Origin of the sequence: Lentzea miocenica (assembly GCF_033949945.1) — a bacterium.
Taxonomy (GTDB): Bacteria; Actinomycetota; Actinomycetes; order Mycobacteriales; family Pseudonocardiaceae; genus Lentzea; species Lentzea miocenica.
This window is the reverse complement of the sequence record NZ_JAXAVW010000040.1, coordinates 1-56,349: the sequence shown is the minus strand read 5'-3', so window position 1 is coordinate 56,349 and position 56,349 is coordinate 1. Positions and strand designations below refer to the sequence as shown.

56 protein-coding genes, 3 tRNA genes, 1 rRNA gene and 1 other RNA gene are annotated in these 56,349 nt (G+C 67.9%); 20 read left to right on the top strand and 41 right to left on the bottom strand.

The features are described 5' to 3' along the window. Nucleotides 1-53: 53 nt before the first annotated feature. Together SK803_RS37880 and SK803_RS37875 are read right to left on the bottom strand one after the other, a co-directional pair. Nucleotides 54-1,070, bottom strand: a complete 1,017-nt coding sequence (locus SK803_RS37880) for a GNAT family N-acetyltransferase (protein ID WP_319971012.1) — start codon at nt 1,068-1,070, stop codon at nt 54-56. Nucleotides 1,071-1,340: 270 nt separating this feature from the next. After that, nucleotides 1,341-1,413 (bottom strand) — tRNA-Ala (locus tag SK803_RS37875). A gap of 123 nt (nt 1,414-1,536) precedes the next feature. On the opposite strand from SK803_RS37875, the gene SK803_RS37870 reads away from it, so the two are divergent. Then, complete coding sequence (locus tag SK803_RS37870) at nt 1,537-2,775, top strand: phenylacetate--CoA ligase family protein (RefSeq protein WP_319971011.1); 1,239 nt, start codon at nt 1,537-1,539, stop codon at nt 2,773-2,775. On the opposite strand, the gene SK803_RS37865 is transcribed toward SK803_RS37870, so the two are convergent. Genes SK803_RS37865 through SK803_RS37850 form a run of 4 tightly spaced genes read right to left on the bottom strand, consistent with a single transcriptional unit; the run spans nt 2,768 to nt 6,788 of the window. Further along, nucleotides 2,768-3,553 (bottom strand): DsbA family protein, encoded by a 786-nt coding sequence (locus SK803_RS37865; protein WP_319971010.1) that lies wholly within the window; start codon nt 3,551-3,553, stop codon nt 2,768-2,770. The genes SK803_RS37870 and SK803_RS37865 overlap by 8 nt on opposite strands. A 46-nt stretch (nt 3,554-3,599) precedes the next feature. After that, nucleotides 3,600-4,886, bottom strand: a complete 1,287-nt coding sequence (locus SK803_RS37860; protein ID WP_319971009.1) for an MFS transporter — start codon at nt 4,884-4,886, stop codon at nt 3,600-3,602. Nucleotides 4,887-4,936: 50 nt separating this feature from the next. Continuing rightward, nucleotides 4,937-5,746 carry a GNAT family N-acetyltransferase gene (locus SK803_RS37855; RefSeq protein WP_319971008.1) on the bottom strand — a complete coding sequence of 270 codons (810 nt, stop codon included), beginning with the start codon at nt 5,744-5,746 and terminating at the stop codon, nt 4,937-4,939. Further along, the gene (locus SK803_RS37850; RefSeq protein WP_319971007.1) at nt 5,739-6,788 is read right to left on the bottom strand and encodes a glycosyltransferase; all 1,050 of its coding nucleotides are present in this window, start codon (nt 6,786-6,788) and stop codon (nt 5,739-5,741) included. The genes SK803_RS37855 and SK803_RS37850 overlap by 8 nt, the downstream gene beginning before the upstream one ends. 26 nt (nt 6,789-6,814) lie before the next feature. On the opposite strand from SK803_RS37850, the gene hrpB reads away from it, so the two are divergent. The 4 genes from hrpB to SK803_RS37830 are packed head-to-tail and all read left to right on the top strand — an operon-like array spanning nt 6,815 to nt 12,360. After that, nucleotides 6,815-9,082, top strand: coding sequence for an ATP-dependent helicase HrpB (gene hrpB / locus SK803_RS37845; protein ID WP_319971006.1), 2,268 nt, complete (start codon nt 6,815-6,817; stop codon nt 9,080-9,082). Next, nucleotides 9,079-10,653: a GMC oxidoreductase gene (locus SK803_RS37840; protein WP_319971005.1), complete on the top strand. Its 1,575-nt coding sequence runs from the start codon at nt 9,079-9,081 to the stop codon at nt 10,651-10,653. The genes hrpB and SK803_RS37840 overlap by 4 nt, the downstream gene beginning before the upstream one ends. Before the next feature lie 25 nt (nt 10,654-10,678). Then, nucleotides 10,679-11,761: a nucleotide disphospho-sugar-binding domain-containing protein gene (locus SK803_RS37835; RefSeq protein WP_319971004.1), complete on the top strand. Its 1,083-nt coding sequence runs from the start codon at nt 10,679-10,681 to the stop codon at nt 11,759-11,761. After that, complete coding sequence (locus tag SK803_RS37830) at nt 11,758-12,360, top strand: HD domain-containing protein (RefSeq protein ID WP_319971003.1); 603 nt, start codon at nt 11,758-11,760, stop codon at nt 12,358-12,360. Before SK803_RS37835 ends, SK803_RS37830 begins: the two co-directional genes overlap by 4 nt. On the opposite strand, the gene menC is transcribed toward SK803_RS37830, so the two are convergent. The 4 genes from menC to SK803_RS37810 are packed head-to-tail and all read right to left on the bottom strand — an operon-like array spanning nt 12,345 to nt 16,572. Continuing rightward, the gene (gene menC, locus SK803_RS37825; RefSeq protein WP_319971002.1) at nt 12,345-13,448 is read right to left on the bottom strand and encodes an o-succinylbenzoate synthase; all 1,104 of its coding nucleotides are present in this window, start codon (nt 13,446-13,448) and stop codon (nt 12,345-12,347) included. The two genes, SK803_RS37830 and menC, sit on opposite strands and share 16 nt — an antisense overlap. Next, nucleotides 13,445-14,209, bottom strand: a complete 765-nt coding sequence (locus SK803_RS37820) for a hypothetical protein (protein ID WP_319971001.1) — start codon at nt 14,207-14,209, stop codon at nt 13,445-13,447. Before SK803_RS37820 ends, menC begins: the two co-directional genes overlap by 4 nt. Further along, nucleotides 14,187-15,599 carry an amino acid permease gene (locus tag SK803_RS37815; protein ID WP_319971000.1) on the bottom strand — a complete coding sequence of 471 codons (1,413 nt, stop codon included), beginning with the start codon at nt 15,597-15,599 and terminating at the stop codon, nt 14,187-14,189. The genes SK803_RS37820 and SK803_RS37815 overlap by 23 nt, the downstream gene beginning before the upstream one ends. Nucleotides 15,600-15,627: 28 nt before the next feature. Then, nucleotides 15,628-16,572 (bottom strand): helix-turn-helix domain-containing protein, encoded by a 945-nt coding sequence (locus tag SK803_RS37810; RefSeq protein ID WP_319970999.1) that lies wholly within the window; start codon nt 16,570-16,572, stop codon nt 15,628-15,630. Between the two features lie 53 nt (nt 16,573-16,625). Between SK803_RS37810 and SK803_RS37805 the strand changes: the two genes are divergently transcribed. Then, nucleotides 16,626-17,549 carry a saccharopine dehydrogenase NADP-binding domain-containing protein gene (locus tag SK803_RS37805; RefSeq protein ID WP_319970998.1) on the top strand — a complete coding sequence of 308 codons (924 nt, stop codon included), beginning with the start codon at nt 16,626-16,628 and terminating at the stop codon, nt 17,547-17,549. Here the strand turns inward: SK803_RS37805 and SK803_RS37800 are convergent. The 3 genes from SK803_RS37800 to ssrA form a co-directional block, all read right to left on the bottom strand. After that, complete coding sequence (locus SK803_RS37800; protein ID WP_319970997.1) at nt 17,524-18,162, bottom strand: HD domain-containing protein; 639 nt, start codon at nt 18,160-18,162, stop codon at nt 17,524-17,526. The genes SK803_RS37805 and SK803_RS37800 overlap by 26 nt on opposite strands. Before the next feature lie 42 nt (nt 18,163-18,204). After that, nucleotides 18,205-19,170 (bottom strand): GlxA family transcriptional regulator, encoded by a 966-nt coding sequence (locus SK803_RS37795; protein WP_319970996.1) that lies wholly within the window; start codon nt 19,168-19,170, stop codon nt 18,205-18,207. Between the two features lie 187 nt (nt 19,171-19,357). Beyond that, nucleotides 19,358-19,730: a transfer-messenger RNA gene (ssrA, locus tag SK803_RS37790) on the bottom strand. Between the two features lie 122 nt (nt 19,731-19,852). Here ssrA and SK803_RS37785 point away from each other — a divergent pair. Then, the gene (locus SK803_RS37785) at nt 19,853-21,091 is read left to right on the top strand and encodes a sensor histidine kinase (protein WP_406601644.1); all 1,239 of its coding nucleotides are present in this window, start codon (nt 19,853-19,855) and stop codon (nt 21,089-21,091) included. Continuing rightward, nucleotides 21,079-21,720, top strand: a complete 642-nt coding sequence (locus tag SK803_RS37780; protein WP_319970994.1) for a response regulator transcription factor — start codon at nt 21,079-21,081, stop codon at nt 21,718-21,720. Before SK803_RS37785 ends, SK803_RS37780 begins: the two co-directional genes overlap by 13 nt. Here the strand turns inward: SK803_RS37780 and SK803_RS37775 are convergent. The 6 genes from SK803_RS37775 to SK803_RS37750 form a co-directional block, all read right to left on the bottom strand. Then, nucleotides 21,705-22,532 carry an amidohydrolase family protein gene (locus tag SK803_RS37775; protein WP_319970993.1) on the bottom strand — a complete coding sequence of 276 codons (828 nt, stop codon included), beginning with the start codon at nt 22,530-22,532 and terminating at the stop codon, nt 21,705-21,707. The two genes, SK803_RS37780 and SK803_RS37775, sit on opposite strands and share 16 nt — an antisense overlap. After that, the gene (smpB, locus tag SK803_RS37770; protein ID WP_045311206.1) at nt 22,532-23,008 is read right to left on the bottom strand and encodes an SsrA-binding protein SmpB; all 477 of its coding nucleotides are present in this window, start codon (nt 23,006-23,008) and stop codon (nt 22,532-22,534) included. Before smpB ends, SK803_RS37775 begins: the two co-directional genes overlap by 1 nt. A 30-nt stretch (nt 23,009-23,038) precedes the next feature. Beyond that, nucleotides 23,039-23,941 carry a permease-like cell division protein FtsX gene (gene ftsX / locus SK803_RS37765; RefSeq protein WP_319970992.1) on the bottom strand — a complete coding sequence of 301 codons (903 nt, stop codon included), beginning with the start codon at nt 23,939-23,941 and terminating at the stop codon, nt 23,039-23,041. Between the two features lie 41 nt (nt 23,942-23,982). Next, nucleotides 23,983-24,672, bottom strand: coding sequence for a cell division ATP-binding protein FtsE (gene ftsE, locus SK803_RS37760; protein ID WP_086666930.1), 690 nt, complete (start codon nt 24,670-24,672; stop codon nt 23,983-23,985). A 188-nt stretch (nt 24,673-24,860) separates the two neighbouring features. Continuing rightward, complete coding sequence (gene prfB / locus SK803_RS37755) at nt 24,861-25,964, bottom strand: peptide chain release factor 2 (protein ID WP_319970991.1); 1,104 nt, start codon at nt 25,962-25,964, stop codon at nt 24,861-24,863. 61 nt (nt 25,965-26,025) lie between these two features. Further along, nucleotides 26,026-26,526, bottom strand: coding sequence for a PadR family transcriptional regulator (locus SK803_RS37750; RefSeq protein WP_030470382.1), 501 nt, complete (start codon nt 26,524-26,526; stop codon nt 26,026-26,028). A gap of 386 nt (nt 26,527-26,912) precedes the next feature. Between SK803_RS37750 and SK803_RS37745 the strand changes: the two genes are divergently transcribed. Further along, nucleotides 26,913-27,116, top strand: a complete 204-nt coding sequence (locus SK803_RS37745) for a hypothetical protein (protein ID WP_319970990.1) — start codon at nt 26,913-26,915, stop codon at nt 27,114-27,116. A gap of 64 nt (nt 27,117-27,180) precedes the next feature. On the opposite strand, the gene SK803_RS37740 is transcribed toward SK803_RS37745, so the two are convergent. The 3 genes from SK803_RS37740 to SK803_RS37730 all read right to left on the bottom strand — a co-directional run bounded on the left by SK803_RS37740 (nt 27,181) and on the right by SK803_RS37730 (nt 30,625). Beyond that, nucleotides 27,181-27,254, bottom strand: a tRNA-Met gene (locus SK803_RS37740). Nucleotides 27,255-27,498: 244 nt separating this feature from the next. After that, nucleotides 27,499-27,572: transfer RNA gene (locus SK803_RS37735), tRNA-Met, on the bottom strand. Nucleotides 27,573-27,625: 53 nt separating this feature from the next. After that, nucleotides 27,626-30,625 carry a UPF0182 family protein gene (locus tag SK803_RS37730; RefSeq protein ID WP_319970989.1) on the bottom strand — a complete coding sequence of 1,000 codons (3,000 nt, stop codon included), beginning with the start codon at nt 30,623-30,625 and terminating at the stop codon, nt 27,626-27,628. A 94-nt stretch (nt 30,626-30,719) separates the two neighbouring features. Here SK803_RS37730 and SK803_RS37725 point away from each other — a divergent pair, with 94 nt between their 5' ends. Next, nucleotides 30,720-31,259, top strand: a complete 540-nt coding sequence (locus tag SK803_RS37725) for a PPA1309 family protein (protein WP_319970988.1) — start codon at nt 30,720-30,722, stop codon at nt 31,257-31,259. A gap of 242 nt (nt 31,260-31,501) precedes the next feature. Here the strand turns inward: SK803_RS37725 and SK803_RS37720 are convergent, their stop codons facing one another. Next, nucleotides 31,502-32,581 (bottom strand): YlbL family protein, encoded by a 1,080-nt coding sequence (locus tag SK803_RS37720; protein ID WP_319970987.1) that lies wholly within the window; start codon nt 32,579-32,581, stop codon nt 31,502-31,504. Between the two features lie 45 nt (nt 32,582-32,626). On the opposite strand from SK803_RS37720, the gene SK803_RS37715 reads away from it, so the two are divergent. Then, the gene (locus SK803_RS37715) at nt 32,627-33,937 is read left to right on the top strand and encodes a zinc-dependent metalloprotease (protein ID WP_319970986.1); all 1,311 of its coding nucleotides are present in this window, start codon (nt 32,627-32,629) and stop codon (nt 33,935-33,937) included. Between the two features lie 67 nt (nt 33,938-34,004). Here SK803_RS37715 and SK803_RS37710 read toward each other — a convergent pair whose 3' ends face one another. Next, the gene (locus SK803_RS37710; protein ID WP_319970985.1) at nt 34,005-34,532 is read right to left on the bottom strand and encodes a M48 metallopeptidase family protein; all 528 of its coding nucleotides are present in this window, start codon (nt 34,530-34,532) and stop codon (nt 34,005-34,007) included. 195 nt (nt 34,533-34,727) lie between these two features. Between SK803_RS37710 and SK803_RS37705 the strand changes: the two genes are divergently transcribed. The 4 genes from SK803_RS37705 to SK803_RS37690 all read left to right on the top strand — a co-directional run bounded on the left by SK803_RS37705 (nt 34,728) and on the right by SK803_RS37690 (nt 37,664). Then, entirely contained in the window at nt 34,728-34,883 is a 156-nt protein-coding gene (locus SK803_RS37705; RefSeq protein WP_166056119.1) for a DUF5679 domain-containing protein, read from the top strand. A gap of 138 nt (nt 34,884-35,021) precedes the next feature. Next, on the top strand, nt 35,022-35,729 hold the full coding sequence (locus SK803_RS37700) for a hypothetical protein (RefSeq protein ID WP_319970984.1): 708 nt from the start codon (nt 35,022-35,024) through the stop codon (nt 35,727-35,729). Continuing rightward, on the top strand, nt 35,726-37,036 hold the full coding sequence (locus SK803_RS37695) for an ABC1 kinase family protein (RefSeq protein ID WP_319970983.1): 1,311 nt from the start codon (nt 35,726-35,728) through the stop codon (nt 37,034-37,036). The genes SK803_RS37700 and SK803_RS37695 overlap by 4 nt, the downstream gene beginning before the upstream one ends. Nucleotides 37,037-37,121: 85 nt before the next feature. Then, entirely contained in the window at nt 37,122-37,664 is a 543-nt protein-coding gene (locus SK803_RS37690; RefSeq protein WP_319970982.1) for a hypothetical protein, read from the top strand. Nucleotides 37,665-38,307: 643 nt separating this feature from the next. Here the strand turns inward: SK803_RS37690 and SK803_RS37685 are convergent. The 4 genes from SK803_RS37685 to SK803_RS37670 form a co-directional block, all read right to left on the bottom strand. Further along, a complete protein-coding gene (locus SK803_RS37685; RefSeq protein ID WP_319970981.1) occupies nt 38,308-39,180 on the bottom strand; it encodes a class I SAM-dependent methyltransferase in 873 nt (290 codons plus the stop codon). 283 nt (nt 39,181-39,463) lie between these two features. After that, a complete protein-coding gene (locus SK803_RS37680; RefSeq protein ID WP_319970980.1) occupies nt 39,464-39,787 on the bottom strand; it encodes a WhiB family transcriptional regulator in 324 nt (107 codons plus the stop codon). Between the two features lie 100 nt (nt 39,788-39,887). Beyond that, the gene (locus SK803_RS37675; RefSeq protein ID WP_093598190.1) at nt 39,888-40,160 is read right to left on the bottom strand and encodes a hypothetical protein; all 273 of its coding nucleotides are present in this window, start codon (nt 40,158-40,160) and stop codon (nt 39,888-39,890) included. A 146-nt stretch (nt 40,161-40,306) separates the two neighbouring features. Continuing rightward, on the bottom strand, nt 40,307-42,376 hold the full coding sequence (locus tag SK803_RS37670) for an ATP-dependent DNA helicase UvrD2 (RefSeq protein WP_319970979.1): 2,070 nt from the start codon (nt 42,374-42,376) through the stop codon (nt 40,307-40,309). A gap of 82 nt (nt 42,377-42,458) precedes the next feature. Between SK803_RS37670 and SK803_RS37665 the strand changes: the two genes are divergently transcribed. Next, the gene (locus SK803_RS37665; RefSeq protein WP_319970978.1) at nt 42,459-43,187 is read left to right on the top strand and encodes a DUF4191 domain-containing protein; all 729 of its coding nucleotides are present in this window, start codon (nt 42,459-42,461) and stop codon (nt 43,185-43,187) included. 86 nt (nt 43,188-43,273) lie between these two features. On the opposite strand, the gene SK803_RS37660 is transcribed toward SK803_RS37665, so the two are convergent. Next, on the bottom strand, nt 43,274-43,747 hold the full coding sequence (locus tag SK803_RS37660; protein WP_319970977.1) for an RDD family protein: 474 nt from the start codon (nt 43,745-43,747) through the stop codon (nt 43,274-43,276). Nucleotides 43,748-43,916: 169 nt separating this feature from the next. Between SK803_RS37660 and glnA the strand changes: the two genes are divergently transcribed. Then, nucleotides 43,917-45,341, top strand: a complete 1,425-nt coding sequence (gene glnA / locus SK803_RS37655; protein WP_319970976.1) for a type I glutamate--ammonia ligase — start codon at nt 43,917-43,919, stop codon at nt 45,339-45,341. A 52-nt stretch (nt 45,342-45,393) separates the two neighbouring features. On the opposite strand, the gene SK803_RS37650 is transcribed toward glnA, so the two are convergent. After that, nucleotides 45,394-45,663: a hypothetical protein gene (locus tag SK803_RS37650; RefSeq protein ID WP_319970975.1), complete on the bottom strand. Its 270-nt coding sequence runs from the start codon at nt 45,661-45,663 to the stop codon at nt 45,394-45,396. A gap of 74 nt (nt 45,664-45,737) precedes the next feature. Between SK803_RS37650 and SK803_RS37645 the strand changes: the two genes are divergently transcribed. Next, nucleotides 45,738-46,265 carry an NUDIX hydrolase gene (locus tag SK803_RS37645; protein WP_319970974.1) on the top strand — a complete coding sequence of 176 codons (528 nt, stop codon included), beginning with the start codon at nt 45,738-45,740 and terminating at the stop codon, nt 46,263-46,265. On the opposite strand, the gene SK803_RS37640 is transcribed toward SK803_RS37645, so the two are convergent. From SK803_RS37640 to SK803_RS37630, 3 genes are read right to left on the bottom strand one after another with little or no spacing between them, the layout of a single operon-like run. Next, a complete protein-coding gene (locus SK803_RS37640) occupies nt 46,246-46,746 on the bottom strand; it encodes an NADAR family protein (RefSeq protein ID WP_319970973.1) in 501 nt (166 codons plus the stop codon). The two genes, SK803_RS37645 and SK803_RS37640, sit on opposite strands and share 20 nt — an antisense overlap. An 18-nt stretch (nt 46,747-46,764) precedes the next feature. After that, entirely contained in the window at nt 46,765-46,926 is a 162-nt protein-coding gene (locus SK803_RS37635; protein WP_319970972.1) for a hypothetical protein, read from the bottom strand. A 56-nt stretch (nt 46,927-46,982) separates the two neighbouring features. Next, on the bottom strand, nt 46,983-47,474 hold the full coding sequence (locus SK803_RS37630) for a hypothetical protein (RefSeq protein ID WP_319970971.1): 492 nt from the start codon (nt 47,472-47,474) through the stop codon (nt 46,983-46,985). 186 nt (nt 47,475-47,660) lie between these two features. Between SK803_RS37630 and SK803_RS37625 the strand changes: the two genes are divergently transcribed. Beyond that, on the top strand, nt 47,661-47,894 hold the full coding sequence (locus SK803_RS37625; protein WP_319970970.1) for a hypothetical protein: 234 nt from the start codon (nt 47,661-47,663) through the stop codon (nt 47,892-47,894). 62 nt (nt 47,895-47,956) lie between these two features. Here SK803_RS37625 and SK803_RS37620 read toward each other — a convergent pair whose 3' ends face one another. The 6 genes from SK803_RS37620 to SK803_RS37595 all read right to left on the bottom strand — a co-directional run bounded on the left by SK803_RS37620 (nt 47,957) and on the right by SK803_RS37595 (nt 54,430). Beyond that, a complete protein-coding gene (locus tag SK803_RS37620) occupies nt 47,957-48,889 on the bottom strand; it encodes an NADP-dependent oxidoreductase (RefSeq protein WP_319970969.1) in 933 nt (310 codons plus the stop codon). Next, a complete protein-coding gene (locus tag SK803_RS37615; RefSeq protein ID WP_319970968.1) occupies nt 48,886-51,786 on the bottom strand; it encodes a bifunctional [glutamine synthetase] adenylyltransferase/[glutamine synthetase]-adenylyl-L-tyrosine phosphorylase in 2,901 nt (966 codons plus the stop codon). Before SK803_RS37615 ends, SK803_RS37620 begins: the two co-directional genes overlap by 4 nt. Nucleotides 51,787-51,815: 29 nt before the next feature. Beyond that, nucleotides 51,816-52,001: a hypothetical protein gene (locus SK803_RS37610; RefSeq protein WP_319970967.1), complete on the bottom strand. Its 186-nt coding sequence runs from the start codon at nt 51,999-52,001 to the stop codon at nt 51,816-51,818. Beyond that, nucleotides 51,998-53,131: an inorganic phosphate transporter gene (locus tag SK803_RS37605; protein ID WP_319970966.1), complete on the bottom strand. Its 1,134-nt coding sequence runs from the start codon at nt 53,129-53,131 to the stop codon at nt 51,998-52,000. Before SK803_RS37605 ends, SK803_RS37610 begins: the two co-directional genes overlap by 4 nt. Before the next feature lie 86 nt (nt 53,132-53,217). Beyond that, nucleotides 53,218-53,973: a type 1 glutamine amidotransferase gene (locus tag SK803_RS37600; RefSeq protein ID WP_319970965.1), complete on the bottom strand. Its 756-nt coding sequence runs from the start codon at nt 53,971-53,973 to the stop codon at nt 53,218-53,220. Between the two features lie 25 nt (nt 53,974-53,998). Further along, nucleotides 53,999-54,430 carry a rhodanese-like domain-containing protein gene (locus tag SK803_RS37595; RefSeq protein WP_319970964.1) on the bottom strand — a complete coding sequence of 144 codons (432 nt, stop codon included), beginning with the start codon at nt 54,428-54,430 and terminating at the stop codon, nt 53,999-54,001. A gap of 80 nt (nt 54,431-54,510) precedes the next feature. Here SK803_RS37595 and SK803_RS37590 point away from each other — a divergent pair, with 80 nt between their 5' ends. Further along, nucleotides 54,511-54,960 carry an Lrp/AsnC family transcriptional regulator gene (locus tag SK803_RS37590; protein WP_319970963.1) on the top strand — a complete coding sequence of 150 codons (450 nt, stop codon included), beginning with the start codon at nt 54,511-54,513 and terminating at the stop codon, nt 54,958-54,960. Between the two features lie 301 nt (nt 54,961-55,261). Here SK803_RS37590 and SK803_RS37585 read toward each other — a convergent pair whose 3' ends face one another. Together SK803_RS37585 and rrf are read right to left on the bottom strand one after the other, a co-directional pair. Beyond that, entirely contained in the window at nt 55,262-56,077 is an 816-nt protein-coding gene (locus tag SK803_RS37585) for a GNAT family N-acetyltransferase (protein WP_319970962.1), read from the bottom strand. A gap of 114 nt (nt 56,078-56,191) precedes the next feature. Next, nucleotides 56,192-56,308 (bottom strand): 5S ribosomal RNA (gene rrf, locus SK803_RS37580). Nucleotides 56,309-56,349 lie beyond the last annotated feature (41 nt).

Below are 56,349 nucleotides of genomic sequence, written 5' to 3'. Positions count from 1 at the left end.
CGTTCAACTGCCTGCCCTGCTCCAGTTCCGCTCCAGCACGATCAGTGTGAGACTCAGCCCAGCAGTCGACGCAGTTCGGCGATCTCCGCACTGACTCCAACCGTCGAGCGGCTGGTCGTGAAGCCGATCTGCTCGTTCACCCTGATCATGTATTCGTTGTCGGCGTTCACGTTGGTGTAGATCTTCCCGATCGAGGGCCGTTCGGCGAGCAGTGCCCGCAACATGTGCGCCTTGACCCACTGCCCAAGCCCCTTGCCGCGATCCGCGGGTATCACGGCGGTGTCCTGCTGGACGGCCCACTCGGGATAGTCGGTGTAGAGGTCCATCTGTGTCAGTGCGACAACCTCGCCTGTCGCCTCGGACACCGCGACCACCACCCGTTGCACGACGTTCCGCTCACGATGGCGAGCCTCGGCCTCGCGTACGCGTTCGGCCGTCCACTCCGCAAGCCTGTACTCGGAGTCGCCGGCAGGCGCATCGCGCATCACGTGCAGCGCGCGAGCGTACGAAGCCACCAGCTCGTCAGGTGCGGCTCCCACCCACTCCGCCACCCTGAAACCGTCAGGAGCAGGCACGTCCCAGAGCACCGGGTCGACATCGCGGATGTCCAGCGTCTGCGCGATTGTCGACTTGGAGATGCGCATCCCCACCGCGACCGCCCACTGCGCGCCCGGTCCGCCCTTGGACAGTTCCCAGCCCTCCACGAGCTTCCTGCCGCGCGCTTCGAGTTCCGGCAGCACCGCCTTGAGCACCGCGGTCCCCACGCCCTCACGCCGCCGCCGCGGTGCCACAGTGATCGCCGTCAGCGCCAGATGCTCGTTCTCGTCAGGCGGGAAGTAGACGACGGCCTTGGCCACCAGCTCGCCATCACGACGGGCGATCCAGTACCCCCGAGACCCCAAACTCGGGGCAAGCTGCCGCAGACTGGCCACCCAGTCGTCGTAGTCGAGCACCACTGGATCCGGGCGATCCAGACGCAGAGCGGCCACCGACAGCTCGTAGAGCGCCCTCAGGTCCACCGGTGCGGCTTGATCAGCCTCGAACGGCTGCAGTTCGAACTTCCTGGTCATTTCCGATCCCCACACTCCCCCCGACACGACGTGAGGTACACACACGATTGCCAGCACGCCGACTACGCCCCTCACCGCCGGGGAGAGGGACATGACGATCACCCAGCCCGGCGGCCAGCTTGATGATCAGCCTGGCGAGTCCTGCTCCAGAACTGCTCCATAGGGTCACCACAACACGACCAACAGACGATCACCAAAGATCAACCCAGAACAGCAGAAAACCCGCCTGACCAGCGGAAACCGCAAGATCAGACGGGCTCATTCAAAGAGTGGAGCTGAGGGGACTCGAACCCCTGACCCTCACACTGCCAGTGTGATGCGCTACCAGCTGCGCCACAGCCCCTTGAAGGTCCACGTTCCCGGTGGGTTTCCCTGCCGTTCTCGTGTGGCAATACCGTACATCAAGAGGTCCACGAGATAAAAATCGGGGGTATCCAAACCGCATTCGGCCTGGTAGGACCGGGTGATGACCGCCGGAGCGCCGTTCGACCCGAAGATCGAGTGCATGGACCCCGAGGCCCGTCGCGAGCTGCAGGAACAGCGCCTTCGAGGCCTTGTCGACAGACTGCTCAGCACCGACAACCTCCAGGGTGCGCGGCTCAGGGATCATGGCGTGACGCGCGGCACAGATGTGCGCCTCGACGAGATTCATCTGCTGCCCACGATCACCAAGCAGGACTTGTGGGACCACTATCCGTTCGGGCTGCGGATCGCGCCGCCGGAAGACATCGTGTGCGTGCACGGGTCGTCGGGTACGGGTGGGCGGCCGACGCTCATTCCCTACACCGCCAACGACGTCGAGGTCTGGTCCGAGGTGATGGCCAGGGCCTTGAAGGGTGCGGGAGCCACGCGTAGCTCGGTCATCCACAACGCTTACGGCTACGGGCTTTTCACCGGTGGGCTCGGGGTGCACCACGGTGGGCTGAAGCTCCAGGCCACGGTCATTCCCATGTCCGGCGGCATGACGGAGCGGCAGGTCAGGCTCATCGAGGACCTGAAGCCGGACGTCCTGTGCTGCACGCCGTCGTACGCACTGAGGCTCGCGGACGACCTTTCCGGCACCAGCTTGAAGGTCGGCGTCTTCGGTGCCGAGCCGTGGACCGAGGAGATGCGCCAGGAGATCCAGCAGCGGCTGAACATCAGGGCGCTCGACATCTACGGGCTGTCCGAGGTGATCGGTCCGGGTGTGGCGTGTGAATCCCTTGACTCCGAAGGACTTCTCAACATCGCGGAGGATCACTTCTACCCCGAGACCGAGGACGGCGAGCTCATCTTCACCACGCTCACCAAGACCGGTATGCCGCTTCTCCGCTACCGCACGGGTGACGTCGCGACGCTGCACGAGCCGGCAGGGCAGCGGACGCTGACACGCATGAGCAAGCTCAAGGGGCGCAAGGACGACATGCTCGTCATCCGCGGCGTCAACGTGTTCCCGACGGAGATCGAGGCGGTCGTTCTCAACCTCGCGAGCCCGCACTACCTGATCGTCGAGGACCGCCGGACGACCACGGCACAGCTGCACGTGGCGGTTGAGTCCACACAGGACATAAGCGGCAGACTGAGTCAGGATCTCAAGGAACGCCTCGGCATCACGTGTCAGGTCCACGTTCTGGAGCCGGGCAAGCTGCCGCGCACCGAGGTGGGCAAAGCACAGCGCCTGGCCCGGTGGACTCAGGGCCAGGCGCCGATCGACGGACTCACTTAGTCAGGTCGGAGAGCCAGTTCTTGTTGTCGAGGTCGACGAGCTTGCCACCCGAAGCGACGCTGGGCGTGCCGCGGAAACGGCCCGTCTCGGCGTCCTTCAGAGCCGGGTCGTTGCTGGTCTTCGACATCAGCTCGTCCAGCTGCGACTTGTAGGTCTGGTTCTGCACGCAGGATTCGAAGCTGGCGGACGTCACACCGACTTCCTTGCCCAGCTTGATGAGCTGGTCCTTGGTGTAGCCGGCCTCGCCTTCCTCCGGCTGCGCGTAGAACAGCGCCGCGTGGAAGGCGTTGAACTTGCCGTCGTCGGCCACGCACAGGCCCGCGTTGGCCGAGTCGGACGAGTAGCCCGCCGGGTCCGAGCGGCTGTCCAGCATCGGCAGCATGTGGTAGCGGACCTTGACCTTGCCGTCCTCGACGGCCTTCTTGATGTCCGAGCCGTAGGTCTTCTCGAACGTGCCGCAGATCGGGCACAGGAAGTCCTCGTACACGTCGACCGTCGCGGTGGCCGTGTCCTTGCCGACCAGCACGGTGCTGCCGTCGCGGACGGCCGGCGCCGAGATGATGTGGTCGGGAGAGGTCAGCGGGATCGCGTCCGTGGCGGACGTGGACGGCTTCATCTGCTGGAACACGACGTAGCCGATCACCGCGATGGCCAGCACGGCCACGACGGCGACGCCGGCGATCACCTTGGTGCGGTCCGAACCGCCCGAGGCACGAGCCTGGGTCACCGCACGCGCGGCCTGCTTCTTCTTCCGCGCACTGCGCTCTGCTCCACCCACGGCGACGAGGGTAGCGACACAAACTAAAAGAAAGCTGAGTACGCGATCACGCTTCCGGGTGGCGTGGCTTGCCGCCCACGCGTTCGCCGGTAGGGACCTCGGCGCTTTCGCCGAGGCAGCCGCTCTCCGGCGCGACCGAGGCGGCCGTGTGCTCCTCCTCATGTGTGGGCAGGGTCTCGGGGGCCACGAACCAGAAGCCGACGGCCAGCAGCAGCGCGGCACCGGTGACGGCGAACGACGCTTCGAAGCTGAACCAGTCAGCGAGCAGGCCCGCGGAGAGCGGGCCGATGATGGCGCCCAGGTCGGTCACCATCTGGAACCCGGCGAGGACCGGGCCGCCCTTGCCGCGGGCGCCGATCACGTCGGCCACGACGGCGTTCTGCGGCGGGTTCAGCAGGCCCGCGCCCATGCCGGCGACGAGCGAGGCGGCCATGAAGTCCCACATGCCACCGGTGAAGCCCATCCAGATCGTGGCGAGACCGCTGATCACCAGACCGGCGATGGCGACCGGCTTGCGGCCCCACGTGTCCGCGACCTTGCCGGACAGGAACAGCATCGCGGCGTTGCCGGCCGCGAACACCGACATCGAGACGCCCGCCAGGGTGGGGCTCTGCTTCAACGCCTCGACCACGAACACCGGCACCAGCGAGATGCGCACACCGAACACGGCCCACCCGTTGGCGAACCCGGAGGCCAGCGCGGCGTGGTAGGCCTTGTGCCGAATCGCCTCGGCGAGCGGCATGTGGCCTTCACCGTTGGACTTGTCCAGCGCGGCGAGCTCAGAGCCTCGCAAGAAGATCCAGACGACGAACGCGGCGAGGCACAGCAACGCGGCGTACGACACGAACGGCACCCACAGGCCGAGCGGCACGAGCACGGCTCCGACGATGGGGCCGGCGATGTTGCCGATGAGGAACCCGGCTGCCCACAGCCCGGACGCCCGGCCGCGCATCGGCGCCGGGGTGATCCGGATCAGCAGCCCGAGCGCGGCGACGGTGAACATCGTCGACCCGACACCGGCCAGCGCCCGCCACAGGATCATCTCGAGGTAGCTGCCGGAGAACCCGGCCATGGCCGTGCCGAACGCCACGATGAGGATGCCGGCGATGTAGACGTGCGGCTCTCCGAACTTGTTCACCAGCAGGCCGCTGACCGGCGCGAACGCCAGCCTGACCAGGGCGAACACGCTGATCAGCGCCGCTACGGCGGTGTGCCCGACACCGAACTCCGCCGCGAACACCGGCAACACGGGCGCCACGATCCCGAACCCCACGGCGATGATGAAGCTCGCCGCGACCAGAACCCACACCTCGACCGGCAACCGCTCGCGCACAAAGCCCCCCTTAGCCCTGCTAAGGATATGTCACGCGGCAACTAACTAATTCAGTCGAGCAGCTCATCCACTCTGCGTACGTATGCCGTCACCGGATAGGCGGCCACGAACCCGCACGCCTCGGCGAACCGCTCCCCCGGACCCTCGTCCACCTGCGAAGCGATCAGCATCGCCCCGGACGAACGCAAGGTCGCAGCAGCAGACACCACCAACGCCCGTCCGACACCCCGACGACGACGCGCCGGACGTACAACGCACTGCTCGACCAAACCCACGCCGCGTTCAGCGAACCCCGACACGAACCCGCCGATCCGTTCGCCGTCGTCCACCACCAACAACGAACAACGCGGATCGTCCATTCGATGCCCGAGCCACCGGCCCAGCCGCTCCCGGTTGCCGACCAGCTCGTCGGACAGCAGCTCGACGATCCCCGGCAGATCCGCGTCACGAGCCGGCCGGACGTCCGAGGCCACCGAAGCAGGCCCGCGATGAACCACGGTCAAGAGCTCCTCGACCGCGTACCAGCCGGAGTCGTCGGCGATCCCCTCGATCTCGTCCACGGTCGTCGGCGACGCGTAGACCACGGCCTCGGCCCGTCCCACGTCGGCGAACGTCTGCTCCAGCTGCAACAACGTCGACGCGACCTCGACCGACGACCCGTCCAGCGCGCAGCCGAAGTTCCCGGTGGGCAGCGGGTTCTCGCGGTTGATCACCACCGCCGCACTGCCGACCCGGCCGACCCGGCCGTACCGGACCGCACCGGACGCTAGCCGCGCTCCCTCCACGAGGATCGCGAGCGACCGCGACTGGTACGGGTCCAGCAACTCCGGGTCGTCCGGGTCGCGCAACGGGTCAACCAACTCGGCGGTCCTTCCACTTCGCACCAGGCCTGAGTGCACAGTCCAGCAGGAACACCCCGATCGTCGCCCAAGAGAGAGGCGCCAGCACGGCCGACACCTGGGGCGCACCAACTCGCCGCACGAACTCACGATGCGACACGGCCTGTGCGAACCACGCCAGCCACGACCACGGCGACCGCCACTTCAGCACTGGGATCAGCCCGTACGCCAGGTGCAACAGCCCCGCGATGACCAACAACACACGGCCCCACGGCCCGAACATCTCCCGCATCGACGGCTGGATGCTCTTGCGCAACGACCGCCAGCAGTCCCCGAACGTGTCGATCCCCGACGTCGTCAACAGCCCCATCGCGTCGACGAACCGCACGACCCCACCGGCATCCCTGATCAACGTGGCCAGCCCGACGTCGTCGGCATGCGTCTCCGCCAGCGCGGGCCACCCACCCGCAGCCTCGAAGACCGACCGGCGCACCAGGACGCAATGCCCCACCGCGAGCGCCGTCGCACCGCGACCGTCCGGCGGCGATCCCTCGAACACGAGCGTGTTGAACGCGGGCAGCAGGAACCACCACGCCACTCCCTCCCCGCGCCCCGACGACGACACCAGGTCCGCACCCAGCTCACCCGCCGAAGCCACCAGCCGCCCCACCAGATCAGGCGCGCAGGTCACGTCCGCGTCCACGAACAGCAGCCACTCCTCGTCCTGAGCAGACTGAACACCGAGATGCATCGCGTGCGTCTTGCCCGCCCAGCCCTCAGCCGGACCGGACGACGAGATCACCTCGGCCCCGCACGAACGGGCAACAGCAGCCGTCGCATCCCCAGAAGCGTCGTCCACCACCACGACACGCACACCCGGCTGCCCCACCAGCCCGGAAAGCAACGACGGCAACGTGGCTTCCTCGTCGCGCGCCGGCACGACAGCCAGCACAGACGCGGTCTTCGAAGAAGAAGACACCTCGGAAACGTGCTTCCACTGCGCAACTGTGCGCGCGGATCGCAGTGTGGACAGCACCCCGGACACCACACCCAGAATCCCCATACATCCACCCTGACACACTCAACGACGTGCACCTGCCCGATCTCCCGGTGAAGTCCGTTCTCCCCGAGCTCCTCAAAACCATGGAGGAACACGGGTCGGCCGTGCTGGTCGCGCCACCGGGCACGGGCAAGACCACGCTCGTCCCGCTCGCGCTCCCGGGCAGGGTCGTCGTCGCCGAACCGCGAAGGATCGCCGCCAGAGCCGCCGCCGCACGCATGGCCAGCCTGCTGGGCGAACCCGTGGGCCACACCGTCGGTTATTCGGTCAGAGGCGACCGCAAGACCAGCAAACACACCCGCATCGAGGTCGTGACCAGCGGTCTTCTCGTCCGCCGGCTCCAGCACGACCAGGAGCTCAAGGGTGTCGGCACCGTCCTGCTCGACGAGTGCCACGAACGCCACCTCGACGCCGACCTGCTCCTCACGCTCCTGCTGGACGCCAAAGCAGGCCTGCGCCCGGACCTGAAACTCCTGGCGACGTCCGCAACCGTTGCCGCGCAACGACTCGCTGACCTGCTCAACGCCCCGGTCCTGCACACCGAGTCGCGCATGTACCCGACGGAGATCACCTACGTCCCACCCGCACGCAAGGAACACATCGAGACCACGGTGGCGCGAGCCATCAACCAGGCACTGTCCGAAGTGGACGGCGATGTGCTCGCGTTCCTGCCGGGCGTCAGGGAGATCAACCGAACGGCCAAGCTGCTCAACGCGGAAACCGTGATCCTGCACGGCCAGCTCAACGCCCAGACCCAGGACGCCGCGCTGAAACGTGGCCAGAACCAGCGCGTTGTGCTGGCCACCAGCATCGCCGAATCCAGCCTCACCGTCCCCGGCGTCCGTGCCGTCGTCGACGCGGGCCTCGCCCGAGTACCGCGCGTGGACCACCGCAGGGGACTGGCGGGCCTTGCCACGATCCGCGTCTCCCAAGCCGTGGCCGAGCAACGCGCCGGACGAGCCGGACGTGAAGCCCCAGGCCGCGTCTACCGTTGCTGGCCAGAGCACGAGCACTCGACGCTCCCCCGCTACCCGGAGCCGGAGATCCGCACGGCCGACCTGACCAGGCTCGCCCTCGAACTCGCGGTGTGGGGCACCCCCGACGGCGGCGGCCTGAGCTGGTGGGACGCCCCGCCGGAGGGCGCCCTCAAGGCAGCCCAGGAAACGCTCGAAGCCATCGGCGCACTCGAACCCGACCGCCGCGACCGCATCGCGAGCGTCGGCCTGCACCCCCGTCTCGGCCGCGCGCTCATCGACGGCAGCGTGCTCGCCGGCAACCGGACCGCCGCCGAGGTCGTGGCACTGCTCGACGACAGCACCCACCCCAGCACGAGCGACCTCGCGACCGCGCTGAAGTCGCCCGGCAAGTGGCGCCAGGAAGCCAGGAAACTCGAAAAGCTCGGCACCAACCCGGCTGGCAACGGCGACCCCGCGCTGGTCGTCGCCCTCGCCTACCCGGAACGGCTGGCGAAACGCCGGTCCAAGAACAGCAACGTCTACCTGATGGCCAACGGAACGGCCGTCGAGCACACCGACTCGCACGCCAAGTGGCTGGCGGTCGCGATCGCCGACCGCGAACCGGGCAGCAAGCACGGCCGCATCCGCCTCGCCGCCCCGGCCGACGAGGAACTCGCCGTCACCGCCGCCCAGGCCCTCGTGCACACGGTCGACGACATCCGGTGGAACGGCGACGTCATCGCGAACGAGGTCCGCAAGCTGGGTGCGATCACCCTCGACGAACGGCCGCTCAACGACCTCGCCAAGTCCCAGCAGGCACTCCGCCTCGGCCTCGAAGCCGAAGGCCTGGGCCTGCTCAAGTGGACCGACGCCGCCAAACGCCTGCGCGAACGCATGTCGTTCCTGCACAGGACCCGCGACTGGCCGAGCGTCGACGACGAGAACCTGATCCGCGCGATCGACCTCGGCAAGGCGAAGAAGCGCTCCGACCTGGCCAAGATCGACACGGTGAACCTGTTGCGGAACCTGCTGCCGTGGCCGGAGGCGGCGGAGTTCGACCAGCTCGCCCCGGAACGCATCGGCCAGGGCAAGGTCGACTACACCCAGGACCAGCCCGCCCTCCACGTCCGCATCCAGGACGCCATGAAGTGGGCCGACACGCCGCTCATCGCGGGAGTTCCGGTGGTGGTGCACCTGCTCTCTCCCGCAGGCCGTCCCACCGCCGTGACCAGCGATCTCAGGACCTTCTGGCGCAACGGCTACCTGCGGGTGCGCAGCGAGTTGAAGGGCAGGTATCCCAAGCACCACTGGCCCGAACGGCCCTACAGTAAGGGCACATGAGGGGATTTCAGGTATCGCGGCGCCGCTTTCTGGGGATGACGGCGCTGGCAGCGGGCATGACCACGATCGGCACGGCCAGGGCGGAAACCGACTTCGCGGAAGCCGTCGTGATCGGCACGGGCTACGGAGCCGCCGTCGCCGCCCTGCGACTGGGCGAACGCGGCATCAGGACCACGATGCTGGAGATGGGTCAGCTCTGGGACCAGCCGGGACCCGACGGCAAGGTCTTCTGCCCGATGCTGAACCCGGACCGCCGCGCGATGTGGTTCAAGGACCGCACCGAGGCACCGCTCGAAACCCTGCTCGGCCTGCCGATCGTGAACCGCCCGATCCAGCGCTACGCCGGCGTCCTCGACAAGGTCCACTTCAGCGAGATGTCGGTCTACCTCGGCCGCGGCGTCGGTGGTGGCTCGCTGGTCAACGGCGGCATGGCCGTCACCCCGAAGCGCGAGTACTTCGAGGAGGTCCTGCCGGAAGTCGACTCCGGCGAGATGTACGACAGGTTCTTCCCGCTGGCGAACAAAACGCTCAGGGTCAACACCATCCGCGGCGCGTTCCTGGAGTCCACCAGCTGGTACCAGTACGCCCGCACGGCCCGCCGTCAGGCCGCGAACGCCGGCTACGGCACCCAGGTCATCCCGAACGTCTACGACTTCGCCCACATGGAGGGCGAAGCCCGTGGCACCAAACCGAAGTCCGCGCTGGCCGGCGAGGTCATCTACGGCAACAACCACGGCAAGATGAGCCTGGACAAGACCTATCTCGCCGACGCGCTCAACACCGGCAACGTCACCATCAAAACGTTGCACCACGTCAAACGCATCCGCCGGCAACCCGACGGCACCTACGTTCTCACCGTCGAACACCGCGACCCGTTCGGAAAGCTCCTGAGCACCAAGGAGATCGGCTGCCGTCACCTGTTCCTCGGCGCCGGCAGCCTCGGCACCACCGAACTGCTGCTGCGCGCCCGCGAGAACGGCGACCTGCCAGGGCTCAGCGACGAGATCGGCCGCGGCTGGGGTCCCAACGGCAACGTGATGACCGCCCGCACGATGATCGGCGGCTTCCAGCAGTCCGGCATGCCCGTGCTCGCCATCGACGCGTGGCGCGACCGCAGCGTGTTCGCCGAGATCGCCCCGGTCCCGGCGGGCGTCGAGACCCTCGCCTCGCTGTACCTCGCGATCACCAAGAACCCCGAGCGCGGCACGTTCCACTACGACCGCGGGACCGACGGGATCACCCTCGACTGGCGGCGTGAGCAGATGGAACCTTCGGTCCGCGCGGTGCGGGGCGTGTTCGACGAGATAAACCGAACAAACCTCAGTACATATCGCGCCGACCTGTTCGGAATCGGGAAAGTGTTCTCGGACGACTTCACCTACCACCCGCTGGGCGGCTGCCTGCTCGGCCGAGCCACGGACGCATATGGCCGGGTCAGGGGCCAGAAGAACCTCTACGTCACGGACGGCTCGCTGATCCCCGGATCGATCGGCGCGAACCCGTTCGTCACGATCACAGCACTCGCGGAACGGAACTTGAGTCGAATCACCGCCACCGATTTGAACCATTAGGAATCGAACAACGTTAATCTCAGCTATGGCGCACATCGCGATCTTCCTCATGCCCGAGCGCGGACACGTCCTCCCCGCGCTCGGGATGATCGCCGAGCTCGTACGCCGCGGACACCGCGTGAGCTGCCCCGTCCCGCCCGCGTTCAGCACGGCCGTCACCGAATGCGGCGCGACCGCCATCCCCTGCACCACAACGCTTCCGCCCGAGCTGCCGGCGTCGCTCTACGACGCCGCGCAGCTCGCGTTGACCGAGGCCGAGACGGCACTGCTCGAGCTGGAACCGGTGTTCCGCGACGACCCTCCCGACATCGTGCTGTGGGACATCGCGGCCTGGGCCGGTGGCGTGATCGGCCGCCGGCTGGGTGTCCCGCACCTCCTGCTGGACAGCCTGCTGACCAGCAACCCCCACTGGTCGCTCGGGCAGGCGGTGATGCCAGCCAGGAAGTTCGACAGGGACGCGATCCGGTTCTTCACCAGGGTCCAGAGCTTCGTCGGCTGCTCGCTGCCGGAGTTCGTGGCGGGCACGCGACGCCGGATCGCCTTGTTCCCCAGGGAGTTCCAGCCGGAGGGCGACACGTTCGACGAACGGTTCGTCTTCACCGGCCCGTGCCTGACCGAGCGCACGTTCCAGGGCACGTGGAAACCGCCGGGCGGCACACCGGTGGTGCTCGCGACCACCGGCACCCAGGTCTGCGCCGACGCGGCCCGCGGCATGCCGTGGCACCTTGTCACAAAGGGCAGGATCGAGAACCCGGCGCCGAACGTCGAGGTGCACGACGACGTGCCGCAACTCGCCGTGCTGGAGCACGCGAGCGTGTTCATCACCCGCGGCGGCCTGGGTGGCGTGATGGAGGCGCTGCACCACGGCGTTCCCATGATCGTCGTGCCGCACATGACGGACCAGCACCTCAACGGCCAGCGCGTCGAGGAACTCGGGCTCGGCGTGCTGCTCGACACCGTGACCGAGGAGGGTGTGCGCTCGTTGGTGGGTCAGCTGGCGTCGGATTCCGCGATTTCCGCACGGGTGAAGGACATGCGGCGGATGATTCACCAGGCAGGCGGCAGCACGTTAGCCGCGGACGTGGTCGAGGAGGAACTGGCGCGGTGAGACGGATCTGGGACGACGCTGTCCGCACACTCGGCGGCGCACCGGACGCGGGCGATCTGATGGAGCGCTACTCCGAGCCGCATCGCTCGTACCACAACACTTTCCACGTGGCGTCCGTCGTCCGTGACTCGTGGGCGCTGGCCGACGCGTACGCGTTCACGGGAGAAGAGCGCGCGATCCTCACGTTGGCCGCCTGCGCACATGACGTGATCTACGAGGGCAAACCGGGCGACGACGAACGCGCGTCGGCGGCGTGGGCACGGGAACACATGGCCGGCGTGGAAGAAGAGCACGTCGCACGGGTGGAGTCGTTGGTGCTGGCCACGATCACGCACTCGTCCGAAGATCCGCTCGCGCACGTGCTGCTCGACGCCGACCTGGCCATCCTCGGTTCGGAACCGGCGCACTACGAGCGCTACAGCCGGGCCGTGCGGCGGGAGTACTCGCAACACGACGACGCCGCTTGGCGCTCCGGCCGCACGCGCGTGCTGAAGACCCTGCTCGACCGCGAGGACCTGTTCGTGACCGAGCCCGCGCGGCAGTTGTGGGACGCCGCCGCGCGGATCAACCTCAAGCGCGAGCTTCAGTCGTTGGCGTAGAGCACCTTCGTAGCGGTAGTGAAGCGCCGCAACGTCTCCGGGATCGGCTCGATGCCGATGCCCGGCCCGGTAGGCACGTGCATGAACCCGTCCTCGAGCTCGAACGGTTCGGTGAGGTCCTCGGCGAAATACCGGCGTGACGCCGACACGTCGCCCGGCAGCACGAACCCCGGCAGCGCGGCGAGCGCCAGGTTCGGCCCGCGTCCGATGCCGGTCTCCAGCATTCCTCCGCACCACACCGGAATCCCGTGCGCCACCGCGACGTCGTGGATCCGCCGCGCTTCCAGGTAGCCGCCCACCCGCGCCGGCTTGACGTTGATCACCCGGCACGCGTCCAGCGCGATGGCCGTCGCCGCGTCCTTGGCCGAGGTGATCGACTCGTCGAGGCAGATCGGCGTGCGGATCCGCTGGGCGAGCAGCGCGTGGCCGCGGATGTCGTCCTCTTCCAGCGGTTGTTCGATCAGCAGCAGGTCGAACGCGTCGAGCCGGCGCAGGTGTTCGGCGTCGGCCAGCGTGTACGCGGTGTTCGCGTCGACCTGCAGCAGGATGTCGCCGAACCGTTCGCGGACAGCGCGCACGGGTTCGACGTCCCAGCCCGGTTCGATCTTGAGCTTGATCCGGGCGTACCCCTCGGCGAGGTAGCCCTCGACGTCGCTGATCAGCTCGGGGATCGAGTTCTTGATCCCGACCGAGACACCGGCGGGCACCTTCGTGGCCGTGGCGCCGAGGAACGTGCCGATCGACATCCCGTACGACCGCAGCTCGGCGTCCAGGATCGCGGTCTCCAGCGCGGCCTTGGCGAGCTTGTGCCCCTTGATCGCCTCAGTCCGGTGCGCGACCTCCGCGGCCGTGACCTCTGGCGTCACCCGTGGCACGAGGTGCTGGTGCAGCACCAGTTCCGCGGCAGCGACGAACTCCGAGCAGTACAGCGGTTCCGGGTCGGCCGCGAACTCCGACCAGCCCTCGGCGGAGTCCGTCACGACCCGCAGCAGGAACGTGTCCTTGGTCGTCATCGTCCCGAACGACGTGCGGAACGGCGACACCAGCGGAATCGCGACGTGCAGGAGCTCAACCCGTTCGATCTTCATCGTGCAGCTTCTTTCTGGGCGGCTTCTTTCTGGGCGGCTTCTTTCTTGCGCTCCAACTCGTACCAGCCCTCACGGGACATCGACGTCGCGACATAGCCCTGCTCGAAGGCGTCGACGAACACGCCGCGCACCGCCTGGCGCCACTGCTTGGCCAGCTCGGCGGACTCCTTGCGCACCTGCACGACGTCACGCGGCACCCGGCACCAGATCCGTTCGCCGTCGGTGCGCGCCAACGGTTCCCCGTCCGGCGCCATCGACGTGATCTCTCCGGACGGCACCGACTCATGCGCCTCGCGCGACCCGGTGAGATCCCACCGCACGGTCAGGCGATCGCTCTCGTCGCCGTCGTTCACGCCGTCCCGCATCGGCCCGTAGAAGTCCACTGTGTACTCGGTGACGACCGCCCCGAGCTTGACCAGGTTGAACCGGGCGTTGCGCGACACCAATGGGTCGTAGGTCCACCGCATCGACCTGGCGCCCAGCTCGACCGCCCACTTCTTCTGCGCGAGCTTCAACGGGTACCCGACACCGGTCCGAGCCGCCGCGATCATCGAGTACACCGAACCGTCCGGGCAGAAGAGCCCGGTCGTGGCACCGACCAGCTCGTCGCCGTCGAACGCCCCGATGGTCGCGCCACCCGCGTGCCGGACGCAGTGCAACGTCTCCGTGGACAGCACGTCCTCGGTCGTCTCCCAGACCTCGGCGTAGTACCCGGCGACGCGGGCGATGCCAGGAACGTCACTGATCACTTGGAACCGCAAGGCGTGCCTTCCTGACGCTGTAACCGAAGTAGATGACGAAGCCGACGACCATCCAGACGACGAACGCGATCCACGAGTCGAGTCCGAGGCTGAACATCATGTAGACGCAGAACGCCAGCCCCAGCAACGGCGTGACCGGCGAGAACGGCACCCGGAAGCTCCGCTGGCGGTCCGGTTCGGTGCGGCGCAGGATGATCACCGCGATGTTGACCAGACCGAACGCGAACAGCGTGCCGATGCTGGTCACGTCGGCCAGCGACCCCAACGACACGAACGCGGCGAGCACACCGATGAACGATCCGACGACCAGCGTGTTCACGAACGGCACACCGGTCCTCGGACTGAGCTTCGCGAAGACCGACGGCACCAGCCCGTCGCGGGACATCGCGTACAGGATACGCGTCTGTCCATAGAGGACGGTGAGCACCACGGAGGCCGTTGCCACCACCGCGCCGATCGACAGCAGGATCGGCCAGATCGCACCGCTGACGTTGTCGGTGAGCACCCGGCTCAACGCGGCCTCCGTGCCCTCGAACGACTGCCACGGCATCGCCCCGACCGCGGCCAGCGCGACCGCGCAGTACAGCGCGGTGATCACGACCAGCGACAGGATGATCGCGCGCGGCAGGTCGCGCTGCGGGTTCTTGGCCTCCTCACCGGCGGTCGACGCGGCGTCGAACCCGATGTAGGAGAAGAACAACGTGGCCGCGCCGGCGCTCACGCCCGCGAGCCCCAGCGGGAACAGCGGCTGCAGGTTGCCCGCCTGGAACGCGGTGAACGCGACCGCGCAGAACATCAGCAGTGCGCCGACCTTGACCCACACCAGGATCGTGTTCGTGCGCGCGCTGCCCTTGGATCCGCCCAGCAGCACCAGCATCGAGAGGACCACGACCAGCACGGCGGGAATGTTGACGATCCCTCCCGCACTCGGCGGCTGGCTCAGCGCGTCCGGAATCCGCAGTCCTGTCACCAGGTGCAACAGCTCGTTGATGTACTGACCCCACCCGACCGCGACCGCGGCGACCGAGACCCCGTACTCGAGCACGAGACACCAGCCGCAGACCCACGCGACGATCTCGCCGAGCGTGGCATAGGTGTAGGAGTACGAGGAGCCGGACGCCGGGATGAGGCCGGCGAGTTCGGCGTACGACAGCGCGGAGAACAACGCGGTGATGCCTGCCAGCACGAACGACAGCACGATGGCGGGACCGGCCTTCGGCACCGCCTGCCCCAGCACGACGAAGATGCCGGTGCCGAGCGTGGCACCGATGCTGATCATCGTGAGGTGGCCGACACCCATGGTGCGCTTGAGTTCGCTGCCAGGGTGAGTCAGCTGGTCGATCGGCTTGCGCCGCAACACCCGCGCCCCGATGCGCTGTCCGTTGCTCATCCGGACAACATAACTGCCTGCTATACAGCTATCGGCTACCAACCGGGCGGAACGTGCGGCGGTATGTGTCGGGCGGCACACCGACCGTACGGTGGAAGTGCCGGCGCAACGTCGTGGCCGTGCCCATGCCGGACGCCTCGGCGATCTGGTCGACGCTGTCGTCCGTCATCTCCAGCAACTCCTGCGCCCTTCTGATCCGTTGGGTGTGCAGCCACTGCAACGGCGTGGTGCCGGTGACCGACCTGAACAGCCGGGCGAGGTGGCGCGAACTCATGTTGGCCTGCCGCGCCAGGTCCTCGACGGTGATCATCTGGTCGAACCGCGCCGAGACCCAGTCGAACAACTCCGTGAGCGGATGGCCTTCGCCGGACGGCACCGGCGCCAGCACGAACTGCGCCTGCCCGCCGTCGCGATGCGGCGGCACGACGAGCCTGCGCGCCGCGGTGTTCGCGGTGGCGGTGCCGTGGTCACCGCGGATCACGTGCAGGCTCAGGTCGATCGCCGCCGCCTTGCCCGCGCTCGTCATCACCTGACCGTTGTCGACGTACAGCACGTCCGGGTCGACCTCGACGCGCGGATACCGCCTGGCCAGTTCGTCGGTGTGTCCCCAGTGCGTGGTCGCCCTGAGCCCGTCGAGCAGCCCGGCTTCCGCGAGCACGAACGCACCCGTGCACAACGAGATGATCCGCGCGCCCTTCTCGTGCGCCGCCCGGACGGCTTGGACGAGCTCCAAGTCCATCGGCTCGTCCACCTCCGCGATCGCGGGCACGATCACGGTGTCGGCGCGTCCGAGCTGGTCCAGGGGCAGGTCCGGCTCCAGCGTGAACCTGCCGACCCGCACCGGCCCGTTGCCGCAGATCTGGACGCGGTAGTCGAGCTGCGGGGCGGTGAAGATCTCGTACGTCGCGGTCAGCTCGAAGTGGAGCATCCCGTCGGTCACAGCGAACGCGAGCATGTCCGAAACTGTACGCATCGTGTCGTTCCAGACACTAGCCGGTTTTCCGCCGCACGGCTTTGATGGTCCACATGGGACACAAGATCGCGGTGTACGGCGCCTCCGGACTCACCGGCCGCTTTGTACTGGCGGAACTGGAAAAGCGCGGCCTCTCGGCACTTCCGTTCGGCCGCGCCCAGGCAACAGCAGACGACCCCGCCGCCCTCGACCGCGCCCTCACCGGTGCCGACGCGGTGATCAACACAGCCGGTCCGTTCGCGGTGACGGCTCTTCCGCTGATCGCCGCGGCCGAACGCGCGGGCATCCCGTACGTGGACGTGGCGGCCGAGATCGAGGCGAACGTGGACACGTTCGCCCGCGGCGCCTCGATCCCGGTGGTGCCCGCGATGGCGTTCTTCGGCGGCCTCGGCGACCTGCTGGTCACCGCCGCGATGGCCGAGTGGACCGGCGCCACCTCCGCCCACGTCGCCTACGGCCTGAGCGGCTGGCAGCCGAGCCCCGGCACGCTCACCGCCGGCCAGGTCTCCCGCGACCGCCGAGGCGGCCGCAGCGTCCGGTTCCGCGACGCCGCCCTGGAGTACCACGACGACACCTCGTCCACCGTGACCTGGCCTTTCCCGTCCGGCCCACGCGAGGTCATCGCCGAGTTCACGATGGCCGACGTCGTGACGGTGCCGAGCCACCTGGCGATCCCGTCGGTCACCACCTACATGTCCACGAGCGCGGCCGACGGCCTGCACAGCGGCGCGGACCGGCAGGACGCGGAGACGTTCGAGGTGGACGTCGTCGTCCGGCGTGATGACGAGGAGCGCCGCCTGACCGTCACCGGCCGCGACATCTACGCCGTGACCGCACCTCTGGCCGTGGAAGCGGTGGAACGACTGCTCACCGGCCGTTTCAACGTCACCGGCGTGGCCTCCGCGGGCGCGATGTTCGACGCCGCCGACTTCCTGGACGCGCTGTCGGACGTCATTCCGGCCAGGCGCTGCCCTTGATCAGCTCCACGAAGTCGGTGCGCTTGAAGTTCGGGTCGAAGTACGCGAGCACGTCGTCGTTCATCGTCCCGTACGTGGTGTCCGGCCGGTGCGCCATGCCGTCGTAGAACGCCTTCAGGATCCGGTTCTTGAAGTCCGGCCGGGGATGTGCGGCGACCACCTCCGCCCGCTGCCGCTCGGTGAGCTCGTCCAGCCCGATCCCGAGCACGTCGGTCTTGACGCCCAGCGCCACCACCGCCACCTCCCCGGACAGCCGCAACGTCACCTCCGGGGTCGTGTGCAGCGCGATCGCCAGCCACACGTTGCGCGCGTCTTCCTCGGTCCGCCCGTGCTCCAGCAGGAACGTCCGCGCGGCCTCCGCACCGTCGATCTCGAACCGCAGGTCCTTCGACGCGTAGAGCTCGATCAGCCCCAGGTCGTGGAACAGCCCACCCACGTAGGCCAGCTCCGGATCGACCTCGAGCCCCCGCGCGGCCGCCTTCAACGACCCCCACAGGAACACCCGCCGTGAATGGTGGAACAACGTGTCGTCCGCGACCTTCCGCATCAGCTCCGTCGCCGCCCGAACCAGTTCCGTGCCGGGGATCTCCACACCCGCGATGACCTCTGCCATGACTTCATCGTCAGCTCGGCGGCAGCGAACGCCCACCGTCAATCAGGACCGCCTGCCCACAGATGTGGACATCCGCGCCCGGTACTCACTGGGCGACGCCCCGAGCCGTGCCACGAACACGCGCCGCATCGTCTCGGAACTCCCGAACCCGGCCTCACGGGCCGCCTGCGCCACCCCGTGCCCCGCGTCCAGCAGCACCTTGGCGTGATCCAGCCTGACCTGCTCCACGAACCTGGCAGGCGTCGTGTCCAACTCGGTGGCGAACAACCGCGCCAAGTGCCGCGAACTCACCCCGACCCGCGCCGCCAACGTCCGCGCACTGTGGTCCAACGCGGGCTGCGCCGACACCAGGTCCACCACCTCGCGCAACACCGGCGTGCGCGGCGGCCTGATCTCCAACGGCGCCGAGAACTGCGACTGCCCACCGGGCCGCTGCATGAACATCACCAGCCGGCGCGCCACCTCCCGCGCCAGGTCAGGCCCGTAGTCCTGCTCGACCAGCGCCAACGCGAGATCCATCCCGGCGGACACGCCCGCCGAGGTGAACACGCCACGGTCCTCGACGAACAGCGCATCGGCCTCGACCTGAACGTCCGGGTGAGCCCGCGCGAGCCGGTCCGCGACCCGCCAGTGCGTGGTGGCCCGCCGCCCGCTCAACACACCCGCCGCCGCCAGCGCGAACGACCCGGTGCAGATCGAGACGAGCCGCCTCGCCCCACCCTGCAAGCTCTGGATCGCGGCCACCAGGTCAGCCGGCACGCCTCGCTGGACGAGCACGTCCCCACCAGAGACCACGACGGTGTCCGCGTCGAGCACGTCGTCGGGAGTGCCGTCGACCGGCAGGCGGATCCCGATGGAGGTCATGACCGGCTCGCCGGACGCCGAGACGTAACTGATCGTGTAGTCGGCGCCGACGATGTTGGCCTCGGCGAACACCTCGGCGGGACCAGTGACGTCCAGCATCTTCATCCTGTCGAACAGGAGAAAGACGATCTTCCGGCCACTCACCACAGCCACACCCTCGCACGCCACCCGGCGACCGCAAACGAAAGCCCGCCTAGCTGCGAAGCAGCAGACGGGCGGGGGTCCGGGGGCTCGCCCCCGGCGTGGGATCTGGGGGCTCGGCCCCCAGAAAACACCCGGAACGAGAAATGGCGAGCGCACGCGCAGCGTGCGCGAGCACTCGCCACCCATCTCGTGGAGGTGCCGGGAATCGAACCCGGGTCCTATGGCGGCTCATCAGGGCTTCTCCGTGCGCAGTCTGCTAGGTCTCTACTCGGCCCCATCAGTCACGCAGACGAGCTGATGTGACGGGCCCAGTCGCTGTGAGTGTCCCCAACAATCTCCGCGACCGAGACTGCAGGTAAGCCCTCTAGCTGATGCCGGACACTAGGCCGAAGGCGCTCCTAGGCCGACAGCGTTGCTACTCGCCTCAGGCGGCGAGAGCGAACGCGCGCTTGTCGTTAGACTCGGCGCTTATTGGTTTGCGATGACGCTTGTGGTGGTCTCTCGCCTGCACCAGCACGCTTCCCCTGAATCAACGTCCACAGTCGAAACCGTTCACCCCCTTGTAAGTGGTACGCATAGCATAACGACCGGGGCCAACGACTTCTTCCCGAGGCAGGTAGGGCTGTCCCCACCCCGGACCTCCTAGCTAGCCACATGGTCCCTGACCAGCGGGAACGACACGATGGACGACATGAGGAAACCGAACGCGCTCGCAGCCGGGTTCTACCTGCTGACCAACCTGGTGACCGGCATCTTCTGGTTCACCCTCTCCGTCGTTCTGATCGTGGTCGGGCTGGCGACATCCGTCCTCTGGGTCGGCCTGCCGATCCTGTGGCTCGCGATGAACGTCATCCGCGGCGGTGCGGCGGTGGAGCGGTCGTGGGTCAGGGCGGCGTTGCGCACGGACATCCCCAGGCCCTACCGCGACAAGCCGACAGGCACGCTGTGGCAGCGGCGGAAGGCCCAGTTCACCGATCCGGCGACCTGGCGCGACTTCGGGTACCTGCTGCTCCTGCTGCCGGTGGGCGTCATCGAGTTCGCCTCCGTCATCGCGATGTGGTCGGTCGCGGCGGCGTTCATGGCGGTGCCGTTCTGGATCGACGAGGCGCCGTTCGCGGTGATCGTGGGCGAGTTCTGGACCATCGACTCGTTCGTGTCGGCGATGCCCGTCGCGGTGATCGGCCTGGCGTTGATCCCGTTCGCGGTCATCGGGACCCGGTGGCTCGGCGTGCTGCACGGCAAGTTCGCGCGCGGGATGCTCGGTCCGACGCGGGCCGACGCGCTGGCGATCGAGGCGGAGCGGCTGCAGTCCAGCCGGGCCCGCGGGGTCGAGGCGGCCGAGGCGGAGCGCCGGCGCATCGAACGCGATCTGCACGACGGCGCGCAGCAGCGGCTCGTGGCGGTGGCGATGGGGCTGGGCCGGGCGAAGTCCAAAATGGACTCCGACCCGGAGGGTGCGGCCGTGCTCATCGCCGAGGCGCACGCGGATGCCAAGGAAGCCATCAGGGAGCTGCGCGACCTGGCGCGGGGCATTTACCCGTCCGTGCTCGGCGACCGCGGTCTCGACGCGGCACTCAGCTCGCTCGCCGCGCGTGTCCCGATCCAGGTCGACCTCGAGGTCAACGTCGAACCGCGACCGCCGACGTCGGTGGAGAGCGCCGCGTACTTCACGGTTGGCGAAGCACTCACGAACATCACCAAGCACTCCAACGGCACCAAGGCGACCGTGCGGGTCAACCGGGTCGACACCGGAGTGCTGGTCGAGGTCACCGACAACGGTCAGGGCGGCGCCGAGCTGAAGCCGGGCGGCGGACTCGCCGGTCTGGCCGACCGGGCCGCCACGATCGACGGTGTGGTTGTCGTAGTCAGCCCCGTTGGTGGGCCGACCGTTATTCGAGCGGAGTTGCCGTGCGCGTGGTGATCGCCGAGGATTCGGTGCTGCTCAGGGAGGGCGTGCAGCGGTTGCTCGCCGACGAGGGCATCGAAACCGTTGCGGCTGTGGAGAACGGCGACGGACTGCTCGACGCCGTGACCGAGCACAAGCCGGACCTGTGCGTGGTGGACGTGCGGATGCCTCCGACGTTCACCGACGAGGGGCTGCGGGCCGCCATCGAGTGCCGCCGCCGCTACCCCGGGCTGCCGGTGCTGGTGCTGTCGCAGTACGTCGAGGAGCGCTATGCCGTGGAGCTGCTCGCGGGCGGTGCCAGCGGTGTCGGTTATCTGCTCAAGGAACGGGTGGCGGACGTGAAGGAGTTCGTCGACGCGGTGCGGCGGGTCGCCGACGGCGGCACGAGCATCGACCACGAGGTGATCACGCAGCTCATGGTGCGCAGCAAGAAGAGCCCCGTCGACTCGTTGACGCCCCGCGAACGCGAGGTGCTCGGGTTGATGGCACAAGGACTGTCCAACACGGCCATCGCCGGCACGCTCGTGGTGTCCGACGGCGCCGTGGAGAAGCACGTCGGCAACATCTTCGCCAAGCTCGGCCTCGAACCGTCGAACTCGGAGCACCGCCGCGTGCGCGCTGTCCTGGCCTATCTGGACAGCTGAAGCAGCCGGGCGCCGTTGTCGTGCAGGATCGCCTGCTCGGCCGCGGCGTCCAGATCCCACGAGCGAACGGCGTCGAGCTGCACCTCGTAGGGGTACGGGATGTTCGGGAAGTCGCTGCCCAGCACCACCCGGTCCGCCAGACCGGCGATCCGCGAACGCCATTCGGCAGGCAGCGGCACCATCCGCTCGGTGAACGGAACGCCGACCATCGTGGTGTCCACGTGGACGTTCCGATACCGCTCGACCAGGTCCAACGCGCCGGAGTAGTCGGGCATCCCGGCGTGCGCGATCACCGCGGTCAACGACGGGTGCCGGCGCAGCACCTCCGCGAAGATCCCGAGCCCGGTGAACTCGCCGGGATACGGCCCGTCGCCACCGTGCACGACCACCGGCACACCAGCTTCGGCGAGCAGACCCCAGACGCCGTCCAGCAGCTCGTCCCGCGGGTCGTAACCGCCGACCTGGACGTGCGACTTGAAGCAGCGCGCACCGGCTTCGAGCGCCTTGCGCACGTACGCGTCGGCACCCGGTTCCGCGTAGAACGTGCCCGTCGGGACCGCCTCGGGCACCCGCGACGCGAAGTCGGCCACCCACTCGTTCAGCCACTGCGCCATGCCCGGCTTGTGCGGGTACACGAGCGGCGCGAACGCGACAACGCCCAGCTCCCGCAGTGCGGTGAGCCGGGCGTCCTCGTCTGTCCGGTAGTGGATGTACCAGTCGACACCGGATTCGCGCACGCGGTCGAAGTACGCCCAGACCTTGTCCAGGACGTTCCGCGGCATGAAGTGGACGTGGACGTCCACCAGTGCCATCAGTAACGACCCTTGAGGGCCCGTCCGTGCGCCTTGGCGATCTCGCGGTTGGCGTCGCGCTTCGCGATGTCCTGACGCTTGTCGTAGGCCTTCTTGCCCTTCGCGAGGGCGATCTCGACCTTGACGTAACCGTCCTTGAAGTACATCTGCAGCGGGACCAGCGACAGACCGGACTCCTTGGTCTTGCCGATCAGCCGTTCGATCTCCGCCTTGTGCAGCAGCAGCTTGCGCTTGCGCCGGACCTCGTGGTTCGTCCAGGTCCCCGCGACGTACTCCGGGATGTGCAGCGCGTGCAACCAGATCTCGCCGTCGTCGACCTGGGCGAAGGCGTCCACGAGGGACGCCCGTCCCATGCGCAGGCTCTTCACCTCGGTGCCGACGAGCTGAATGCCCGCCTCGTAGGTGTCCAGAATGGCCCAGTCGTGCCGAGCCTTGCGGTTCGACGCGATGACCTTCTGCCCGCGTTCCTTGACCATGGCGACAACTTTACGTGGTCACGCCAATCGTTAAAGCCGCACGTAGAGACGGAGTGTCACGTAGCCGGTGGTCGCCGAGATGACTATCGCGACGAGGAACAGCCACGGCGACACGATCAGGATGTCCAGGTAGCCGATCGGCGGGATGATGCCCGACTCGGTGAGGTTCCTGGTGATCCGGTCGAGGAAGAACGCCTTGAACAGCACCAGGCCGGCGACCGCGGTGACCGAGCCGATGATGCCCGCGACGACCGCCTCGATGAGGAACGGCAGCTGCGTGTACCAGCGGGTCGCGCCGACCAGTCGCATGATGCCGACCTCGACGCGGCGGGTGAACGCCGACACCTGGATGGTGTTCGAGATCAGCAGCAACGCGGCGAACGCCTGGATGAGCGCCAGGATCAGGGCGACGTCGCGCAGACCGTTGAGGCCGTCGAAGAACCGCTCGAGGAACTTGCCCTGGTCGTCGACACCCTTGACACCCGGCTTGCCCTCGAAGGCCTGCTTGATGACGTCGGTGCGCTCCGGGTCCTCCAGCTTGACGCGGAACGTCGCCGGGATCGCCTCCGGACGAGCGAGCTTGAGCAGCTCCGGCTGGGCCTCGAAGATGCGCTTGAAGCGCTCGAAGCCCTCGTCGCGGTTCTGGAACACCACGGTCTCGACGCCGGAGGTCTGCTCCAGAGCAGAGCGCAGGCCCGCGCACGGCTGCTGGGTGCAGTCCTTGTCGTTGGCGCTGACGTCGTTCGTCAGCAGCACGGAGACCTCGAGCTTGCCCGCGTAGTTGGCCTGCATCTTGTCGACCATGCGGACGACGAGCAGGCCACCGCCGAGCAGCCCGAGCGAGATGGCGGTCGTGAGGATCATCGCGATCGTCATCGTGACGTTCCGGCGAAGTCCGGTGACGACCTCGCTGAACACGAAGCTGGTACGCATCGGGGGCGGGGTTCCTTGGGGGTCGGGGGCTTTGGGGTGTCTTAACGGCCTACGCCGTAGACACCGCGTGCGTCATCACGGACGACTTTGCCGTACGCGAGTTCCACCACACGGCGGCGCATCGAGTCGACGATGCCGTGGTCGTGGGTGGCCATGATGACGGTCGTGCCGGTGCGGTTGATCCGCTCCAGCAGCAACATGATGTCCTGGCTCGTGTCGGGGTCCAGGTTTCCGGTCGGCTCGTCCGCGATCAGCACCAGCGGCCTGTTCACGAACGCACGGGCGATCGCGACGCGCTGCTGCTCACCACCGGACAGCTCGGTCGGGAACCGGTCCTCCTTGCCGTCGAGGCCGACCAGCTGCAGCACCTCCGGCACCACCTTGACGATGGTGTTGCGGGGCTTGCCGATCACCTCCAGCGCGAAGGCGACGTTCTCGGCGACAGTCTTGGTCGGCAGCAGGCGGAAGTCCTGGAACACGCAGCCGATGGACTGACGCAGGCGGGGGACCCTGCGCCGCGACATCTTGGCGACGTCGAAGTTGGAGACGTAGACGCGTCCCCTGGTCGGCACCTCTTCGCGCAGCAGCAGGCGCAAGAAGGTCGACTTGCCGGACCCGGAAGGCCCGATCAGGAAGACGAACTCGCCCTTCTCCATCTCGACGGACACGTCGTCGAGCGCAGGACGCGTGGAGGTCTTGTAGACCTTGGAAACGTGTTCGAGACGAATCACGAGGCGCGAGTCTACTCATGGCCGGGGTAAAGCCCCCGTTCCGGTTAACTTCCGGCCCCGGAAGGGCTGCCCGGACCCTCCACGCGGCGTGGTCGAACAGGCACCACCGGTCGACAAAAGAGCACGTTCGGGCCACTTGAAGGGCCGAACGTGCTCTTCGCCTCAGATCAGTGAGTCAGACCCGCGGCCTACCCCTGCTGGGACTGCTTGCGCCACCGGATACCGGCCTCGAGGAAGTCGTCGATCTCCCCGTCCAGCACCGCGGACGGGTTGCCGACCTCGTGGTTGTTCCGCAGGTCCTTGACCATCTGGTACGGGTGCAGCACGTAGGAGCGCATCTGGTTGCCCCAGCTGGAACCGGAGTCCTTCAGCGCGTCCATCTTGGCCTGCTCCTCCTGCCGGCGGCGCTCGAGCAGCTTGGCCTGCAGGACGTTCATGGCCGTGGCCTTGTTCTGCAGCTGCGAGCGCTCGTTCTGGCAGGACACCACGATGCCGGTCGGGATGTGCGTGAGGCGCACCGCCGAGTCCGTCGTGTTGACGCCCTGGCCGCCGGGGCCGGACGAGCGGTAGACGTCGACGCGCAGGTCCTTCTCGTCGATCTCGACGTGGTCGGTCTGCTCGACGACGGGCACGACCTCGACACCGGCGAACGACGTCTGGCGGCGGCCCTGGTTGTCGAACGGCGAAATGCGCACGAGCCGGTGCGTGCCCTGCTCGACGCTCAGCGTGCCGTAGGCGTAGGGAGCGGTGACGCGGAAGGTGGCGGACTTGATGCCCGCTTCTTCGGCGTAGGAGGTGTCGAACACGTCGACGCCGTAGTTGTGGCGCTCGGCCCAGCGCGAGTACATGCGCAGCAGCATCTCGGCGAAGTCCGCGGCGTCGACGCCACCGGCCTCGGCGCGGATGGTGATCAGCGCGTTGCGCTCGTCGTACTCGCCGGACAGCAGCGTGCGCACTTCGAGGCTCGCGATCTCCTCGCGCAGCTTGGCGCGGTCGTTGTCCGCGTCGGCCGCCGCGTCCGCGTCCTCTGCCTCTTCGGCGAGTTCGTAGAGCAGCGGCAGGTCGTCCAGGCGCTCGCGCAGGCCGGTGACACGGCGCAGCTCACCCTGCTTGTGGGAGAGCTGGCTGGTGACCTTCTGCGCTTTCTCCTGGTCGTCCCAGAGGTCCGGGCGAGCTGCCTGGTCCTCCAGGTCCGCGACCGCGGCGCGCAACGCATCGAGATCCAGCACCGCCTCGATGCTCGAAAGAGTGGCGGAGAGGTCCTTGATGTCTGCTTCGACGTCCGGGTTCACGGCAAAAGATTACGCCAGCACCGGTCGTCAGTCGCGACCGGTGCGTGCTGGCGCTCTCTTGTTACGCGGTGGGGATGGCGTCGAGCAGCTTGAGAACGGCCTTCGCGTGGGCGAGACCGAACTCGGCCACCGCCTTGGCGTAGGGGTCCTCCGCCGTCTTGGCCGCGCTCTTCGCGCTCTCCTGTTCCTGACCGTACGTCGAACGCGCGGTCGTGATCAGGGATTCGCGCTGCTTCGCGGTCAGCGAGCCGGCGTGCACCAGGCGCAGGATGAGCGGGCTGCGCAGGTGGTCCGGGCCGGGCTCGGACAGCAGCCAGTTCTTGAAGGCCTTCTTGCCGGCCGCGGTGAGCACGTACTGCTGGCTCGACCGCGGTCCTTGCTTGCCGAGGCGCAGCAGGCCTTGGTCAGCCAGCGCGGGCAGCTCGCGGTACACCTGGCTGCGGGTCACGCTGAAGAACGCGCCGAAGCGGTCTCCTGCCTCCGCCACCAACTGGCCACCGGTCTTGGGTCCGTCGTGCAGCAGCCCGAGCAGGGCGGCTGCGGTCGCATTCAGGTCTGACACAACGACAACGTTCCCACGTCTGGGGGAAGCTGTCCACAATGGTCAGCCGTTCTGTCCACAGTGGCTGATCACCGGGCTAGTCTGATGGGCCATGCGGAGCAACGAAAAGTCTCGCTGAGTAAGCGGCAGTTTTCCAGCCTCACGCGTTTGGCCGCTTGACCGTCTGTGTCCATCCCGGATGGAAAAACCCTTTCGCAGAAACGAAAGCCACCCGATCTCACTCGATCGGCGGTACGACTCTCACCGGCCGAAGCCACCCGAATGGACGGACGGGGCCTGACGTCGCACGACCTGGTGATGTCCGCGCGGAGCCCTTTCATCCGCCCCCGCAACCGGGAAAATGATCATTGCCAGGCAGGCGGAGCGAGACACGGAGGTCGGGGACGTTGAAGAACATCAAGTGGCTGGACCACAAGAAGGTGGCGGCGCACACCGTGGCGTGGATGACCGGCGGCATCCCGGAGCAGGCCGGCAAGGACGAGTGCATGGTCTGCGGCAAGCAGATCCGCAAGCACCGCACGGTCAACGGACAGGGCCGCATCTGCTCGAGCATGCTGTGCGCCCAGTACTGGGCGGAGAACATGACCTGAAAGTTCGCGTTGATCGCGAACAACGAAGAAGGCCGGAGCCTGTTGGCTCCGGCCTTCTGTCTAGTAGCGGGGACAGGATTTGAACCTGCGACCTCTGGGTTATGAGCCCAGCGAGCTACCGAGCTGCTCCACCCCGCGCCGCTTCTAGCTTGTCTTGCTGTTGTAAGGAGAACTCTACACCCTCCCGAAACCCCTTTTTCACCACCCCCCACTAACGCGATTTCCGCAGGTGGGAGGCCCTGCAAGCCGCGAGCCTTGCCTGCCGGTCAACCTACGGGAGTCTGGGGGCTTGCCCCCAGGGTGGGGTTTGGGGGCTCCGCCCCCAATGTAATGCGAAAAAGTCCTGTCTGCGTTCTCCGCAGACAGGACTCTTCCAACTTTGTAGCGGGGACAGGATTTGAACCTGCGACCTCTGGGTTATGAGCCCAGCGAGCTACCGAGCTGCTCCACCCCGCGTCGGTATGAATAGAACCTTACGCGGGGTGGAGCACTTAAAGCAAATCGAGAGGTCAGCCTGACGGTGTGGGGCTCGGCACAACCGACGACTGGCCCGTCGGCGGTGAAGCAGCGGTGTTGAACTGCTTGAAGCGGCTCGACGCGTCCTCCAGGCGCTGGTACGCCTGGCCGAGTGCGGCGAAGTCACCGCTCTGCTGAGCCCGCTTGATCTCCGCCAACGCCGCGTCGATGTCGTTGATCGCCTTCTGCAGGTCAGGACTCAACGCGCTGTTGGACGGCGGCGGCGTCGACGGTGACGTCGAGTTCTGGCCGTTGTTGGGCGGGTTGTTGCTCGGCGGCGGCACGACCGCACCGGTACCGCTCAACACCTGTTCCAGCGCCTCGCTCAACGTCGACGCGTATCCGACCCGGTCGCCGTACCAGACGAGAACCTTCGACAGCTGCGGATACGACGTGTTGTTGGCCGCGCGCTCGATGTAGACGGGTTCGACGTACAGCAGCGCACCACCCACGGGAAGTGTGAGCAGGTTGCCGTACACGACAGTCGTCTTCTGCTGTGCCAGCAGGTTGAGCTCACGACTGACGTTGTCCGATGTGAGGAACTGCGTCTGGATCTGCTGCGGGCCCTTCGCGTCCTGGGTCAGCTGCAGCACGCTTATCTTCCCGTAGTTGTCCGGGTCGGACCCCACGGAGACGTAAGCCGCCATGAATTCCCGGTTCTCACGCACCAGCGGGCTGGTCAGCTGGAACCGGACCTTGCTGGCGTCGGCCGGGTCACCGGCCAGCACGTAGAACGGCGGCTGGGCGTCCCTGCGTTTGGCCGCCGCGTCGCGCTGGGCGTCGGCCGAGGTCACGTTGTCGATCGTCGGGTCCTGCGCCGGCGCCCAGTAGGCGACACCGGAGTAGAAGTCCGACGGCGACGAGACGTGGTACTTCGACAGCATCTGCCGCTGCACCTTGAACAGGTCCTCGGGGTAGCGGAAGTGCTGGCGCAGCTCGTTGGAGATCTCGCTGTTCGGCTTCACCGTGTTCGGGAAGACGCCCATCCACGCTTTGAGGACCGGGTCCTTCTCGTCCATCGCGTACAGGCTCACCGTGCCGTCGTAGGCGTCCACAGTGGCCTTGACCGAGTTGCGGATGTAGTTGACGGACTTGTTGACCTGCGAGATCACCACGCCGTCCGCGGTCAGCGAGTCGTTCGTCGCGTCACCCAGCGGGGTGCGCTGCGCGTACGGGTAGTTGTCCAGCGTGGTGTAGCCGTCGACGATCCACGTGATGCGGCCGTTCACGACGGCCGGGTACGGGTCGCTGTCGACGGTGAGCCACGGCGCGACGGCCTGCACGCGGTCCCGCGGCGCGCGCTTGAACAGGATCTTCGAGTCGTCCGCGATGGACTGGTTGAAGAGGATGTTCCGCTCGCCGTAGTAGGCGGCGAACGCCAGCTTGTTGAACAGGTTGCCGATCGGCACGCCGCCCGCACCGGTGTAGGTGTAGGACTTGGCGTCCGTGTCGTACTCGGCCGCCGAACCCTGGGGCCGGCCACCGACGATCGAGTAGTCGTTCAGTCCGAACAGCTCGCCGTAGTACGTGCGGGGCTGCTCGACCTTGATGCCGTTCTCGGCGTTGCGGATCGTGCCGTCCGGCTGGACCTCACCGGCCTTGAACTCCGGGTACCCGCCGTTGGTCTGGTCGGCGACCGCGTTGACCTTGTTCGCCTCGGCGTAGACGAAGCCGTTGCCGTGCGTGTAGATGAGGTGCTGGTTGATCCAGTCGCGCTGACCCTGCGGCAGGCTGTCGAGCTTGAGCTCGCGGACCGCCACGATGTAGTCGCGCAGCTTCCCGTCCACTGTGTACCGGTCGACGTCGAGCTTGTTCGGGAACCCGTAGAACGGCCGCAGCTGCTGGAACTGCGTGAACGTCCGCCCGAGCACGGCAGGGTCGAGCAGGCGGATGTTGCCCAGCGTCGCCGCGTCGTTGCTCTTGATCTGGTCGTTCGTGATGTTCTGCTTGCCCTCGTAGGGCTTCGTTTCGACCTTGTCCTCTGTCAGCCCGAACGATTGTCGTGTCGCCGCGATGTTGCGGGTGATCGACTCGGCTTCCTTCTGGATGGCGTTCGGCTTGACCGAGAACTGCTCCAGCACCGCGGGCCACGCCGCACCGACGAGCACGCTCGACAGCACCAGCAGGACCGTTGCGATGGCGGGCAGCTGCACGTTGCGCATGAACGCGCCCGCGAAGAACGCGACCGCGCAGAACACCGCGATGCACAGCAGGATCAGCTTGGCCGGCAGCACCGCGTTGAGGTCGGTGTAGCTCGCGCCGACGAACTTCTCGTTCTCGTGCAGCAGCAGCTCGTACCGGTCGAAGAAGTACGCGACGGCCTTCAGCAGCACGAACGTGCCGGCGACCAGGGCGAGGTGCAGGCGCGCGGGTCCGGACAACTGACCACCGCGACCGGCCAGCCGGATGCCGCCGAACAGGTAGTGCGCGATCACCGCGCCGATGAACGACACCGCGGTCGTGATGAACAGCCACGACAGCAGCCACTCGTAGAACGGCAGCTTGAACGCGTAGAAGCCGATGTCGTGCCCGAACTGCGGATCGGTCACCCCGAACGGCTGGGCGTTGAGGAACAGCTGGATCTGCTGCCAGTCCTGCTGCGCCGACGCACCCGCGATCAACCCGACGAACACCGGGATGCCGATCGCGAACAACCGCATCCGCCGCATCACGACCGTGCGGTAGCGCGCCACCGGGTCGTCGGGCCCGGAGACCGGCACGAACACCGGACGCGCCCGGTAGGCGAGGTAGAGGTTGAGCGCGACGACGCCGCCGACGACGACCCCGGCGGCCACGAACAGCCCCAGCCGGGTGAGCAGCACCGTGCTGTAGACGTCGCGGAATTTCACCTCGCCGAACCACAGCCAGTTCACGTAGGTGTCGAGCAGCCGCGATCCCGTGATGAGACCGAACAGGAGCACAACACCCACGATGAGCAGTATTCGGCTGCGCCGGGACAGTTTCGGCAGTCCGACCGGAGGCCGTGTGGCCACGAGGCACGCTCCTGGATCGCGGTAATTCGTTACGTACGTTTAGTCCAACTCTACGGACGACGCCCTGGGTTCCCGTGAAGCCCGCAGTCTTACGATGACACGCGTGTCAGCGAGTGAAACGCCAGCGGTCATCCTCCCGACGGTCGCCCGCGAGGTAGAGGAGTTCGTCGGGGCAGCAGGCTGGGAACAGCCCCCGCAACTCTTCGCCCTCGTGGCCACCTCAGACCTGATCGACCAGCAACCGGAACTGCGGGACCAGCTGGATCCCGAAGCCTCCCCGCTGACCCCGATCGCCCAGGACGAACTCTCGGGCGACCTGGGCGACGCGCTGGCGGGCATCGAGTGGCCCCCCGCCGTCACCGGCTGCGCCCTGGCCCAGGAGATCGTGGTCCTGCCCCCGGAGGCGGAGACCGAGCTGAGCCACGGCGACCTGGACGACGAGGCGGCCCGCAGGTTCGCCGCGGAACACCCGGCCCGCCGCGAGGCGCGCCTGGTGGCAGCGGTCCTGCGCGACGGCTCCGTCTCCTGCGTGCTGCGGCTGCGCGGGACGGTCGAGGTGCCAGAGGAGGTCGTCGAGCACCCCGAGCTGGCGCCCAACCTCACCGACGCCCTGCTCGCCACGCTGCGGCCCTAGTCGTCACACCCCCAGGCTGACACAACCCCGGCGCCTGATCGCGCCGGGGTTGCGATGTCGTGCGTTCGCGCTGAGCGGACAGCCGCCGGCCAGGGGGCACGTGTCCCTGACGGTGCGGCGGCGAGTTGGGTGTGGTTGAAGGCCTGTTGATGTTGAGTTGGTGGTACTTGCAGACGCCTTGACAGCACAGCGGGGAGCTCCCACGCCCAGGACAGGCGCGAAAGCTCCCCGCGTGAGAGCCGTCAGCAGCTGGGCGTGTCCTTGTTCGCGTTCAGCGCCTCCAGCGACGACACCGCGTCCTTGAGGTTCTCGACCTTGATCAGCTTGAGGCCGTCCGGTGCCTGCTGCTTCGCGTCCTGGCAGTTCGCGGAGGGCACGAGGAACGCCGTCGCGCCGGCCTCCTTCGCGGCGACCATCTTGAAGGCGATGCCGCCGATGGGCTTCACCGTGCCGTCGCCGGTGATCTCGCCGGTGCCCGCGATGGCCTTGCCGCCGTTGAGCTCGCCCGGCGTCAGCTTGTCGACGATCGCCAGCGCGAAGATCAGGCCGGCCGAGGGGCCGCCGACGTCGGTCAGGCTGATCTTGATTTTGAACGGCACGTCGGCGCGGTCGACCGGCGAGATGCCGATGAAGCCTGCGGGGCGGCCGTCGTCGCGGGTGCCCAGGGTGAGCTGGGTCGACTTCGAGGTGCCGTCCTTCTCGAACGCCACCTCGATGCGGTCGCCGGGCTTGGTGTTCTCCAGCGCGCCGCTCACGTCGGCGGCGCTCTGCACCTGCTTGCCGTTGACCGAGATGATGCGGGCGCCGAGCGGGATGACGTTGTCCGCGGGGCTGCCCTTGGTGACCTGGTTCGCGATCACCATGCCCGGATACTGGAGGTAGTGCAGTGCGGCGACCTCGGCGGCGGTCTGCGATTCGCTGAACGCCAGCTCGTTGTTCTTCTGCACCTCCTCCTCCGACTCGCCGGGCTTGAAGAACTCCTCGCGCGGCGCCAGCGCGTAGCGGCCGGACAGCCACAGGCCGAGCGCGCCGAACAGCGACACGTCGTCGGTGAGCGAAACCGTCGTCATGCGCAGAGAGCCCTTGGTGGGGAACGTGTCCTGGCCTTCCACCGAGACGACGTCGGTGTCCTTGACCTTGCTGAGCACGTCGTAGGTCGGGCCGGGGCCCAGCGCGACGTACGGGACTCTGGCGAAACCGCCGAGCAGTCCGAGTGCCGCCACCACTAGGAAGCTGATGATCAGCGTCCACGTCCGGCGGGTCAGTCCGCGTTCCCTCGGCGGGGGCGCGGGTGGGGGTGCGGTCGTGACGGTTTCACTCACGGCTGAACAGCGTACGACCATGTGGATCCGCGTACGGTAGAGGCCATGAGTGACGTGCCGTTCGGGTTCAGCCCGCACGACCCCGACGACAAGAGCGGGAAGCCGGGAGACAACCCGTTCGACTTCAGCCAGCTGGGCAACATGTTGAGCCAGCTCGGCTCGATGCTGAGCAACGCGGGGTCGTCGAGCGGGCCGGTGAACTACGACCTCGCCAAGCAGATCGCGTTCCAACAGCTGTCGTCCTCCGCGACGACCATCGGGTTCGCCGCCGACCAGTCGAGCGCGGTCACCGACGCCGTGCACCTGGCCGAGATGTGGCTGGACCCGGTCACGTCGCTGCCCGCCGGCACCCGGACGACGCAGGCGTGGACGGCGCGCGACTGGATCGAGCGCACCATCCCCACCTGGCAGCGCCTGTGCGACCCGGTCGCGCAGCGCATGTCCGGCGCGTGGGTCGAGGCGATGCCCGCCGAGGCGAAGCAGGCGGCCGGCCCGCTGCTCGCGATGCTCGGTCAGATGGGCGGCATGGCGTTCGGCTCGCAGCTCGGCAACGCCCTGGCGCAGCTCGGCGCCGAGGTGCTCACCTCGACCGACGTCGGCCTGCCGCTCGGCCCAGAGGGCACCGCGGCTCTGCTGCCCGCGAACATCGAGAAGTTCACCGAGGGCCTGGAGCGCCCCGCCTCAGAGGTGATGGTCTTCCTCGCCGCGCGTGAGGCCGCCCACCAGCGACTTTTCACGCACGTGCCGTGGCTGCGGCAGCGGCTGCTCGACACCGTCGAGGAGTTCGCCAAGGGCATCAAGGTCGACACGTCGGCCCTGGAGGAGCTCGCCGGCCAGATCGACCCGTCGAACCCGGCCTCCATCGAGGAGGCCATGGGCTCCGGCCTGCTCGAACCGCAGACCACGCCGGAGCAGAAGGCGGCGCTGAACCGCCTCGAGACGCTGCTGGCACTGGTCGAGGGCTGGGTGGACGTCGTGGTCGACGCCGCCGTCTCTGAACGCCTGCCCGGCGCTCCGGCGCTGCGCGAGACCCTGCGCCGCCGCCGCGCCTCCGGTGGCCCGGCCGAGCAGACCTTCGCCACGCTCGTCGGCCTGGAACTCCGGCCGCGCAAGCTGCGGGCGGCCTCTGCCCTGTGGAAGCTCATCGGCGACCAGCACGGCGTCGAGGTGCGCGACAGCGTGTGGGAGCACGCCGAGCTCGTCCCGACCGCAGAGGACCTGGACGACCCGCTGGAGTTCGCCGAGCGCCTGACCAGCACCCGCAAGGCCCTCGACGACCCGATGGCCGAGCTGGAGCGCACCATGCGCGAGGACGGCGACAAGCCGGACGAGGGCAGCAAGCCCGACGAGAGCTGAGACAGCCACCTCCAACGATGCGAAGCGCCCGGCGAGAACGTTCTCGCCGGGCGCTTCGCGTAGCTCGTCAATCTTCAGTGATCCCCAGGCCTGCGGCGGCCGAGAGACCTTCCAGGTAGCCCATGGCCCGCTCGGTCTTCTGGTAGCGGTGAACCCACTCCCAGAAGTCCTTGCCGTGGCCGGGCACCAACAAGTGCGCCAGCTCGTGCACCAGCACGTAGTCGAGCACCCAGGGCGGCACGTCACGCAGTCGCTCGGACACCCTGATGGTGCCCTCGGACGGCGTGCACGACGCCCAACGGGTGCGCATGGGTGGAACCCAGCGCACGCTGACCGGGTCGGCGAGTGAATCCAGGTACCGCGCCGACAGTTCGGCGCAACGCGCCATGAGCGCCTCGTCCGACGTTCGCGCAGGGGACTTCCTGCGCGTCTCACTGCGCTGGAGGCGGCTCAACATCTCCGCCACCCAGTGCTTCTCTTCCCCCTTGGTCATCCGTGCCGGCAGAAGGACGACGACCGTGTCGCCCTCCCGGTACGCGCTGACCATGCGGCGGCGCCGGGAGCTCCGCCGCACCTCCACCCGCGGTTCGGCCATGGAGTCACCGTAAACGGCGGCACCGACAATTTTCCGCCCCCAACCGGCGGCAGCGGCGCACCCGGCGGGTGAAGTTCCACCGAACGGCGGCTGGACACGCGCGGAATCGACATGCGCGGTTTCCCCGTCTCGCGGAGGTACCGTCGCGCCAAGGTCCCCGAGTGTGTCCGCACTCACAACTGCAAGGGAGGGGCTGTGGCCGAGACCTACAACGGCTACTGCGTCAAGTGTCGGGAGAAGCGCGACTTCGACGGCAAGGTCGAGGAAACCAACGGCCGGCGCATGGCGAAGGGCACCTGCCCTGTCTGCGGCACGAAGATGACGCGGATCCTCGGCAAGGCCAAGGTCTGACGTTTCCGCTGGCAGGGGGCCTCGCCCCCTGCCAGTCTTGCCGGTGTGGACACAAGACCTCGCGTACGAGCAGGACTGGCCGTGGTGCGCAGAGCCCCCGGCGTCGTCCAGGTCGGCACCGATCCGAAACACGCCGTGGTGATCGACTCGCTGCCCGAGGCGCTGGTCGATGAACTGATCACCCTCGACGGCCGCCACACCGTCGCTGAACTGGGTGAAAGGCTGAAAAGCCGTGGCGAGGACCCCACCCAGTTGAGTGAAGTTCTCGAATCGCTCGAAGAAGCCGGCCTGCTCGACAGCGGCCCGCGCGCGACGGGTGGAACGGCCGCCGTCCACGGCGCCGGACACCTTGCTCTCTCAATTACTTCGCTTCTAGCTGAATCAAGCGTTCAGCTGGCGCACAACGCGGATCTGACGGTGCTGGCGGCGACGCTCGTCCCCGATCCGAACCTCGTGAGCACGCTGATGGCGTTCCGGACGCCTCATCTGGCCGTGCGCGTGCGTGAGGGCGTGGGCATCGTCGGTCCACTCGTCCTGCCCGGCCGCTCCTCGTGCCTGAACTGCATGGATCTGCACCGGACCGACCAAGATCCCGCGTGGCCCGTCATCGCGGCCCAGCTCGTGGGCAGACCGGCGTCCACCGACGTGCTGTTCGCGTCGGGAACGGCGGCGCTGGCCGTGGCGCAGATCCTGGAGTCGTTGATCTACCTCCGCGGCCGTGACCTGCCCCCGCCCGCCGTGTTGAACGCCACTGTCGAGCTGGACCTGATGGCGGGCGTTGCTGAGAGGCGTAGCTGGTATCCGCACCCGGACTGTCAGTGCTCCGCACATAACATGGCCGAGTGACCGAGATTCCGCGCAAGGCCGTGCAGCGCACCGCCAAGCTGGCGAGCCTCCCGCTCGGGGTGGCCGGCCGGGTTGTCGGTGGCTGGGGGAAGCGACTGACCGGACGCGCGGCCGACGAGGTCAACGCCGAGGTGACGGCCAAGACGGCGGAACAGGTCTTCGCGGTGCTCGGCCAGCTCAAGGGCGGCGCGATGAAGTTCGGCCAGGCGCTGAGCGTGTTCGAGGCGGCCGTGCCCGACGAGCTCGCGGCCCCGTACCGCGAGGCGCTGACCAAGCTGCAGACCGCGGCCCCGCCGATGCCCGCCCGCACCACGCACCGCGTCCTCGCCGAACAGCTCGGCGCGTCCTGGACGAAGCGCTTCAAGACGTTCGACGACGACCCGGCCGCATCGGCGTCCATCGGCCAGGTGCACCGCGCGGTGTGGCACGACGGCCGCGACGTGGCGGTGAAGGTCCAGTACCCCGGTGCCGACGAGGCTCTGCGCGCCGACCTGAAGCAGCTGCTGAGGTTCTCCCGGCTGCTGCAGGCGATCATGCCCGGCACCGACGTGCGCCCGCTGCTGGAGGAGCTGCGCGACAGGTACCTGGAGGAGCTCGACTACCGCGACGAGGCCGCCAACCAGCGCGCGTTCGCCAAGGCCTTCGAGAACGACCCGCACGTGCTGGTCCCCCGCGTCATCGCGTCCTCCCCCAAGGTCATGGTCACCGAGTGGACGTCCGGCGTCGGGCTGTCCCACATCATCCGCGAGGGCTCAGCCGCCGATCGCGACCTCGCCGGCCAGCTGCTCGCCGAGTTCCACTTCTCGGCACCGTCACGCTCCGGCCTGCTGCACGCCGACCCGCACCCCGGCAACTTCATGCTGGGCGACGACGGCCGCCTGCGCGTGCTCGACTTCGGCGCCGTGGCCCGCCTGCCCGACGGCCTGCCCAAGACGCTCGGCCTGATGACCAGGCTGGCCCTGGACGGCCGATCCGCGGACCTGGTCGAGCTCCTGCGCACGGAGAACTTCATCCGCGAGGGCATGTCCCTGCACGGCGAGGACGTGCTCGGCTACCTGGCCCCGTTCGTCGAGCCCCTGCGCGCCGAGTCGTTCCACTTCACCCGCCGCTGGCTGCAATCGCAGGCAGAACGCGTGGGCGACCTGCGCAGCCCGGACTCACAAACGGGCCGCTCGTTGAACCTGCCCCCGCAGTACCTGCTGATTCATCGCGTGACAATGGGCGCGACAGGCATTCTCTGCCAGCTCGACGCCCACGTCACCGCACGCGAAATCGTCGCGCGCTGGCAGCCGGGATTCGACGACTAACTCGTCCGAGTGAACGTTGCCGGAGTTGTCCACAGGTTGGGCTTGAGCCCCCTTTGCCGGTCGGCGCGTGCGCCACGATGAACACATGGCACACATCGCGACCACCACTGACCTGCGCAAATCCGGCCTCTCCCCACGAGAGATCCAACGTCACTGCACGCCTCTAGGCCCCTGGCAGCAGGTGCTTCCCGGCGTTGTTCTGCAGAAGCCCTCGCCGCCGACCCGGCTGGATCGGCTTCGCGCGGTTCTTTCCTTTGCCGGCCCTGATTCAGTGATCACGGGAGCTGATGCACTGACCCGGCAAGGAGCCGCGTTGGCACTTCCCCGGCACATTCACGTGCTCGCGGGAAAGAACATGCGGAGAGCGCACCCGTCGATTCTCTTCGAACGCACGAACAGGCCGCCGGGCGTGGTCGAGCGTGACGGGCTGAGGCTGGCTTCGCCGGCGCGGGCCACCGTGGACATGGCCCGGCGGGAGGCGAATCCGCGCGCGGTCGTGGAGATCCTCGATGCCGTGGTGGAGGCGGGGTTGTGCTCGGCGGGTGATCTGCACGCGGAGTTGAAGCGAAGCAGCCGCCGGGGAACGGCGCTGGTCAGACAGGCCTTACGCCACCTCTACCCGACCTGACCGCCGCGGGAGAGGTCCGTCCGCGCACTTCGGCTCCTAGCCGTCGGGAAGTCAGCCCACGGCTTGAGGCCCGCTGCCCACCGGGAGGTTCGACCCGCGCCAACCTCGTCCCGCCGGCCAGGCGACTGATCACCGGTCACGCCGAGTCCAACTCAGCGCACCCCGGCAACCCCACCAATCTGACCAGCCGCGCGAGCGTCGAAACAGCGAACCGGTCGTAGTCGCCGAGCCTAGGCGCGCGTGCCTCGCCCAGCGCTGATCCGGCCGTCGGCTGCCGATCCGCGCCGAGCCCCGACACCAACCGACCTCACCAACCTGACCGACACCAACTTCGCGCGACCGACCCTGCGCCAGAAGGACCCGTCCGCCAGTAGCCACACCGTGCCCGGAGTTCAGCGCGATCTCGCCGCCGAGCCCCGAGCCCAGCGCGACCTCACCAACCGAACCCGGCAGGCGTCAGCGCCAGTACTCGTCCGGCAACTTGCCCTCGATGTCCCGCACATGGGTCTTCGAGCACACCTGACACAACCACCGGATCGACCCACCGGTCCGCTCAGAAGACCAGGCCAGGAACTCCAGGTCGGAAACGGAGGTACGCGACCGCCCGCATCTGTGGCACGCCGTCATCGACGCCGCCCAGCCGTCATCGGCGTCGTCCCAGGTGGACCGTGTCAGTCTCGAGGAGGAACACGTCCTCCCGGGCACCGACGTACTCCGAGTCGGAGGGATTGAGGAGCCGGCGCAGCGCGTCGCGGTCGGCCGGGTGCAGGTAGGGCCCGGTGATCTCGGACAGCCAGGTCAGGCGGTCGACCGCCCATTCGCGGACCAGGTGCTTGGCCGGGGCCGGGTGGTCGACGAGGAAGCTGAAGGCGCTGATCTCGCCCAGGCCCGCGTCGGCCAGGGCGACGTTCCAGCCGACCGGCAGGCGTGCGGAGCCCTTCATGTTCTCGCGCATCGACACGAACCAGTCGGCGCGGGCCGCGGCCATGCGGTCCTGGAGGCCGGGCTCGCCGACGCCGAGGTCCCACGGCAGGAAGCGGGTTTCGAGGCCGCCTTCGGCCAGGGCCAGCCAGCCGCCCGGAGCCAGTGCTTCTACCAGGCGTTTTACCCCGCGCAACTGATCAGGGAGGTGGTGGATCACCCGCGAGCCCCAGATGAGCTCGACCGGGCCGGCGAAGGACAGCGGGTCTTCCGAGGCCAGGTCGGCCAGGACCGGCTTGATCGACACGGCGCCGTCTGCCTCGGTGCGCGCCGCGGTGCAGGCTGCGTCGAGCAGTTCGGGTGTGGCGTCTACCAGCACCAGGACGCCGCCGCCGTGTTCGCGCAGCGCCGAGGCCAGTTGCACGCTCATTGAGCCCGCGCCGCAGCCGACGTCCATCACGACTGGCGAGTCGGGCAGCAGGGAAACGAGTCTGCGGGCTACCGCGGACAGCGCTTCGGACTGCAGCGAGCCATATCGCCTCATCGCGTGGAGGCGAGCGGACCAGTCGATTCCGTCGTGGGTGTGGTGCGGCACAAAGGGAACGGTACGGAGGAACGGCCGAGGCCGCCATCCACCTTCTCGTGGATGACGGCCTCAGCTCGAGACTGTCAGAGGTCGAAGCGAGCCGCTCTGCGTCCCGCCCATCGCGACAACCTGCGCCAACGTTGCGCTGCCGCGAGGCGGTTCGCCAGGCGTTGCTCTTCTGCGTACCTCTGGGCTTCTTGTATTCGTATTCGCACGAGTTCTTCATTCAGAGACATGGGAGTCAGGCCCTCGTTCAGGTAGGTGGGGAACGCGCTGTTGCTGGTCACGGTGTTCACGCGGCCGCCTCCGTCTTGTCAGCGGTGACGACAGCTGCCGCGTCCTTGCGCGGACGGCCACGAGGGCGCTTCCGCGCGATCACGACGCCGCGCTCGAAGATCTCTCCACCCCAGACACCCCACGGCTCGTGACGGGCGAGCGCGCCGGCGAGGCACTCCGCCAGAACCGGGCAGGTCCCGCAGAAGGCCTTGGCCTTCTCGAGGTCCGCCGGAACGTCACCGAACCAGAGGTCGGGGTTGTGGGTGCGGCAGGGCAGGTCAAGCCCCTCCGCGAGGTCCGGAAGTGTCTCGCCGGTGAGCGGGACAGTCGCGGTCAACATCAGGGTTTTCTCCTTGTGTGGGGTACAGCAAAAAACACGAAAGCCGCGGACTCTGTGCGAGTCCGCGGCTTTCGTGAGCCTGGTGGTCCTTCGACCCCTTCTATGGGGTCGGCAGGAGCCTTCTCACTTGATGCGCGGACAGCGCATTCGTGTAGTTGTCGACGTCATCGATGACCGGCAGCGCGATCGGCTGCTCGCTGCCCAGTTCGGCGACAGTCAGAGCGGTGCCGCGCAGAGCGGTGCCCCGCTCACGGCCCAGCAGTGCCACTGGCTTGTGGGCAGAGGTGTGCCACATGGCCTGAGCGGATGCGGACGTGCAGATGCCCTCGGTCAACGGGAGGCCGAGCGCGCGGGAGATGCTGAAGATCTTCACAACGGGCCACCTCCTCCGAACGAGAGAGCTCTGCATCGAGAGCTAGTAGTAGTTCTTCTTCCCCAGACGGGTCCTCCGGACCCGGCATGAGCAGGTTATGACCCCGTCCCAGGGGCTCGCAACCTATTTAACAAAACTTGTCCCGATCAGGTGGCGGAGTACCCGACACCGGCTCGGACCAGGCCCAACACGTCGTCGCCGAACTTATCAAGCTTGGAGGCGCCGATGCCCGAGATCGCCACAAGTCCGGCCGAATCCGTGGGTCGCTGCTCCGCGATCGCCATCAACGTCGCGTCGGTGAAGACGACGTACGCGGGCACCTTGAGCTCCCGCGCCCGCCCCGCACGCCAGCGGCGCAACGACTCGAGCAGCTCTTCGTCCACATCGGACGGGCAGGACCTGCATCGACCGAGCTTGACGGCTTGCGCGTCGACCAGAGTCGACATGCAGACCCGGCAGGCCGGCTTCTCCTTCTTCATGAGAGGTGGCCGCTGCGCACCGCCAGATACTCGAGCGGCCGGGTGGTTCTCGGGCACGAGGTTGTAGAGGAAGCGCGATCGGCGGCGGTACTTGCGTCCACCGGCCGCGCGCGACAACGCCCACGACAGCCAGAGGTGCTCACGCGCGCGCGTCACGCCTACATATAGAAGGCGGCGTTCTTCTTCGACCTTCGCCTCGTCGCCATCGGCGTACTGGATCGGCATCGTGCCCTCGACCAGGCCGACGAGGAACACGGCGTCCCACTCCAGGCCCTTCGACGCGTGCAGCGACGCCAGCGTCACGCCTTCGACGGTCGGCGGGTGCTGTGCCTCGGCGCGCATGTCCAGCTCGACGCAGAAGCGCGGCAGGTCGGCCTCGGGCGTCGAGATGACGAACTCCTCGGCGAGTTCGACCAGCGCGAGCAACGACTCCCAGCGCTCACGTGCGGAGCCACCGGTCGGCGGTTCGTCGGTCAGGCCGACACGGCCCAGCACCGAGCGGACCACCTCGGGCAGGCTGCCGGAGACCTCGCCGGCCGAGCGCAACGCGATCATCGCCTGGCGCACTTCGGCACGTTCGAAGAACCGCTCGCCGCCGCGCACCAGGTAAGGGATGCCGAGCGACGCGAGCGCCTGCTCGTACACCTCTGACTGCGCGTTGACGCGGTAGAGGATCGCGATCTCGGAAGCCGCGACGCCCTCGTCGAGCAACGCCTTGATGCGCAGGGCGACCGCGTCCGCCTCGGCCGGTTCGTCGTCGAACTCGTGAAACCGCGGCGCGGGCCCCTCCGGCCGCTGGCCGATCAGCTGCAGCCGCGAACCCGCTGGCCGCCCGCGCGCCCACTTGATCACGTCGTTGGCCAGTGCCACGACCTGCGGCGTCGACCGGTAGTCGCGCTCCAGCCGCACGACGACCGCCTCGGGGAACCGCCGCGGGAAGTTGAGCAGCGGCTGCGGCGAGGCGCCGGCGAACGAGTAGATGGTCTGGTTCGCGTCGCCGACCACGGTCAGGTCGTCCCGGCCGCCGAGCCACGAGTCGAGCACACGCTGCTGCAGCGGCGTCACGTCCTGGTACTCGTCGACCACGAAGCAGCGGTAGCGGTCGCGGAACTCCTGCGCGACCTCGGCGCTGTCCTCCAGCGCCCCGGCCGTGTAGAGCAGCAGGTCGTCGAAGTCGAGCAGCTGCGCCTCGTTCTTGAGCTGCTCGTAGGTCGTGTAGAGCTTCATGATCTGCTCGGCGGGCGCCGGGATGTCCCGTGCGGCGCGCGCGGCGGCAACCGGGTAGTCCTCCGGCGTCAGCAGCGACGCCTTCGCCCACTCGATCTCGCTGGTCAGGTCGCGCAGCGCGTCGGGCTCGGTCGGCAGCCCCAGCCGGGACGCCGCACGCGCGACGACGCGGATCTTCTGGTCGACCAGCTCCCAGCGCGGACCGCCGATGACGCGCGGCCAGAAGTAGCGCAACTGACGTGAGGCGGCGGCGTGGAACGTCACGGCCTGTGCGCCGTGCACGTCGAGAGAACGCAAACGGGTGCGCATCTCCCCCGCGGCGCGCTTGGTGAACGTGACGGCGAGGACCTGCGACGGAGCGACATGACCGCGTTGGCACAGGTAGGCGATGCGGTGGGTGATGGTGCGCGTTTTGCCGGTACCGGCCCCCGCGAGCACGCACACCGGGCCGCGCGGAGCCTCGACCGCTGCGCGCTGTTCCGGATCAAGACCCTCCAGCAACGCGTCCATGCCCGGCAGTCTCGCAGATGGCCGAGCTGTGCTAAGACAGGCTCCCGCTGTGTTCGATTATTTTGGCCAGTATCCTGTGAGCATGGCTGGTAAGCAGGACAAGGCGGCTGCCAAAGAAGCGGCGAAGGTTCGCCGCGCGGCATCACGCGAGCGGCGCAAGCAGATCTTCGAGGCGTTCAAGATGCAACGCCGCGAGGACAAGGCGCTGATTCCGCTGATGCTGGGGGCCGTCCTCGGCGTCACGGCGATCGCCGTCGTCCTGGGCCTGGTCTTCAACGCGGTCTGGATGACCGTGCCGCTGGGCGTCGCGATCGGCGCGCTGCTGGCCGTGATCATCTTCGGCCGCCGCGTGCAGAGCAACGTCTTCCGCAAGGCCGACGGCCAGGCGGGTGCCGGCGCGTGGGCGCTGGAGAACCTGCGCGGCCGCTGGCGGGTCACCCCCGCCGTCGCGGGCACCACGCACTTCGACGCCGTGCACCGCGTGATCGGCCGGCCGGGCGTGGTCCTGGTCGCCGAGGGTGCGTCGCACCGGGTGAAGCCGCTCCTCGCCCAGGAGAAGAAGCGCATCTCGCGCGTCATCGGCGAGACGCCGATCTACGACTTCATCATCGGCTCAGAAGAGGGCCAGATCCCGCTCAAGAAGCTGCAGTCGACGCTGATGAAGCTGCCGCGCAACATCACGGCCGCCCAGGTCGACACGCTCGAGACCCGCCTCGCCGCGCTGGCCAGCCGCGGTGCCGCGCTGCCCAAGGGCCCGATGCCGGCGGGCGCGAAGATGCGCAACGTCCAGCGCTCGCTGCGCCGTCGTTGACCTCAGGTCGTAGCTGATCCAGCCTCCACCAGCACAAAGGCCCGCCGCACAGCTCGTGCGGCGGGCCTTTTCACGTCTGGAGGGAGCTATCGGACCTTGATGACGACGGTGCCCGCCGCCTTGTCGTGCAGGCACCGGCCGTCCGAGTCCCAGACCAGCGCCGGAATCAGCGGGAAGATCAGAACCGTGCGCAGCAGCGCGCGGGGCAGGTGCACGAAGGCCTTGCCGTCGATCCGCGCCACCCGCAGCCCGAACACCGCGTGCCCCGGCGTGAACCCGAAGTACGCGACCGCGATCACGGTGATGACGAACCAGGCCAGCAGACTCCAGTTGCGCGGCAGGTCCGGCCGCGTGAACACCGCAGCGACGCCCGCCGACAGCAGGAAGTCGGTCAGGATGGCGGCCGTGCGCCGTCCGATCGAGGCGATGGATCCCGGCCCCTTCTCGGGGAAGCCGTGGCGCTCACCACGCCAGCGCTGCTGGGTGCCGTCGTTCGACCCCTCGCCCGGCTCCAGTACGGAGTTGGGTCCTGACAGCCACGAACCGGTCCACTTGCTCACCCCACCAGAGTAAAGCCGTGCTCAACGGGTGAGGACCGGCAGGTCGCCTTGCCCGGTTGGGCGGCCCCGTTAACACTGGCGAAACATCGGAGTGACGGACGGGCAACACCGCCGTCATACGGTCACTCGCGATGACCAGCCGTTGTCCATAGTCAAGGAGTCGACGAGGGTGTTCAAGAATTCCGACGAGGTGCTGAAGTTCATCACCGACGAGGGCGTCAAGTTCGTCGACGTGCGGTTCAGCGACCTGCCCGGCGTGATGCAGCACTTCACGCTGCCGGCCCAGGCGTTCGACGCCGATGCGATCGAAGAGGGTTTGGCCTTCGACGGCTCCTCCGTGCGCGGTTTCCAGTCGATCCACGAGTCGGACATGCTGCTGCTGCCCGACCTGTACACCGCGCGCCTCGACCCGTTCCGGATCGAGAAGACGCTGATCGTCAACTTCTTCGTGCACGACCCGTTCACGCGTGAGGCGTACAGCCGCGACCCGCGCAACATCGCGCGCAAGGCCGAGCAGTACATCACCGACTCGGGCATCGCCGACACCGCGTACTTCGGTTCCGAGGCGGAGTTCTACATCTTCGACTCGATCCAGTTCGACACCACGGCGAACGGGGCGTTCCACAAGATCGACTCCGAATCCGGCTGGTGGAACACCGGCCGCGAGGAAGAGGGCGGCAACCTCGGCTACAAGGTGAAGTACAAGGGCGGCTACTTCCCCGTCACGCCGACCGACCACTACGCGGACCTCCGCGACCAGATGGTCCTCAACATGCAGGCCCAGGGCTTCACCGTCGAGCGCGCCCACCACGAGGTCGGCACCGCGGGCCAGGCGGAGATCAACTACAAGTTCAACACGCTGCTGCACGCCGCGGACGACTTGATGCTGTTCAAGTACATCATCAAGAACACGGCGTGGCAGGCCGGCAAGACCGTCACCTTCATGCCGAAGCCCCTCTTCGGCGACAACGGCTCGGGCATGCACACCCACCAGTCGCTGTGGAAGGACGGCGCGCCGCTGTTCCACGACGAGAGCGGCTACGCGGGCCTGTCCGACACCGCCCGCCACTACATCGGCGGCATCCTGCACCACGCGCCGTCGCTGCTGGCCTTCACCAACCCGACGGTGAACAGCTACCACCGCCTGGTCCCCGGCTACGAGGCCCCGGTCTCGCTGGTCTACTCCCAGCGCAACCGCTCGGCGTGCGTCCGCATCCCGATCACGGGCAACAACCCGAAGGCCAAGCGCATCGAGTTCCGCTGCCCCGACTCGTCCGGCAACCCGTACCTCGCCTTCTCGGCGATGGTCATGGCCGGCCTCGACGGCGTGAAGAACAAGATCGAGCCGCCGGCCCCGATCGACAAGGACCTCTACGAGCTCCCGCCCGAGGAGGCCCGCGACGTCAAGCAGGTCCCGGCCACCCTCGACGCGGTGCTGGACAACCTGGAGGCCGACCACGAGTTCCTGCTCGAGGGCGGCGTGTTCACCCCGGACGTGATCGACACCTGGATCTCGTTCAAGCGTGAGCAGGAGATCGACCCGCTGCGTCTGCGCCCGAACCCCTACGAGTTCGCGCTGTACTACGACGTGTGATCGACACGCTCCAACTGCTGAGGGCCGGGCGACTGATTCAGTCGCCCGGCCCTCAGTTCGTGTAGCTGCCGAGCAGCCTCACGCTGCACGACACGCCTTTCGCGCCGGTGATGACGCGGACGTTGGAGACCACGACACCGGCCTCGTTTCCGGTCGGCAGTCTCATCAGGGCGTCACCGTCGAGGAGCGGTTCCGAGGACGTTCCGGCACCGGACCACTGCCAGAGGCCACCGGTCATCGTCTCGATCAGGTCCACCCGGTCCAGCTCGACCGTTCTGCCGTCCACGTAGACGAGCAGGGCTGGTCCTGAATAGCTGAACATCGCCTCTCCCTGCTTTCCCGACTCCTACACACACGTGTGGCGCGGGCACGAGGTTCACGTGGTACTGCTTGCACGTGACTGAGTGGACGGTGCACGGCACCCGCAGGATCTACGACTCCGAGTGGATGAGCGTCGACCTGGACGACGTCGAGGTGCCGCGGGGCGAACGGTTCGAGCACCACGTGCTGCGGTTGCCCTACCCGTCGACCGGGGTGGTTGTCGTCGAGGGCGAGAACGTTCTCCTGATGTGGCGCCACCGATTCACCACCGGCGTCTGGGGCTGGGAGATCCCGGCCGGCCGCCTCGAAGCCGGCGAAACCGCGGAGGTCGCGGCGGTCCGTGAGACCGAGGAAGAGACCGGTTATCGGGTGCGCGTCGAGCCGTTGATCACCATGAACCCGTTGAACGGCATCAGCTCGCACGTCACGCACGTCTTCGTCGGCTCCGGTGCGGTCAAGACCGGCGAGCACGATCCGGCTGAGGCCGCGCGGGTCGAGTGGGTGCCGCTCAACGAGATTCCCGCGCTGATCCGAAAAGGACAGATCCCGTGCGGCATCACGCTGGCGGCCCTCACCACCTACCTCACGCTGCGGACAACCTAGAGCGGACCTCCATCAGGGCCTCGCCGAGCAGGTTCAGGCCGAGCCAGGCGGACGGGTCCGAGGCGCGCGGATCTGATGCGACCAGGCCGATGCCCCACACGCGGTCCTGAGGGCTGGCTTCCACCAGCACGCGGGAACCCGTGCCCAGCAGGTAGGAACGCAGGGCGGGGTCCTGACCGAACTTCGCCAGGTTGCCGTCGACCACGATCGGCAGGCGCTGGGACTCCCAGACGGACGAGGAGAAGTCCGAGATCGAGCGGCCCAGCGCCTTGGCTTCCGCCGGGGTGCGGGCGGCCAGCATGCGCGAGGCCGAGGCGAGGTCGTTGAACAGCAACGCCTTGCGCCACATCATGTAGTGCTCGGCCGACGCGAACTGTTGTCCCTCAACGACAAATGAGCAGGGCCACCACTGCGACAGGCAGCCCTTGCCGATGCTGCCGTCGTGTTCGGGCTGGTGGCCCCAGAAGAACAAGAACTTCACACGGCCACAGTAGGTCGTCTACGAGCGATCGTCCGCCGGGTTTTCGTCAGGCTCGGGCATCTCCGGCTCGCGCCAGGTCTGGGACCTCGTCGGGCCGCCCGCGCGCAGCTCGTTCGCCAGCTCGCGCTTCAGCTCGTCGTCGCGGGCGGGGCCGTGCTGATCACTTCCACGCTGTGCCACAGGTGCCTCCCAAAGTGTTGAACACACGAGAGGCGTACCCACTCGGCGCGGCCCAATCACTTCGGGATCGGGATGCCCGTCACGGTGATCGCGGCGCCGGTCGGGGCGAACTGGCCGGAGATCGACGAGAACGTCAGAGTGAGCGAGTTCACACCCGTGCCGAGCTTCTCGTCGAGCACCACGGTGCCCGAGGTCGTGGTGCCCTGGGTCACCAGGCTGTCCCACTTGCTGCTCGAGGCCGTGTAGGTGCGCTTCAGATCGTCCAGGACCGCGATGCCGTCCACAGGGAGGGTCATTCTGGCCTGGGAGGCGTTCGTGGCCGTTACGAAGAGCTTCACACGGCCGTTCGCGGCTTCTACGCGGGTGACTTCTATCGTCAGCATGCCGCGCTGTTGCTTGAAGGAACCCGTCTGCACCTTCACATCTGCGGAAGGCTCCGTGGTTTCCAGTGCGCCATCAGGGGTTTCGACGGCGTTCGACGTAGTCGTCGTCGCCGTGACGTTGGGCTGGGCGGTGGAGTTGCTACCGCTCAGTGCAAACTGAATCACACCGAGTAGTGCAAGCACCCCAGCAGCCACGCCCGCGATGGTGATCGCAGTCTTTGCTCCGCGCGTGACCCGACGATGCTGCATGTCTTCCTCTGTTCGACCCCCGTGCTTTGCCCTCAGCTCCCCCGCTGGGCGCGCCTAGTCTCATCTCGATTGGGTGAAACGTCAATGCGCTAGGGTCCGCGCGTGTCCCAAGATGTCGCCGAATTCACGGCTCCGCAGCTGCTCACCACCCACATCGTCGACTCGGTAGTCGAGGCGCTCGAAGCGGTTCAGGCCGCTGACGTGCTCGACCTCGGTGTCCGCGTCTACAACCGTCTCGTTCCCGACGCCGACGACGCAGAGTCGTTGGAAGAGGAGTGGGTCATCGAGGTTTACACCAGCGCGCCTGCTGTCGACCCCGATCAGGACGAAGACTGAGCAGTCCAGAAATGGGGGCACCCCACCAGGTGCCCCCAAACCTGAAAACAAACCTGAAGCTTTCAGGCCGTTAGTACGACTTTCCCGCGCACGTGCCCGCCTTCGAGCAACTTGTGCGCCTTCACGGCGTCGGCCAACGGAAACGTCTGCTGCACCTCGACGCGCAGCGAACCGGCCGCGACCAGATCCACCAGCCACTGCGTCTGTTCCGCGTTCGGACGCGCCCAGGTGTTGATCACGCCGTGCTCCATCGCCCGCGGCCCGTCCACAATGGACGTCATCCGCGCCCGGTCGCGCACCAGCTGCAACGACTGGTCGAACGCGAGCCCGCCGACGTTGTCGACCACCACGTCGACCAGGCCATCACCGCCGATCAGCTCCGCCACCGCGTCGACCAGCGCGTCACCGTAGGCGACCGGTTCGGCCCCGAGCGACCGCACGAACTCGTGGTTGCGCGGCGAGGCCGTGCCGAGGACCCGCGCGGCACCGAGCTCTCGCGCGATCTGCACCTGAAGATGCCCGACACCGCCCGCGGCCGCGTGCACCAGCACGACGTCGCCGGACCCGGTGCCGACGGCTTTCAGCGCCTGCAACGCCGTCAGCCCTGCCAGCGGCAGTGCGGCGGCCGTCACGAAGTCCACGTTGGACGGTTTGCGCGCGATCATCCGGTCCGGCAGCGCGACCAGCTCTGCATAGGTGCCGAGCTGGACGTGGTCCTTGCGCGCGTAGGCGAGCACCTCGTCGCCAGGCTTCCAGTCCTGCACGCCGATGCCGACCGCCCGCACGACTCCGGACACGTCCCAGCCGGGGATCAACGGCAGATGGTGCGGCAGCAGGCCCTGCAGGTAACCGGCTCTGACCTTGAAGTCCACCGGGTTCACCCCGGCCGCCTTGACCTCCACCAGGACCTGGTCAGGCCCGAGCAGCGGGTCGGGCAGCTCCTGCCACGACATGACGTCGGCGTCGCCGAACTGGGTAAACGCGATCGCTTTCACAGTCCCTCACCGTAGAAGACTCGCTCCGCGACCGCACGTGCACGGCGAGTAGTCCGGCGATATTCCTCCAGGAACACGCCCGGATCGCCGTTGGGCTGATACCCCATCACTGAGGCGACGGCGACGAGGTCGCGCCCGGACGTCGGCAGCTGGTCGGAGGCCTTGCCCCGCACCAACGTCACGGCGTTGCGCGCGTGCGTGGCCAGATTCCACGCGGCCGTCAGCGCGGCGGCGTCGTCCTCAGCCAGCAGACCCGCGGCGACGGCGGCGGCCATCGCGGCCGTTGTGGACGGTGTGCGCAGGCCGGGAACAGCGCCGGAGTGCTGGAGCTGCAACAACTGCACGGTCCACTCGACGTCCGCGAGCCCGCCTCGCCCGAGCTTGGTGTGCGTGCTCGGGTCGGCACCGCGCGGCAGCCGTTCCGTTTCGACCCGCGCCTTGATCCGCCGGATCTCCCGCACCGACGCCGCGTCCAGGCCTTCTGCCGGATACCGCAGCGGCTCGATCAACGCCTCGAAGTCGGCGCCGAGCGCCGCGTCGCCCGCGATGAACCGAGCCCTCAGCAGCGCCTGCTTCTCCCAGATCTCCGCCCACTGCCGGTAGTACGCGCGGTACGAGTCGAGCGTCCGCACCAGCGGCCCCTGCCGCCCCTCCGGCCGCAGGTCCGCGTCGACCTGCAGCGGCGGGTCCTGCGACGACGCGCCGAGCAGCCGCCGGATGTTCTCCACGACACCGCTCGCCCACTTCGCCGCCTCGGCGTCGGACACGCCCTCGAACGGCCGGCACACGAACAGCACGTCCGCGTCCGAGCTGTAGCCGAGCTCGTGCCCGCCGAGCCGGCCCATGCCGATCACGGCCAGCGCGGCAACGGGTTCGCCGGACGCCCGCACCGCCGCGTCCAGCGCGCTCTGCAGCACCGCTCCCCACACCTCGGACAGCGAGACGCACACCGTCTCGATCGGCATGAACCCCAACAGGTCCGCGGCGGCGATCCGCAACATCTCGTGGCGCCGCATCGACCGCGCGGCCGCGACCGCGCGCGCCAGGTCGTCGTACCGGGAAACCGCACTGCGCAAGGGGTTTCCGATGGAGTGCGGATCGCGGCCGACCAACGCGTCGGTGTCCGCGAGCAGCCGCAACACCTCCGGCGCCCGCACGAGCAGGTCAGGAACGAACTTGGAGGTGCCGAGCAGCACCGCGAGCCGTTCGACGACAGCGCCCTCGTCGCGCAAAAGCCGCAGGTACCAAGGGGTTTCCGCGAGCGCCTCGGACACCTTCCGGTACGCCAGAAGCCCACCGTCCGGGTCAGGCGTCCCGGCGAACAGGTCCAGCAGCACCGGCAGCAACGCACCCTGGATGCGAGCACGCCGGGACATGCCGTGCGTCAACGCCTGGATGTGCCGCAACGCGCCGTCGGGCGAGGTGTAACCCAACGCCGCGAGCCGGGCCACGGCCTCCTTGGTGGTGAGCCGCAACGCCTCGGTCGGCACGCCCGCCACGGACTGCAGCAGCGGCCGGTAGAACAGCTTCTCGTGCAGGCGGCGGACCTGGTTGGCGTGCTTGCGGAACTCCGTGAGCAGCACCTGCCCCTCCGACTTCTGCCCGTCCGCCGCCAGCCCGACAGAGCGCGCCAGCCAGCGCAACGCCGCGGCGTCGTCGTCTGCGGGGAAGAGGTGCGTGCGCAGTAAACGCTGCAACTGCAGCCGGTGCTCCAACGTGCGGAGGAACCGGTACGAGCGCCCGAAGTCCGCCGCGTCCTCACGCCCGACGTATCCGCCAGTGCCCAACACTGCCAACGCGGCGGTCGTCGCCTGGATGCGCAGGTCCTCATCGGAACGGCCGTGCACGAGCTGCAGCAGCTGCACCGCGAACTCGACGTCACGCAGACCACCGCGGCCGAGCTTCAACTCACGGTCGGCGAGGCCGGACGGCACGTGGTCCTCGACCCGGCGACGCATCGCCTGCACGTCCTCGACGAAGTTCTCCCGCTCCGCCGCCGTCCACACGTACGGCCGCACAACCTCGAGGTAGGCCTGCCCCAGCTCGGCGTCACCCGCGACCGGCCGCGCCTTCAGCAACGCCTGGAACTCCCAGGTCCGCGCCCACTTCTTGTAGTAGGACGCGTGCCCGTCCACAGTGCGAACCAGCGCCCCCGCCTTGCCCTCCGGCCGCAGCGCCGCGTCCACCTCGAAGCACGACTGGCCCGCGATCTGCATCATCGTGCTGGCCAGCCGGGTCGCCACGTTCAGATCACCCTCGGCGACGAACACGACGTCGACGTCGCTCACGTAGTTCAGCTCGTTCGCGCCGCACTTGCCCATCGCGATCACCGCGAGCCGGCAGCGGTCCACGCCGTTGACGCGTTCTGACGCGAGCTTCAGCGACGCTCGTAGCGCCGACACGGCGAGATCGGACAGCTGCGCGGCCACGGTGTCGTAGGGGACGAACGGCAGTGAGGACTCGACGACGTGCGCCAGGTCGTTGGCCGCAACGAGCAGCAGCTTCGCCCGGTACTCCGTGCGCAGCACACCGTCGTCCGGCAAATCCAGCGACACGTCGACCTCGCCGGTGAGCGAACGCCACCGGTCGGGGTTCACGACGAGGAAGTCCGACAACGCGGTCGACGACCCGAGCACGGCGAGCAGCCGGCCGCGCACGACCACGTCCTCGCGCAAGGCGGCCGACAGCGCCTCCCAGTCGGCGACCGGCTGCAGGCGTTCGAGGCCGCGCAGCGCGAGGTCGGGATCGGGGCAGCGGGAGAGCGCGGAGAGGATCGGCTCGGCGCCGTCGGCCGGGCGTCGGTCAGCCCACAGGCCGAGGCCGCGCAGCACTGACTCGCTGCGCGGCTCGGTGAGCCCGAATCTTGCCGGTGACGAATGACGGACTGGTTCGCTCATCAAGAGCCAACCCTAATGCCCTCACACGTCTAGAAGACGATCAGAGACAGTCCGTAAAGCACGACGGCGACACAGCCGGCGAAGCTCGCCACCGCGGGTACCTTCTTGCCGCTTGACAAGGCCCTGATGCCGAACACGAACAGGGTGACCAGGACCAACGTCACCAGCAGCGTCGCGCCGAAGACCTGGAGCAGCGCTTCCCACTTGATCGTCACGCCGCCACCTTGTGCAGCTCGGCCTGCGCGGCCACCTCGTCGACGATGTGTTCGGGCCGCACCGGCTCGCGCCGCGACAGGACCCAGATGACGCCTGCGACGATCGCACCGATCACGGCGACGCCGACGACCCCGGTGGTGCCGCTGGACGCCCACTTGCCCGCGATCGCACCGACGAAGCCGGCGGCGGGCAGCGTGAGCAGCCACCCGGCTGCCATCTTGCCCATGGTGCCCCACTTGACACCGTGGCGATCACGGCCGAGACCGGAGCCCATGATGCCGCCGGACGCGACGTGCGTGGTCGACAGCGCGAACCCGAGGTGCGACGACGCGAGGATCGCCGTGGCGGTCGAGGTCTGCGCCGCGAAGCCCTGGGCGGGCTCGATGGTCGTCAGGCCGCGGCCGAGGGTGTGCGTGATGCGCCAGCCGCCGAGGTAGGTGCCGAGCGCGATCGCGAGACCGGCGCTGACGATCACCCAGGTGGGCGGCGCCGAGCCGGGTGCGAGCGAGCCGGACGTGATCAGCGCGAGCGTGATGATGCCCATGGTCTTCTGCGCGTCGTTCGTGCCGTGCGCGAGCGAGACCAACGAGGCCGATGCGACCTGGCCGATCTTGAACCCGGTGTGCGAGACCCGCGGGTCCGCGGCCTTCTTGAGGCGGTACACGATGATCGTCGCCATCGCCGCGACCAGGCCCGCCACCAGCGGCGCGACGACCGCGGGCACCAGCACCTTGTCGACGACCTTGGCGAAGTGGATGGCGTCCACTCCGGACGCGACCCAGGCGGCACCGATCAGGCCACCGAACAACGCGTGCGACGAGCTCGAAGGCAGCCCTGCGTACCACGTGACCAGGTTCCACATGATCGCGCCGACCAGCCCGCCGAAGATGATCGCGGGAGTGATCTTGGCGTCGTCCACGATCCCGCCGGAGATGGTCTTGGCCACCTCGACGGACAGGAAGGCGCCGACGAGGTTGAGGACCGCCGACAACGCGACCGCCGTGCGGGGCTTCAGTGCACCCGTGGCGATGGACGTGGCCATGGCGTTGGCCGTGTCGTGGAACCCGTTGGTGAAATCAAAGATGAGAGCAGTGACGACAACGATGATCACTACAAGTGCGGGATCCACACTGATCCTCCGGCTGGATCGAACAAGGTGTCCGGGAGATGACGGTACCGGGAACTCTGGGTGCCCTATAACCTACGAAAGTAACGTCACACCAACGGAAGTTGTGTGCCCAAACACCCCGCGGGCGAGAGTTCTCCCCGTACCAGCTTCGCGAATCTCGCCACGAACGGCTGCCACACCTCTTCGAAGTCGCGGTGGGCCTCCGCGAGAAAGTCCAGGTCGAAGTCGGTGGGCCGCGCGCAGGCCGCCGATTCAGGATCTTTCGCGGCCCAGTTCAAGACGATTTCCGGGGTCGTCTCGATGTGGAACTGGAGACCGTAAGCACTCGATCCGACCCGAAACGCCTGATTCGGGTATTTCGGCGAGGCAGCCAGGTGTTCCGCGCTCGGCGGCAACACGTGCACCTCGTCGCTGTGGAACTGCAGCACGTCGGGCGTGAACGGCAGATCCGCGAACAGCGGGTCCATCCCGGCCGCGTCGCGCTTCGCCACCAGCAGCACACCGACCTCTGGCCCCTGCGGTCCGCGGCGCACCTGTCCGCCGGTCGCGACTGCGAGCAGCTGCGCGCCGAGGCAGATCGCCAGGGTCGGGAGGCTCTGCGACACCGCGCTGGAGAGCAGGCGGCGGGCATCGGCGAGCCAGGGGTGCTCCAGGTCGTCGAGCGCCCCCATCTCGCCGCCCAGGCAGATCACGCCCTGGTAGCCGTCGAGGCTCGCCGGCGCGGGCTCTTCCTTCAACGGCACGAGGTGCAGCTCGACGCCCTCGGCCTCCAACCACTCGCCCAGCTTGGCCAGCGGGTCGGACTGCGAAGGCTGAAGGACGAGCAAACGCGGTGCGGTCACGCAGGTGAGCCTATGTGGGCCTCACTCAGCAATGACACGCGACCTTGGATACACCTGCTCCAACGAGCTCATCCGACTCGACCGGATAGCCCGCCTCCCGCCACGCCGTGATGCCGCCGGAGAGCCGCTTCACCCGGAAGCCCCGTCGCGCGAGTGCGAGCGCGCCCTTCGTGGCGGCGTTGCACTGGAAGCTCTCGCAGTAGCAGATGTAGACCAGGCCGGGATCGAGATCGAGCTGGTCGGGCAGGTCGCGGTAGGGCAGGTTGATCGCACCGGGAATGCGAGCCCGGGCGAACGCCTCCGGCGCGCGCGTCTCCACGAGGACGTATCCCGTGGTGTCGCCGGCCTGCAGATCGCGGTGGACGTCGTCGGGATCCGCCTCGAACGCCAGCTCGGCGGCGAAGAACTCGGCGGCGGTCTGCGGAGCGGCGGCGGGGAAGCGCAGTGCGTTCGTCATGCCCTTGATCCTGCTGGGGCGTTCCCGGTTTCGACATGCGGAACTCCAGGCGTTCGGCCGGTTCTCCTTATGATTTCCAGGTGGAACTCGACGCCGTGGACTGGAAGATCCTGACCCTGCTGCAGCAGGACGGGCGGATGTCGTTCACCGCGCTGGGCCGCGAGGTGTCGCTGTCCGCGCCGGCGGTGACCGAACGGGTGCGGCGCCTGGAGTCGCTGGGCGTGCTCACCGGTTTCGTCGCGGTGGTCTCGCCCGCCCGGCTGGGCCTGCCGATCGAGTCGATCGTGCGCGTGCGGGTGCGGTCGCTGGACACGCCGCGATTCCGGTCGCACGTCCTGGTGCTGCCGCAGATCCTGGACGCGGACCACGTGACCGGGGACGACTGCTGGCTGCTGCGCGTCGTCTGCCGGTCGATGGTCGAGCTCGAGGACCTCGTCGAGGTCATGCAGCGCTACGGCGACACCACGACCTCGCTCGTGTTCTCCTCACACGTCCGCAACCGCCCGCTGTCGCCAGAACTGTTCGACTGACCTCACGTGTCACTTCATACGATCGGGTGATGGCTGACCGGATCCGGGCACTGCTCCGTCTCGTTCAGTGGGGCTGGCGCTGGCCGGCACGTTGTCCACAACCTGATCGGGTGGTGAGTGTCCTGAAACGACGTTTTGTTTCTCCCGCATATACGGAAGCGCGGGGGATGCGACCGGGACGCGGGCTGCCTGTGACCGCGCTGGGTGGCGTCGATCGCGGTCAGGTGGACGCTGTTGTTCACCGGGTCTGCTTCGAGGAAGGCGCCCGCGGTGGCCGCGAAGGCCTGGACGTCCTTGTGCGCTAACGCTTCCACCAGAACTCCACCCAGTCGTCGAGTGGTTGGTAGCCGATGCGTTGGTAGATCGAGTTCGAGGTCGGGTTGGTCAGGTCCGCGAAGAGCAGGACGTCGGTGGCGCCCTGGTCCAGTGCCCACTGGCTGACCATCGCGCTGACGGCGGCGCCGTAGCCGTGCTTGCGGTGCTCGGGTGGGGTGTAGACCGGGCCGACCCTGGTCATGCCGGCCTGCGGAAGGCTCGCCACCGCCCAGGCTACGGGTGTGCCGTTGATCTCCCAGAGTGCGTGGCCGTTGCCGAGGCGCAGGGAGCTGCGCATGGCTTCGGCCGCTCCTTCGTCCGGGGCCTCCGGCACGGCTTCCCTCAGGAACTCCTTGCGCCAGGTGCCGAGAAGTTCGGCGTCCTCCTCGGTGGCCAGGCGTCCGGAACCTTCGACGGCCGGCGGGGCCAGGGTGCCGAGGCGGTAGAGCCTGGTGGCGAGGGATTCGCTGAAGTCCTTGCCCGTCGCTGTGGCGAAGGCCTCAGACCTCTCCCGCGGACCGGTCACCCCCGGAGAGTCCGGATCGACCTCGTGGGTTGTTCGCACCGCCAGGTCCACCGCGTCGAGTGGAAGATCCGCTGCTTGGAACGGCCAGGGTGGGGTGCGGATCAGTGAGCCGATCACTTCGCCGTTCTCGTGGAATGTGATCAAGGTCGGCGGATGGTCGGTGGCCGGCAGTCGGCGTACGCGGTCGAGTGAAGTCAGCGCGATGGTGTTCCGCACCGGATCGGCCGCGAGCCGATCGTGGGTGGCGGCGTCGAACGACTCCAGGGTTCTGTGCACGACCGCGTCCATGGGTCCATCAGATCAGGGCTGGCAAGCGAGAAATCCGGGCATGCAAAAGACCCCTGAGGGGAGCACCGAAGTGCTCGACCCTCAGGGGTCTTCTGAAAGATTGTCCGGCGGCGACCTACTCTCCCACACCGTAACCAGTGCAGTACCATCGGCGCAGAAGGGCTTAACTACCGGGTTCGGAATGGGACCGGGTGTTTCCCCAACGCTATAACCACCGAAACTCTGTGGAGTTGTACCTGCGGCGATCGGAATGCCGCTCG

What these genes read in the sequence shown, in the direction of transcription:
- SK803_RS37880 (WP_319971012.1), bottom strand. Translation starts at nt 1,070, where the DNA reads ATGACCAGGAAGTTCGAACTGCAGCCGTTCGAGGCTGATCAAGCCGCA.
- SK803_RS37870 (WP_319971011.1), top strand. Translation starts at nt 1,537, where the DNA reads ATGACCGCCGGAGCGCCGTTCGACCCGAAGATCGAGTGCATGGACCCC.
- SK803_RS37850 (WP_319971007.1), bottom strand. Translation starts at nt 6,788, where the DNA reads ATGGGGATTCTGGGTGTGGTGTCCGGGGTGCTGTCCACACTGCGATCC.
- SK803_RS37840 (WP_319971005.1), top strand. Translation starts at nt 9,079, where the DNA reads ATGAGGGGATTTCAGGTATCGCGGCGCCGCTTTCTGGGGATGACGGCG.
- SK803_RS37835 (WP_319971004.1), top strand. Translation starts at nt 10,679, where the DNA reads ATGGCGCACATCGCGATCTTCCTCATGCCCGAGCGCGGACACGTCCTC.
- menC (WP_319971002.1), bottom strand. Translation starts at nt 13,448, where the DNA reads ATGAAGATCGAACGGGTTGAGCTCCTGCACGTCGCGATTCCGCTGGTG.
- SK803_RS37815 (WP_319971000.1), bottom strand. Translation starts at nt 15,599, where the DNA reads ATGAGCAACGGACAGCGCATCGGGGCGCGGGTGTTGCGGCGCAAGCCG.
- SK803_RS37810 (WP_319970999.1), bottom strand. Translation starts at nt 16,572, where the DNA reads ATGCGTACAGTTTCGGACATGCTCGCGTTCGCTGTGACCGACGGGATG.
- SK803_RS37805 (WP_319970998.1), top strand. Translation starts at nt 16,626, where the DNA reads ATGGGACACAAGATCGCGGTGTACGGCGCCTCCGGACTCACCGGCCGC.
- SK803_RS37800 (WP_319970997.1), bottom strand. Translation starts at nt 18,162, where the DNA reads ATGGCAGAGGTCATCGCGGGTGTGGAGATCCCCGGCACGGAACTGGTT.
- SK803_RS37785 (WP_406601644.1), top strand. Translation starts at nt 19,853, where the DNA reads ATGGACGACATGAGGAAACCGAACGCGCTCGCAGCCGGGTTCTACCTG.
- SK803_RS37775 (WP_319970993.1), bottom strand. Translation starts at nt 22,532, where the DNA reads ATGGCACTGGTGGACGTCCACGTCCACTTCATGCCGCGGAACGTCCTG.
- smpB (WP_045311206.1), bottom strand. Translation starts at nt 23,008, where the DNA reads ATGGTCAAGGAACGCGGGCAGAAGGTCATCGCGTCGAACCGCAAGGCT.
- ftsX (WP_319970992.1), bottom strand. Translation starts at nt 23,941, where the DNA reads ATGCGTACCAGCTTCGTGTTCAGCGAGGTCGTCACCGGACTTCGCCGG.
- SK803_RS37725 (WP_319970988.1), top strand. Translation starts at nt 30,720, where the DNA reads ATGACACGCGTGTCAGCGAGTGAAACGCCAGCGGTCATCCTCCCGACG.
- SK803_RS37715 (WP_319970986.1), top strand. Translation starts at nt 32,627, where the DNA reads ATGAGTGACGTGCCGTTCGGGTTCAGCCCGCACGACCCCGACGACAAG.
- SK803_RS37710 (WP_319970985.1), bottom strand. Translation starts at nt 34,532, where the DNA reads ATGGCCGAACCGCGGGTGGAGGTGCGGCGGAGCTCCCGGCGCCGCCGC.
- SK803_RS37690 (WP_319970982.1), top strand. Translation starts at nt 37,122, where the DNA reads ATGGCACACATCGCGACCACCACTGACCTGCGCAAATCCGGCCTCTCC.
- SK803_RS37680 (WP_319970980.1), bottom strand. Translation starts at nt 39,787, where the DNA reads ATGTTGACCGCGACTGTCCCGCTCACCGGCGAGACACTTCCGGACCTC.
- SK803_RS37670 (WP_319970979.1), bottom strand. Translation starts at nt 42,376, where the DNA reads ATGGACGCGTTGCTGGAGGGTCTTGATCCGGAACAGCGCGCAGCGGTC.
- SK803_RS37665 (WP_319970978.1), top strand. Translation starts at nt 42,459, where the DNA reads ATGGCTGGTAAGCAGGACAAGGCGGCTGCCAAAGAAGCGGCGAAGGTT.
- SK803_RS37650 (WP_319970975.1), bottom strand. Translation starts at nt 45,663, where the DNA reads ATGTTCAGCTATTCAGGACCAGCCCTGCTCGTCTACGTGGACGGCAGA.
- SK803_RS37615 (WP_319970968.1), bottom strand. Translation starts at nt 51,786, where the DNA reads ATGAGCGAACCAGTCCGTCATTCGTCACCGGCAAGATTCGGGCTCACC.
- SK803_RS37595 (WP_319970964.1), bottom strand. Translation starts at nt 54,430, where the DNA reads ATGACGAACGCACTGCGCTTCCCCGCCGCCGCTCCGCAGACCGCCGCC.